This window comes from Leeuwenhoekiella blandensis MED217, from assembly GCF_000152985.1.
GTDB classification, from domain to species: Bacteria; Bacteroidota; Bacteroidia; order Flavobacteriales; family Flavobacteriaceae; genus Leeuwenhoekiella; species Leeuwenhoekiella blandensis.
Genome location: NZ_CH672395.1, coordinates 1,366,531 through 1,424,201 on the forward strand (window position 1 = coordinate 1,366,531; position 57,671 = coordinate 1,424,201).

Genomic DNA, 57,671 nt, shown 5'->3' on the forward strand with positions numbered 1-57,671 from the left:
AAGAATTACCCGAAGATCAGCGCGACGTATTGGTGATGCGGGTGTATAAGGATATGAGTTTTAGAGAAATAGCAGAGCGTACCGATGTGAGCATCAATACTGCTTTAGGCCGTATGCGCTATGCATTGATCAATCTGCGTAAGGTGATCGAAAAAAACAATATAGTTTTAACAAATTGAGATAGACTAAATCCAAAAAGTGTGCGTTATAAAGGGACTATTAACCAAACGACATTTAATGGAAAACATTTACTCAAAAAAAGCGAATACGCTTGACAACGATCTAAAACCATCTAAAGAGACGGTAGACCGTATCTTAAATTATTCTAAGGCTTTAAGTGTTATGAATACTAAATCGGGGAAGTTTGATAACATCCTCAATTAAACTGGAAAGACCCGCTCAACAGCGGGTCTTTTTTTAATTTAGTATTTAGAACTTACTACCAACGAGTAAGTATTTCTTTTACTTCTGGAGTCTCTGCTCTTAATTCAAATTGCGTTCTTAGATTATTTTCTAGGAGAGCAAATCGTTCAGATTTTTCAGGTATTTCTATCTGTTTAAAAGAATCGGAAAAGGCTTGAATACTCAATTTTCCTACTCTTAAATTCTGAAAAATATTGGAAATGAAGGTGTTCATTTCGGCTTCGCCAATTTCATTTTCCAGAATATTAAATTGTTCAGGAGAGATCAATAGCGCATTAAGCTCATTGTGGTTGCTGGCAAGCCTGTTTTCGGTATTGGCGGTTTTACTCTCAATAAACGAATTGAGGGTATTATATTGATTGGTACTGTACTTTTTGAGATAGCGCAATTTTACATATTTGGCTAGCGATTGCAGCAACATACGATCAAGCTGGGTTTCTGGTTTAAAAGCACCAGAAAGATAGTAGTAAGCTTCACCCTCACCAATCGCATCATCGATTTTTGCTACATCTACATTTTGAGAGGTATTGATGATGGTATTATATGAAGCTTCATTGCCATAAACCGGCGAACTTACCTGTGCATATACTACTTTGCTATCAGAAGTTACCCGAGTGATGTCTTGAAGAAAACCTCTAGTTTTTTCAAAAGTAGCTTCAAGCGCCGGGATTTTGTCTTGCGGCACATTGATATAATTGGCATATTTTCCTGGAGTATACTTTAGATTACCTGCCAATAAAATCATGTCGCCTTCAACCTGATCATTTATAAATGTCGTTCCGCTGGGTTGTGGTTTCCCCTTACCTAAATAGATGCTTTCACAATCGGTACAGTTTGCAGTGATAGCATAGGTATAATTAAACGGATTCATATAATCTGAAACATTACTCGACTTGTTTACGATTTCAGGATACCACTTGTCTGCATTGGTCGCTCGTAACACTCCGTTGGAATAAACCAACTGACCTTTGTAGCGTCTCGCACTTTTAGGCTTGTCAAAGTTTTTGAACTTGCCTTCAGTTTCTATAGTGAGCGTAGATTCAGGTGTAATAACCACCTCGCATCCTACAAGTACCGTATAGATCAAACAGTCGTTGCAGTTTTGGGGTACTTTACTTGACGCGATGCGATCCCCATTAAGTTCAATAGATTTTACCTTGATATATTCGTTTAACCGAAACGATAAGGTCTGTGTATCTACGGGCAAGTTGCTCAGCGTATACGTGGCATCTATAGTTTCATCCTCGAGTGAGATATTCACCGTTCCATCGAGGTGGCTCAGCTTTTGAGCAAAACTCAAATTCACAAGTAAAAGACAAAGTATAAGGGCCTTAATATTCATAGCTAACGTATTCTTTAGATCAAAAATAGGTAGCCTGAATTAATCCGTTGAGAAATAACCGATTCTGTGTTTTTAAACGAGCTGAACGGTCGTTGGTCTAAATTGTAAGATTAGGTTTGGTTTTGAGGGAGCTTTTTAAAGACAAACGCAACAGAAGTGCCAGAAATTTAGAACTTAGTACAAGGATATTGTAGGAAGAACATAAGGGAAATGAGTCTTTTAAGCAGCTTTACTAAAAAGCGTTGTTTAATTTTAATAAAACTTTAACATTTCTTGTAGTTAAGCTTTGATGTAGACAAGACAGGCTCTTCCTGAGTTTAAGCGTACGCTTTTGCGCGTGTAGGCTGCACCTTCATAGGCATCGGTGATCAAAAGTTCCGCTGAAGTTATTTCGTAGCAAAATCCACCAATGCTATCGTTTGGATTCCCCGTATATTCGGCAATAAAATAGGTGTTTTGTTCCAGACTGTTTTCAGGCAGGTTGATAGTACTCAAAATATAACTGCTCAGGCTGTCTTGATGTCCGCTTAAGGTTCTGCCATACAATTCCTGCTGGATCTGCCGGTCCTGTAGCGTTCCGTAGGAAAAAATAAATACTGAAGTTTCTGCTGAAGAACCCATAAGCTTTAGCGTTTCAGTGTAAAATGTCCAGAATGTGTTGAAATACTCCCGTCGTTGCGTGTGAGTTTTACTTTGTACCAGTATTCATCTGATGGCAATGGTTGATCTCGCGTGCTTCCATCCCAACTTGCATCAAACGTGTGTAGTGTTTTTAACAATTTCCCAAATCGGTTAAAAATCTCAATGCGCACCTGTGTATAGAGTGAGGCATCCAATCCTAGACTTCCCCAACGATCGTGATATCCGTCATTATTAGGGGTGAAGTATTCAGGAAATCCTAACACCGCAACCTCTATACTGCTTAGACCACAACCGTTTTTATCACGGATAAATAAAGTATGAAAACCGGGGGTCACGTCATCAAAAACCGGAGCATCCTGATAAAAGCCTATCGCATCACCTAAAGCATATTCATAAGCGCCTACGCCTAATAAGGAAGGGTCGAGAACCCGAATTTGGTTTCTTCCGTTTTCTTGTATAACTTCAATATTGTCACCGGTGATGGTCGCAGCTTCTGAAGCGATGACTTTAATACTTTTTACTACAGATGTGCAACCATACGAAGTAAACGCCTGTACGCTATACACCCCAGGTTGGTTGACGGTAATTTGAGGTGTGGTGCCAACAATAGTGCCTGCTGCATCCTGCCACACATAATCATAAACATCTTGGGCGTTGCTGGTTTCTAAGGTAAACGATGATGCATTGCTGCAAAACTTTCCTTCATTCAATACCTCAAATTGAGGAACGGGCTCAACCACAAGGCGCAAATGCGGACCAACACCAAAACAAGACCCGGAATCGGCATTATCTACACGAACAAAAAGGATTTGCTCGTCAGCAATTTCGTTACGGTAGCTATCTTGTGGCAGGATTTCATTTTGTTCTAAGAGTGCATCAGTCTCATTACGAAAATAAGACACTGATAAATTTTGTCCTGCCGGAAATTGATTCAGCATAGCAGAAGATGCCTGTGTGAGATCAAAAGTGGCCATTCCATCCGCTACTTCATCTGCATCACACGTAGTAAGTGTATAACTGAAGCTGTCTGGGAACGAGGTTGTAGATACTTGCAGGTTCACTTCGGTTACGTGAAAACAGCCGGAAGCATTGGAAGCGTAGGCATAAATCGTATTTCCGGAGGCATTGTTATAAACACCAGCTAAAACATTGGATCCAGAATTGGTGTCGGCATCAAAACGGGTACTGTAAAACACAACATCTACGGCGGTATTGGTTGTAAGTTGTGGGATGATGCTATTCAAATTAAAATCGGTAAAGCCGTCTGGAGTGCCGTCTTCATCACAGTTTGAAAAAGTGATCTGGCCCGGTGTATTCACTTCAGGGAGTACTTCGGCAACTACAGTTCTGCGTATTCCCGTACTACACCCGGGAGCTTCTCCTGCCAGATAGAAATTAGTTGTAGTACTAATCGAAGGATTGAAGTTGGCTCCGGTATGCACAAGATTTCCGCCGGTAGGCGCATCATACCAGTTTAAGATTCCCGTGGTTGTAGTGGCAGTTAGGTTTACCGTACCAGCTCCGCATCGGGAATCACCAGTGGCGGTCGTCACCGGAATACGAACAGTGGTTGAGGCTGCAATTTGTAATTCGGGATCGCCCGGCATACCACCATATTCTACAATATACCCTTTCGCCTGAAAGTCTGGACTTGTTTCTCCGGTGGTTCGTAAATCATTCCAGGAGCCTTCAATACCGATTCCCGGAGCGGTGATGTGCGCATAGTCTTCACCGCCATTTGTATTATTCGGTTCGCCAGAATTCCAATAGGCAAAAGTAGTGGTGGTACCTCCCGGTCCGCCACGCCAGAATTCTACACCACCGGCCAATCCTTCGGGACCGGTGACCCATTTCCAGACGCCTTCCTCAGCTTCATCTGTACCGCCTATCCAACCCGCACCCTGCGTTTGTTCTCCACAAAGCACAGCTTCGTCTAGCGAAGTGATTGTCGCCAAATAGCCTTGCAGACCATAATAGGTACGTGCCTGAGCATCGGCGCGCGCATCCTGCCAGGTGATGAGATTATCGGCTACATATTCATAATAATGACCGGAAGAAGGGAGGTAGTTGGCCTCGCCAATCGTAATAGAAAATTCTCGGGCGCCACTTACATTTGCTTGGCTGTTGCTATAGGTGACCGCTTTTACGGCATTGATAATTTCGCTGGTAGTAATTCCAGAAGAAAAGCTCATAGTGAGTTTTCCTGCGGAAGCATCAAATGCTGAAGTAATATTGGGAAAGCTGGCGTTGAGCTCAAGAAGATCGGTCCCTTGCTCGTAGCCTGAAGAGATCTGAACGTATAAAGCATTTATTACGGTGCCACCGTTGTTCACTAGATCAAAATCGGTAACAATAGGAATACGAGATTGCGGACAATAAATCTGATCACCCGAGGCGGTTAATTCTGGATTTTGGGCGAAAAGCGTCCAAGTGAAAAATGCAAAGCAGCATAAAATTTTCAAATGCTTAGGGAGCTGGATCATAGTTTAATTCTCAAATTGTATTGCTTGGTAGGATCCGGCATCACTGCGCTCTGGGCGCGCTACACCTAAAAGGTCAACAGGGACCTGAGTGCTTCCGGTGGTATTACCTAAAGTTTGTGCGGCAGAACCTTCACCGATTCGGTAGTCGTTGCGCGCGATGTTTCTGAAATCAGGGATGGAATTCAATAGAACATCCTGATAAAGACTTTCATTTTCAAAAGCATAGTTAGGCCTTCCTTCAAAATCTCCAAAAGTATCTTCAAAACGGATCAAGGTATTCTGAAATTGAAAATTGAAAGTGGCCGAAGCTACCGAAGTAAGCGCAAGTTCCCTGGAGGCGCTTCCATAGATGATGCAATTGATAAACGTGGCGGCCTCAAGATCTGCGACAAAAAGTTCGTCTTCGGTCTCTAAAAAGTTATCGATCTGAACTGCTGGGGTATTGCGAAAACTTTGATCCCAATAATTTGCAAACGTGCTATGCGTAAAGGAATAATTTCCGCCTTGCCGAAGCCAAAGGTTGGAAATCCCCGAATTACCAACCAAAAGATTTTCACCTGCGACTGCAGCATTTACAGCGTACAAACCCACAGCCGAGCTGTTGTAGATCTGAACATTTTTAAGCTCCAGATTGCGATCGGTATTTCCTGAATGACCATCGGTAAGAATGCCGATTTGACTGTTTTTTATTGTGGTATGCTGCAGAGATCCTGTACTTCCCGGCGTAAACCAAATCGTATTCCATTGCCCGGGAACGTTGCCATATTTCGGCTCCAGGCGATCGCCTTCAAAGATAATTTCACGTTCAAGCACTTGTTGATCTTCACTTAAAAGCCCATGGGCTAGTAGACGTCCTTCATTGGCAACAATGATTCCGCTGTTTTCATGAAAATGTAAGCGGGCTCCGGCTTCAATTTGCATGGTTTTTCCTGAAGGCACACCGGCATAACCATAGATCACATAAGGTTTTTCATTAGTAAATCGCAGTTGCTCCTCTTCAAGTAAAAAACCTTCCACGCTGATTGGATTGCCGGAAGCATCTGTACCGATTTCTAGTGTTTCTTTTATGCCCGAAGCATTCCTTGAAGGAAATAGGAAAATAGCATCTTGAACCAAAGTAACGAGAGCTACTTCTTGGGTATTTCCGGAGGATTCAAACTGCAATTGATCGGTGTAGAGTAGTGCATTTTTATCTTGGTCGAGATCTATTGTGGCTTCAATAAAGATAAAAATGCTATCCTTTGCGCGAATTTCAACGTTTTCAAAAGTTTTTCCGGCGAGACCGTCAACATTAAGCCGATATTTGGAGTTTTCGCCTTGCGCAAGTCCTACACGCGGAATGGAGATCAAATCATTAGACCTATTGAACACTTTTAGACTGTAGGTGCTGCTGCCAATAGTAGAAAAAACAGTGTCTAAATAAACGGTGTCCCTAGAGAATTCAAGGTTTCCTGAGCTTAGTCGCGGCTCAAAATCTTCTCTGCACGAACTCAGCAAAACTATGCTGAGAAGAGCAGGAATCAAGCGCAGACTAAGGAGGAACGTGTTTTTCAAGGATTATTTCTTAACGAGTTGTATTTCAAAAAGTTTATCCCAATGCTTGCCGGTAACATAGAGTTTATTGGTTTCCGGATTGAAAGCAATACCGTTAAGCACTTCGTTATCTTTATCTTGAATCGAGTTGATCTCTTTTTTAAGAGGTCTTAGATCTACAACGCCCTCGATCGCACCGGTTTCAGGATTGATGATAGAAATGCTGTCAAACTGATAACTGTTGGCATAGATCTTTCCGTTAACCCATTCAAGTTCATTATATTTTGAGCGTAATTTTTTAGAGTCTACTACTTGAATGTAATCTTGTTCTGCGAGCGTTTCCGGGTCGAGAAGCCAAATTTTTTCAGTACCGTCAGACTTATAGACCACACTGCCGTCGTTACACAAACCCCAACCTTCTTTGCTTCTTCCATAATTGAAGGTTTTGGTTTTTTCTAAGCTGTTTACATCATAAATAAAGCCCACATTTTCACGCCAAGTTAATTGAATGATCTTATCATTTACGACGGTAAGCCCTTCTGCAAAGTATTTTTTGTCAAGATCGATACGTTCTAAGATTTCTCCGGTTTCTAAGTCGGTTTTAAGTAAACCAGATTCGCCATATTCGCCAACACTTTCATACAAAATCCCGTCGTGAAATTCTAATCCCTGCGTGTAAGAAGATGTATTGTGCGGGTACGTATTGATGATCTCATAGGAGTAAAGCGTGGGCGTGTTGGACGCAACAAAAAGGAGTTGCGTGTCAATAAGAGCCTGTTTTCCTTCAGCAAAAATAGCGGCGCTAAGTTTCTTTTCTCCAAGTTTCTCGATTTTAAAATCTGTGGTTAAAGCCGTAAGATCTGTTTTAGAACCTAAAATCTTTCCGTCCAGTTTATAAATGACCGAATCGATAGTAATATCGCCTTTAGGTTGCAGGGTGACGGTAACTGTTTCACCATTTTTCAGGCTCTTTTCAGGTTTGTCAAGGGTTAATTTGAAGCTTTTGCTTAAATCTTTTCCGTTGCCGCATGACAAGATAGTAAGACTTAAAATTAAGACTACGAGAAGGTTATAGCTGCGCATGAAGTTTTATATTTTGAGGTCAAGTTAAATCAATAAATTCAGTTAAAAAAACGTTTGGTTTAGTGTTCTATTGCTGTATATTTGCACCCGGCAAGTCCTACACAACCAGCTCCTGTCGAATTCCCCCAGGGCGGGAACGCAGCAAGGGTAGATGGTCGTAGCGGTGTGATGTAGGTAGCTTGCCTTTTTTTATGCCCTAATATTACGTATTTTCCCCGCTCTAAATTTTAAGTATGTCTCAAGTAGTCTTGATCACAGGAGCCTCTTCAGGAATAGGAAAATCAATCGCCGAATTTTTAGTAACCAAAGGTTTTACCGTCTACGGAACAAGCCGCAACCCCAAACAGCAGGAAGTAAATGGCGTACATTTTCTTGCGCTCGACGTGACTAAACCAGAAACCATTGCTACAGCTATGGAGCAAGTTCTAGAAAAAGAAGCGCGTGTGGACGTATTGATCAATAATGCCGGAAAGGGAATAACAGGACCTTTAGAAGAAATTCCCGAGGAAGAACTCAGATCGATTTTTGAGACCAATTATTTTGGTCCCTTACGCGTGATCAAAGCTGTTTTACCTACTATGCGGAAGCAGGGCAGCGGCCTCATTATTAATGTGACTTCCATTGCAGGATATATGGGCTTGCCGTACCGAAGTGCATACTCTGCGACCAAAGGAGCTTTAGGCTTGACCACCGAAGCTTTGCGCATGGAGCTCAAAGAATTTAACATCAAACTAACCAATGTCGCACCCGGTGATTTTGCTACCAATATTGCAGCAGGACGCTACCATGCTCCTTTAAAGCAAGATTCGCCCTACGCAGCAAACTACGGCAAATCTTTAGCCTTGATGGATGAACACGTTGATCACGGTGAAGATCCTCAAAAAATGGGAGAAGCGGTTTTTGCCATCATCAATGAAAAAGAACCAGCCGTACATTATAAAGTAGGCGCCTACATGCAAAAGATCTCTGTATTCTTAAAAGGTGTGTTGCCGAGTAAAGTATATGAGCGCTTGTTGCTTAATCATTACAAACTTTAGACTTAAGGTTAAATTAGTGTGAAATAAACACTTATATTGGTTTTAAATCCGTAGTTCTTAAAAATTAACGATTTTATTGCGTAATTTTGAACAACAAATATTAGATAATCTAAATTCTTCACATGAAATTTTTTATTGATACAGCAAATCTAGACCAGATTAAAGAAGCACAGGAACTAGGAGTTCTTGACGGTGTAACTACAAACCCATCATTGATGGCAAAAGAAGGAATCACCGGTAGAGAAAATATATTAAAGCATTATGTAGATATCTGTAACCTTGTTGATGGTGACGTGAGTGCCGAGGTGATCGCTACAGACATCGACGGAATGATCAAAGAAGGTGAGGAGTTGGCTGCACTTCACGAACAAATCGTTGTGAAAATACCAATGATCAAAGATGGTATTAAAGCTTTAAAATATTTCAGCGATAAAGGAATCAAAACAAACTGTACCCTTGTATTTTCAGTAGGGCAGGCATTATTAGCGGCTAAGGCAGGAGCAACGTATGTGTCTCCATTCTTAGGACGTCTTGATGATATTTCGACTGATGGACTTCAGTTAATTTCAGATATTCGTTTGGTTTATGATAACTATGCGTTTGAAACACAAATTTTGGCAGCTTCTGTACGTCACACAATGCACGTAATTGATTGTGCTAAATTAGGATCTGATGTAATGACAGGACCTTTAAGCTCTATCGAAGGCTTATTGAAGCACCCACTTACAGATATCGGACTAGAAAAGTTCTTAGCAGATTACAAAAAAGGAAACAGTTAATGGTTCCTAAAGGTATAAAACTTAAAAAGCCTGCTCACAAGAGCAGGCTTTTTTATTGGTAGTGTTCCGATCCTGAAATAAGTTGAAACAAATTCGCCTTAATCAGGAACTAATTTTTCTGTAAAGTAATTACCTGTTCAAGCCTTGCAGCAGTTCGTTTTCAAAATTAGAGCTGAAGATGTTGGCGTGTGCGTTGATGATGATTCCGTTACGATCTACAATAAAGGTTTTTAAAAGGGAATTAAGTGCGAGATCTTTAGAGAGTTCATCAAATTTATCGGTGAAATAATACTGCTTGGAGACATCAAAATTATAACGCGTAATCGTCTTTTGCCAATGTTCAAAGGTGTCGTTCACATTGATCGCGATATAGGTGTACTCAGGATATTTTTTCTGCAGCGAGCGTGCAAGTTTTTGGGCTCTGATGGCGTGTGATTTTCGGGACGATGACCAAAAGAAAATAAAAGAGGGTCTGTTGATTATAGCATCAAAATTAAGGGTGTCGCTGTCTATATTGATGAGTTTCTCGTTAGGAATACGCTTACCGGTTTCAATATTCTTGTTGGCTTCATAAAGTGATTTGATGATAAACTTATCATCTTTAGAAGCAATACGTTCCATATACATATCATACAGCGTTTGACCTCCTTTTTTATCGTTGCTGTTTGCCAAATAATCGCGTATGGTTCGGGTGAGTAAAAAGCTTTCAACCGAATCATTATCAACTTCGGTCTCTATAAGGCGCAGCTTATGTAAATTGTGGGTGAAAGAAAGTGGATCGTAAGCTTCCTGCTTGTAGTAGTCTTTAAACGCGGCCTGGTTGAAATAATTGATGAGGAATCGTTGATAACTGTAGAGCTCCAATAAACTCGCATCGTTAAAATCAACTTCTTCACGATAATCGTAAAAGGATTTAGGCAGACTTTCTAAAAACGTGACGCGATCTACGCCAAAGTGTGACATCGGGTATACCTCTTTACGCGCATAGAAATCATAATTAACGATGGTATTGGCGATTTTTTCAAAGTAATTGTCGGTAGTATTCTTTTTGAAAAAATCATCAACCAACGCTTGACGTTCTTGTTTTAAACTCGCAATACTTCTGTTAAAGGTTTCGGGGTCTTGTTGATAGATCTCTTCTTGCAGCATCAGCTCATTCTCGTGCTCATTTTTAAGGAAGAGTTCTACCATTAAGTTGTTTTGAGGCGCTCCGTATCCAGAAAAGGTGAGTGTCTCATCAAACTCATAAGTATTCACCCGTAACATAATACTGTCGTTAGGCTCGAGGTAAATGATCTGCCCTTCGTTGTGAAAGATTTGATACAGTCCTTTTTCAGGATCTTGAATTTCGTAGAGAAAGCGGTTATTTTGGTCTAACCTGATCGTGTCAACAAGCATATCATTCTTGCGCAACACTACAAAATTAGACGTAGGATTAACGATCTCACCTCCTAAGTAAGTCCCGTAATCGGTTTTGTGTGCTTTTTCAGAACAACCTATTAAGAATAGGGATAGACAGGTGGCTAGAAACAGCTTAATGCTCATAAAAGGTTGAGATAGAGGTAATGCAATAGGTTGAAAATTAAAAATTGCTTCAAATGTATAAGTGACACTTGATGTGGGCTGTTAATTACGCGTTAAAACATACAATTAAAAAGTTAATGTTTCTTCTTTTAGTTGAATAGCTGTACTTTTGCAAATCACTATAAAATCAGGCTTTAAGCATATGTTATCAGTATCAAATTTATCTGTACAGTTTGGAAAACGCGTTCTGTTTGACGAGGTTAACGTATCGTTTACTCAGGGCAATTGCTACGGAATTATTGGGGCAAACGGTGCAGGAAAATCTACATTTTTAAAAATAATCTCAGGAAAGGAAGAACCTACCAGCGGTCACGTACATCTGGAACCGGGAAAACGCATGTCTGTATTAGAACAGGATCACTATGCATACGACGAGCACACGGTACTTGAGACGGTGCTTATGGGTAACAAGCCGTTGTTTAAGATCAAGAGCGAAATTGATGCCTTGTATGCCGATTATTCTGATGAGAATGCAGAGCGCATAGGTGAACTTCAGGTAGAGTTTGAAGAAATGAACGGTTGGAACGCAGATAGTGACGCAGCAGCATTACTATCTAATTTGGGTATCGCAGAAGATTTGCACTACAGTCTTGTTAAAGATCTTGATGGTAAGCAAAAAGTACGCGTCTTACTTGCTCAGGCCTTATTCGGTAATCCCGATGTGTTGATTATGGATGAGCCTACTAACGACCTGGATTATGAAACCATCAATTGGTTAGAGAATTTCTTAGCCAATTATGAAAACTGCGTCATCGTAGTTTCTCACGACCGTCACTTCTTAGATGCGGTTTGTACCCATATTTCAGATATTGACTTTGGGAAAATTTCTCATTTCAGCGGAAACTATACGTTTTGGTATGAGTCGTCTCAGTTAGCAGCACGTCAGCGCGCACAGCAAAACAAAAAGGCCGAAGAAAAGAAGAAAGAGCTTGAAGAGTTCATCCGTCGTTTCAGTGCGAACGTAGCAAAAAGTAAACAGGCAACTTCGCGTAAGAAAATGATCGACAAGCTTAATGTAAATGAGATCAAGCCGTCGAGCCGTAGATATCCTGCCATTATTTTTGAACGCGAGCGTGAAGCCGGAGATCAGATTTTAAATATTGAAAAATTAGCGTCTTCAATTGACGGTGAAATATTGTTCAAAAACGTAAATCTTAACCTTGCTAAAGGCGATAAGGTGGTGGTGTATTCTAAAGACAGTAGAGCAACCACAGCTTTTTATGAGATCCTAAACGGAAAGCAAAACGCGCTAGAAGGGAAATTTGAATGGGGAGTAACTACCAATCAGTCGTACCTTCCGGTAGACAATCAAGAGTATTTTGATAATGAATTAACCTTGGTAGATTGGTTGCGTCAATATGCAAAAACTGAGCAAGAGCGTGAAGAGGTGTATTTGAGAGGCTTTCTAGGGAAAATGATTTTCTCTGGTGAAGAAGCTTTGAAAACATCAAATGTACTTTCCGGAGGAGAAAAAGTACGATGTATGCTAAGTAGAATGATGATGCAGCGCGCAAATGTGTTGATGTTTGATGAACCTACAAACCACTTGGATCTGGAATCGATCACTGCGATAAACAACAGTCTGAAGAATTTTAAAGGAACCATTTTATTGACCACAAGTGACCACGAGTTTGCACAAACCGTAGGGAATCGTATTGTGGAGTTGACTCCAAAGGGTGCGATAGACCGTTATTTAACTTTTGATGATTATATGAACGATCCTAAAATAAAAGAACAACGCGAGCAAATGTATGCTGTAGAAGCATAGGTTGAGCGAATGTATAAAACGAAAAAATCCGTGGTGTGAGCCACGGATTTTTTTGTTTTATACTGATTGTATTTACTTTCTCATAAAATGTCTAGCCAGCGTAAATGCACAAAAAACAGCGATAAAACTGCTCAGAGCAATGCGATAGGCAGGCAGGTCTTCTCCTTGTGTAAGCGGGTAGAGTCGCCACAGTGAGTAAATGAGTAATCCTGCGTTAAGAGCAAGATTAAAAAAAGACCGTTTGGGTTTTTCTTCTTTTTGAATAAGTGGCCGTTCTCCTGCACGCTCTGTGTTTTGACGGTCTGTAAGTATGCGGGTTTGTGTAGCTTGTTCCTCAAGTTCAGCATCGGTGAACTTGGGTTCTGAAGTTGTTTTTTCGATAATATGTTTGGCTCTTAATAAGTTAGCTTTTTCTACAAATAATAAAACACCACGATCATAATTACTGCCAAAACCGGCGCGTATCGCACTCTCGTGATCATTACGAATTACACTATTAATACCGGCTTCATCCAGTTTATTTTTGAGATGATTGACGTTGATTTCAGAGCCGGTATACACGCGCTCGTATTTAGAATCTTTAATCATTGAGCTTTATCGTATTGACACTTCCATATGGCGGTGTTGAAGTTTTTACCTAGTGCAAAACCATAGTAAATTACGATTGCCGCAATAGATTTGAACATAAAAAAGAAGACCATCACGTCTTGACTAAAACTTTGCTCGGGAGCAAATAGCCCATCTGGAACTAGTAGTGTTGCCAAAATACTCGAAAGCATAATGGTAAATACTAAGGTTTCAAAAGTTTTAAACGGCCACATCATCAATTTGCGCAAGGGATGTAAATCCTTACCCCATTTGTGAATGAGATAATAATAACCATTTCCCATTGGAGCAAAAAGTAAGGGGTCGTCGGTTCTGCTTAGCACAAACATTTTTGAAGGCGCCATAATTTTAAAATTAGAAAGCGCGGTCTCATGTTCTTCCTCTAGGTGTTTAATTTCATCAAGGGCTTCCTGTGGATAGGTTCCTTTGAAAAAATGCGTATCTAAAAACCGAAGTCTGTAATCTACACAGATTTTTTTGATGCTCTTTTCATGAAATATACGAGCTGTGTCAAGTTTGTCAAAATCCAATACATTTGGAAGTTGCTCACTTGAATTTTGCTTCAGCTGATCTAAAATACGCGCATTGCTAGAAGGCGTGTTTTTAAGAAATTGATTAACCCAGTTTATGACTTTAGAATCTCCGGCATTGGTATTGTGAAGTTGTTCACGAAGTAATTTCTCGTGAATATTAGTTCTTTTTAACAGCATCATTCCTCTTTTTGAGTTTTAAAGTTAACTATTTGAAGACTAACGCACAATATGGTAAATGCTAAAAATCTAGCGCAGTTCAGCATTCAGGCTTTTCTCAAAGCGCTGCTGCAGCTTGTTCATGATTTTGTCAATTTCTTTATCGGTCAGGGTTTTGTGTTCGTCCTGAAGTGTAAAACTCACCGCATAACTCTTTTTGCCTTCCGGAAGATTTTCACCTTCATACACATCAAACAGCGCTACGTTTTTAAGGAGTTTTTTCTCCACCATATATGCTTCTTGATAGATCTGATCAAAAGTAACCTCTTGATCCAGAAGTAGCGCAAAGTCGCGACGCACAGCAGGGTTTTTAGGAATTGGAGCAAACTTGATTTTGTTCTGCTGAACCAAATCTAAAATAGTATCCCAGTTAAAATCTGCATATAACACTTCTTGTTCGATATCAAAGTGGTTACGAATGGCTTTAGAGACTAGGCCAAAAGAAACCACTTGTTTTTTCTGAACGCTATATTCTAAACCTTCAGAAAATTGAGCGTCTTTGAGTGGCTTAACCTTCCATTGAGCAATGCCTAAACGAGAAAGTACAGCTTCAACATTTCCTTTTAAATTGAAAAAAGTGGTGTTTTGTTGTTGCTGAAACCAGTTTTCAGCATTTTGTTTTCCGCTTAAAAGCAGGGTTAAATGCTTATGCTCTTCACGACCACCCGGGAAATTGTGATAGCTTTTTCCGAATTCAAACAGTTTTAAATCAGGCTGACGGCGGTTGCTGTTAAACGCAACAACTTCAAGTCCCGAAAATAACAATGACTGGCGCATTACCGAAAGATCGGTACTCAGCGGGTTGAGCATCGTTACATTATAATCTTCTTTGAACGCGTCATTAAGCGATGCATAAACCGGTGTGGTAAGCGAGTTATTTAGGATTTCATTGAAGCCTAAAGACGCCAATAAATTTCCGGTAACCTGCTGAATTTTATGATCTGCAAAGCGGCTGCTTTTAGAAACTGAAGCATTAAGCTTTGACTTAAACTGAATTTTATTGTATCCGTAAACGCGTAAGATCTCTTCGATAACATCTACTTCACGAGTTACATCATTACGATAAGCGGGAATCGTCATCCCAATGCCAGACTCGGTGATGTTATTGATCTTGATATCCAGAGAAGACAAGATCGATTTAATCGTCTCTTTGGGGATAGCTTCACCAATAAGTTTTTCTGCGCGATCAAAATTGAGAACTACCTGATGATCTTCGATCTTTTTAGGATAAAAATCAACAACATCGCTGGTGACTTCGCCTCCTGCACATTCTTGAATTAGAAGTACCGCGCGTATTAAAGCATACTCGGTGATATTAGGATCGATCCCTCGCTCAAATCTAAAAGACGCATCTGTATTCAAGCCGTGGCGCTTGGCTGTTTTTCTAACGCTTACAGGATCAAAGTACGCACTTTCTAAGAAGATCGAAGTAGTACCTTCGGTCACGCCGCTGTTTTCCCCACCAAAAACTCCTGCGATACAAAGTGGTTTTTCAGCATCACAAATCATCAAGTCTTCTTCGTGCAGTTCGCGTTCAATACCATCAAGAGTAGTGAATTTGGTTCCTGCTGCAACGGTTTTAACATTGATTTCTTTACCGGCGATCTTAGCCATATCAAAGGCGTGAAGCGGCTGACCCAATTCGTGCAAAACATAATTGGTGATATCTACCACGTTATTTTTTGGGGTAAGCCCGATGGCCTTAAGTCTGTTTTGAATCCACGCCGGAGATTCTTTTATAGTAAGACCGCTTAGCGTGATTCCACAATAGCGTGGCGCTTTTTCATTATTTAATACCTGAACGCTAATTTTTTGCATTCGGTTGTCAATTCTAAACGAACTGGTTGACGGGGTTATGAACTCAGGATGTACCCCAGATTGAATGAGACCTGCACGTAGATCTCGCGCAGTACCCATATGGCTCATCGCATCAGATCGGTTAGGTGTCAGACCAATTTCAAAAACAATATCGTCCTCGATCTCAAAAATTTCAGCAAGCGGAGTACCCGGTTTTAAATCTTCTTCGAGAATCATAATACCATCATGACTTTCGCCAAGACCGAGTTCATCTTCGGCACAGATCATTCCGTTGCTTACCTCGCCGCGTATTTTACCTTTTTTGATTTTCCAAGGTTCTCCCTTATCATCATAAAGCGTGGTACCTACGGTTGCTACAGGAACTTTTTGACCGGCATCAACATTAGGAGCTCCGCATACAATTTGTACAGGTTCTCCATCGCCCAGATCAACAGTGGTGAGTTTTAGACGGTCTGCGTTAGGGTGTTTTACACAAGTCAATACGTGACCTACCACAATGCCTTTAAGACCACCTTTTACACTTTGAAAAGGTTCTATTCCTTCAACCTCAAGACCTAAGTCTGTCAATAAATTGCCGGTTTTTTCGGCATCCCAATCAATATTTATAAACTGTTTTAACCAGTTGTAGCTAATCTGCATGCTTCTATTTTTGAAAGCGCAAATATACTATTTACGCTGCTTTTTTAATCAAATACTTGAGGTTAATCACGACTTAAAACCATTAGTTTTTAACATTGAAATCAGGATATATAATTCCAAATATTTTTAAATTTCATTACCTGAGCATAGGTCTTACGTACGGGTAAGTTTTCAGGTTGCGCCAGTTGCGGATCTTCTTTCAATAGGGCTGATGCATAATTCCGCGCAATTTTCATGACTTCGTTATCCTTTACAATATCAGCGATTTTTAGATTGAGCACGCCACTTTGTTGCGTTCCCATAATGTCTCCGGGACCGCGAAGCTTTAAGTCAACCTCTGCGATTTCAAAACCGTCGTTGGTTTGCGTCATGGTTTGCAGGCGGGTTTTTGAATCTTCAGAAAGTTTATGGCCGGTCATTAATATACAGTAACTCTGGTCTGCACCGCGCCCCACACGCCCACGTAGCTGATGCAATTGAGATAAGCCAAACCGCTCGGCACTTTCAATGATCATCACCGAGGCATTAGGCACATTCACGCCTACCTCGATCACGGTAGTCGCGACCATAATTTGTGTTTCACCATTCACAAAGCGATTCATCTCATAGTCTTTATCAGCAGGTTTCATTTGTCCGTGTACGATCGAGATTTGATAATCGGGCATCGGGAATTCTCTCGCGATACTTTCATAGCCATCCATCAGGTCTTTGTAATCCAGCGCCTCGCTTTCTTGAATAAGTGGGTAGACCACATAGATCTGTCGGCCTTTTTTGATCTCATCACGTATAAAACCGAAAACCTTTAAACGGTTGTTGTCGTAGCGATGCACGGTTTTAATGGCTTTTCTTCCCGGAGGTAACTCGTCTATCACCGAAACATCCAGATCACCATAAACACTCATCGCCAGCGTACGCGGTATAGGCGTTGCAGTCATAATCAATATATGCGGCGGCAGCTCATTTTTATGCCAAAGTTTGCTGCGCTGCGCCACTCCAAAGCGGTGTTGCTCATCAATAACGGCAAGTCCCAGATTTTTGAACTTTACTTTGTCTTCCAGCAACGCGTGCGTCCCTATTAAAATATGCAGGCTACCATCTTCCAGACTCTGATGAATTTCCCGGCGTTCTTTGGTTTTTGACGAACCGGTGAGCAGCGCGATTTTCAGATCTAGTTTTTCACATAATTCACTGATTCCCTGAAAATGCTGAATGGCCAGAATTTCAGTAGGCGCCATAAGACAGGCTTGAAAGTTATTGTCAAGCGCGATCAGCATAGTCATCAACGCGACGATGGTTTTACCGCTTCCCACATCTCCCTGAAGCAGGCGATTCATCTGTGCGGGTTTTCCCAGATCGTTACGGATTTCCTTTACTACGCGCTTTTGAGCCCCGGTAAGTTCAAAAGGTAGGTGCTCGTTATAAAAGGTGGTAAAATAGTCACCGATGGCTTCAAATGCATAGCCTTTAATCTTTTGCTTATGCAGTTGGTTTTTAACTAAAAGCTGCAATTGAATAAAAAAAAGCTCTTCAAATTTGAGTCTAAACTGTGCTTTAGCCAGTGTTTCTTGCTGCTGCGGAAAGTGAATATTGAGGTAAGCTTCGCGACGCGGAATCAGTTTCAGCGCATTCCGTATTGATTCTGAAAGCGATTCTTCAATACTTTTATGAACTTCCTGAAACAGGGTTTGCATCAGACCATTCATCACACGGTTGGTAATGCCTCTATTGCTTAGTTTTTCAGTAGAAGGATAAACCGGTTGCATTGCGATGCGCAAGCCTTTTTTATGTTCTTCAAGCAGTTCCAGATCGGGGTGCGCGATCGAGTAGGAGCTGCCAAAACGCTGCACTTTTCCAAAGGCGACATAAGGCACATTTATTTTCAGGCTTTCTCTAATCCATTTCAGTCCTTTAAACCAAACCAGTTCCATAGCGCCGGTTTGATCGATAAAGGTGGCAACGAGTCGTTTTGATCTTCCTTCCCCTGCGGTTTTGATGTGCGTGACTTTGCCAATGATCTGTACATCGGCACTGGTAGGTTGCAACTGACTAATCGTGTAATACTGTGTTTTGTCAATATAGCGGTTGGGAAAGAGGTTAAGCAGATCTTGATAGGTGTGAATGCCCAATTCTGAACGCAGCAAATTGGCCCGATTGGGGCCTACACCTTTGAGGTAATCTATAGGAGTTTGAAGTTTGCTGCTCATAAAAAACGAAGATATAAAACCCAATTATTTTATTCTCGTATTCGATACACTTAAAACGAGCAGTTTTAAATTCAAATCCTTAATTTGGCAGCCTATTCATTAGATTGATTTTATGAGATTGATTTTTTCGCTTATCGCAGCATTTTTGATAAGTACCACATACGCCCAACAAACCGAAACGGTTGACTTTGAACGCATATACGCATTGCTTGATTTTAATTTTGCCGAAGGAACCGTAAGCGGTGATATGGAGGTGAAATTTACAATGAAAGACCATGCCGACTTTATTTACCTCGATGCCAAAAACATCACAAAGTATGAAGCGGTTTTAGACGGTAAAATTGTCGCTACCCATACCGATGATAACCGTATTATTTTTACTCAGAATTTTGTCAAGGGAAAGACCTACAACTTAATGCTGGAGTATACCGCAAAACCTAACAAAGCCTTGTACTTTGTAAATAATGGCGGATTTCAGCAAATCTGGACACAAGGGCAGGGGAAGTATACTTCAAACTGGTTGCCAAGCATTGACGACATGAACGATAAGATCGAGTTTGATCTTTCGATCGTTGCTTATCCCGGGCAAGAGGTGGTCGCTAACGGGGTTTTAAAGGAGAAGGAAGAAGTTGAGGATAAATTCATCTGGCATTATGAGATGTCAGAACCGATGTCAAGCTACCTTGTAGCTGTCGTTCTTGGGGATTATCGCAAGCAAAGACGTTTGTCAGAATCGGGAGTGCCTATTGACCTGTATTATTACCCTGAAGATTCACTAAAGGTGATGACCACCTATAAATATTCTGATGATATCTTTGATTTTCTAGAAGAAGAAATAGGGGTTCCTTATCCGTGGTCTGTTTATAAGCAAATTCCGGTAAAGGATTTTCTCTATGCCGGTATGGAAAATACCACCGCAACCATTTTTAGTGATGCATACATGGTAGACCGCACTGGTTTTACAGATCGCAATTATGTGAATGTAAATGCGCACGAACTCGCGCATCAATGGTTTGGCGATTATGTAACCGAAACCTCCGGAACGCATCACTGGTTGCAAGAAGGTTTTGCAACCTATTACGCGTTACTAGCAGAAGCTGAAGTTTTAGGCGAAGAAGTATATGCCTGGAAGCTGTTTCAGTCGGCGATGCAATTAAAAGAAATGAGCGATAAAGGAAATGGGGAAAGTCTTTTAAATCCCAAGGCCAGCTCCCTTACCTTTTATCAAAAAGGTGCCTGGGCGTTGCATATGTTGCGTAAGGAAATTGGAGATGAAGCTTTTAAAACTGCTGTGAAAAGTTATTTGCAAAAGCATAAATTCAGTAATGTAGATACTGAAGATTTCCTGGCAGAAGCCCGTGCTGCAAGTGGATCTGATTTACAGGAATTTGAATGGAAATGGTTAAGAGCGGTCGCGTTCAACTATGAGGATGCTATTGCTACGCTAGAGGATTATCCGGTGATTCAACGGTATAAAAGAACGGTAGAATTACGCAAACAATCTTTTGGTCAAAAATCTCAGAAACTCTTCAATCTTTTGGCTTTGCCCGATAAATATTCGGGGCCTGAAGCGATTTATCAGCTTGCAGATGTTTCTCCAGCGGCGGCAGGTCGTATTTATGAGCGTGCTTTTTACACCAATAATCCTTGGGTGCGACAGGCTATTGCACAAACAGTGAGCAAAGTGCCGGCTGCGATGAAAGTAAATTATGAGCGTTTGCTTAACGACGATTCCTACATCACGAGGGAATTGGCTTTGATGAATTTATGGACTTCCTTTCCTAAAGACCGTCATCAATATTTAGATAAGATGAAAGGCGTGCAGGGCTTTTCAAATCATAATGTTGAGATCCTTTGGCTGGCCTTGGCGATTTCAACTTTAGATTATGAAGAAGCTTATGTGCGAGATCATTTTTTTAGACTTACGCGCTTTACAGGGAACCGCTATTCTTTTGAAACCCGCGAGCAGGCCTTTACAAAATTGTATCAATTGCAGCTCTTTGAACCCAAAAGTTTAAAAAATCTCATAGAAGCTTGTTTTCATCACAACTGGCGTTTTGCACAGACCTGCCGTCAAATATTAGACGAGGTTGCAAAAATTGAACATTACAGAAAAGAGTTGAAGAAGCTCGATATTTCTGAAGAAAAGGAAAAGCAACTTTTAGCTGAAAAATTAGGCTGATGCGTGCACTTGTTATTTCAGGAGGAGGAAGTAAAGGAGCTTATGCAGGCGGTGTGGCCCAGCATTTGATCGAAGAACAAGGCCATAAATATGACTTGTTTTTAGGGACATCTACCGGAAGTCTCTTAATCTCCCAACTGGCAAATAACAATATTAAACGTGCCTACGAGGTATACACGCAGGTCAATCAAAACACGATTTTTAATGTGAATCCTTTCAATATTAAAAAACGTGGAGATCGGGAGTACGTTTCTATAAATTACTGGAATACGGTTTGGCAATTTATAAGACGTAAACGCACCTTTGGGGAAAGCAAAAACTTGCTTAAAAACATAAAAAAAAATCTTTCTAGAGCCGAGTTTGAGGAGATCAAGCAACAAACTACAGATGTGGTGGTAACCGTATCCAACCTGACTAAAAACACTGTAGAATACAAGTCGATACGCAATTGGGAATATGATGATTTCTGCGAATGGATTTGGATCAGTTGTAATTACATCCCGTTTATGAGTCTGGTGAAGAAAAACGGTTTTGAGTATGCAGATGGAGGTTTTGGATGCATCGTTCCCATACGCGAAGCCATACGTCGCGGAGCCACCGAAGTAGATGCCATTATTCTCGAGTCTGAGAATATGGAGTATAACAAAGTGCTGGGAAATAACCCGTTCTCATTGATGGTAAATCTCTTCGGGTTTTTGATGGATCAGGTAGAATATCACGATGTGATCGTAGGCAAACTGGCAGCCATTAATAGAGATGTGCCGCTCAATTTGTATTATACCCCGTCAAAACTTACCGAAAACAGCCTGATCTTTAATAAAAAATTGATGAGTAATTGGTGGCAACAAGGCTGGGATTATGCTGCCGCGAAAGCCAAACACGCACAGGAAAATAAACTACGTGAACTTCCGGAAACCGAATAGCTTAGTTTACCGTGATTTCTTTGGTGATAACTTCAGTTGCTGAAGTTTTAAATTTCAGAATATAGCTGCCTTCTTTTTTCGGGCGAAAAATATAATCAGCCTTACGGGTTGGGATATCCATCGTACACATACTACAGGTATCGTAAATCGCTTCAACTTCAATGCTGATTTCATTTCCATTTACCGATTCGATAAACTGATTAAACTGTCCACAACCGTTGTTCACAGGAAATGAAACTACGAGTTTGAGTTCGTCATCCAATGCTACAGTCGACGCTCCTGAAACCTGAGAAACCCAGGCAGTCTTGGTTTCGGTACAGTTTTTTTCTTCGGCAGAAGCCGAGGTGGCATCACAACCGGAAATGAAAAGTAGACCTGCAAAAAGCAGCGTGCAAAGGAGTTTCATAAGCTTCGTTTCTTTATAGATACCGAAGCTAAAAAAGGGTTGCGTGCTGCGCGAAAGGATTAGCAATTAATTAACGCACTTGATCACATCATCCAGCCCTTCTTCATCTTCACTTAAAACCACCAGCGTGTCACCTGCGTGGATCACCGTAGAACCTTTAGGAGTTAAAAACTTATCGTTTCGCTTGATCATTGCGATAATCGCATTTTTAGGAAAGCCCAGGTCAATGATTTTAGTGTCAGCAGCCTTACAGTTTTGACTGATTTTAATCTCGCGCATCGCAGTTTTTGGGATTTCTGAAATCAAATGATTCATATTGCGCTGCGTACTGCTTTCTTCGGGCAAACCAACTTTAAGCCATTTTGCCACCACCGAAAGGGTGGTGCCTTGGATCAACACCGAAGTCAATGAAATAAAGAACACGATATTAAAGATCATATTGGCTTTCTCTATGCCGGCAAGTAATGGGTACGTTGCAAAAACAATTGGCACAGCACCACGTAAGCCTACCCAAGAGATGTAAAATCTACGACGCATTTTCATTTTAAAAAATCCGAGACTTATAAAAACGCCAACAGGTCGCGCGATAAAAATGAGGAATAAAGAAATCATTAAACCAATCCCGATATAAGGAATGACTTGCGTGGGAAATACGAGTAAGCCCAGCGTAAGGAACAAAACGATTTGCATCAACCACGCCAGCCCGTCAAACATTTTTAAGATCGTTTGCTTATGGATTAGGTCTTGATTCCCCAGGTAGACAGCGCAAATATAGATCGCGAGAAAACCGTTTCCGCCGATGAATTCTGTGGCAGAAAAGGTGATGAACATCAACGAGATGACCAATACAGGGTATAAACCTTCAAAACCCAACTGAATTTTATTGATGGTGATTTTACTGAGTTTCCCAAAGAGGAAACCGGCAATTCCACCTACGATCATTTGTGTTAAAAGCATCGGGATCACCGAAGCCAAACCTTGATCTTGATTGATGACTAAGGTTAAAAAAGCGATGGTAAGCACGTAGGCCATCGGGTCATTACTACCACTTTCCAGTTCAAGTGTGGGGCGTAAATTGGTTTTGAGCGCTAAACTTTTAGAACGTAGTATTGAAAATACCGCTGCAGCATCGGTAGAGGAAACTATCGAGCCGAGAAGCATGCTCTCATAAATCGTAAAATCGGTTATATAAAATACAAAGCAACCCAAAGAGACGGCGGTGAGCAGAACGCCAACTGTAGACAGCGCCAGTCCTTCGCGCAGAATGGGTTTTACAGAAGACCAATGCGTATCTAATCCACCGGAAAAAAGTATGAAGTTGAGCGATACAATTCCGATAAATTGTGCGATTTCCGGATTGTCAAATTGAATACCGCCAATACCATCAGAACCCGCGATCATCCCAATTCCTAAGAATAAGATAAGCGTGGGTACACCAAATTTATAGGAAGTTTTACCTACAATAATACTTATCAAAAGTAAGACAGAGCCAACGAAGACAATATTCTCGATGGTTAGATTCATATAGGGGGAGTTTTAGAAAAGGCTTTATTGATTTTTTTTTATAGAATAGCTATTCTATGCGCTTTCCTTGTGTGATAAACGAAAGTCCTTGAGTTCCTCGGGTTGAAATCATGATACTTTCAAAAATAGGATCGGTAACGTTGGGATCATCGAGCCAGTTAAAAATAAAGTTCCCGCCGGTGCCTCCTGTTTTATCACCTTCTTCAATTATGATCTCTACGGTCTCTAAAGGTTTTAAAGCAATAGGGAAATCAAAATAGGTATGAATAAGCTTGCCGGTAGTGTCATAATACGAACCGCTAGTGAGTACGAGTTCTTGGGTTTCACTGGTGTTACGGAGGCTTACGGTTACCGTTAAATCATGAGTGAGATGTTCTGAAGTACTGTAGATTTCAGAATAGATTCCTAAATAGGTTTTTGCTTTTTGCAGGCTATCTTGTTCAGGAAGTGTTGCGCGACGTTTTTCCCAATTGATCGGGTTTATAGAGCTGCTTTCTTTTTGCTCGCTTTCGCAGGCACTAAAAAGAAAAACCGAAGCTAGTATAAAAAGTAGATTGCGCATAACATCGTTTTTTAGCCAAATAGTTCTTGAACTTCAGCCTTAAGATACTCTAAAGCTAGAGAAGTAGGGTTTTGCGACTCGTCAAAATTTGTTAAAATATATTCTCGAATATCCTGAGCGGTCTCTAGCTGTGTATCGGCAAGGGTTTTTCGTAAGTGTTGAATCAAGGTGTTTTTTGATGATTTTACGGTGGCCCAACATTCGTTAGATACATAGACCTGCTGCGTAAGATTGTGCTCAAATTCCTGCTCGATTGTAGCCGCTAATAAATCAACATACGTTTTTTTGTCTTCGGTAGTCGGTTTTACGCGTATAAGCAACTGCAACGGAGAGATACGCTCTAAAAGCAAGGTAAGGCGCTCGTAGGCTTGCAAACGTATAGGCAACGACGCTGCTTGAGCTTCTTTATGCATCAAAAAACGCCTTCTATTTTTCTCGTTTTTTAAAAAGCCGTCAAAAAAGTAATAGGCGAGAAGTCCAACTACCACCGCTGGAGCTACCGGAATTAAAATTTCTAAAATATCATTCATAATTAATAACGTACGTCTTCAAATTGTTTTACCTGACTGTGCTCGCGTTTCACGGTTTCTTTGTCATATTCTCCGCCTAAGTAGTCACAATTCAAGAGCGAAGACATTCCTTCAAAGGGAACTTCTACTTTGTGGTAACTAAAACAGGCCGCGAGGGTTTGACTCAGGTTTTTATCGCCTAAAGTTAAGTCAACATCTTCAGTTGTCAACTGGCAAGGATGTTCATAGCCACAAGCATGGGTGATCTCAAGCAATTCTTTTCTGAAATTCTTAAAGTAAAAGTTAGTTCGTACCGCTTTATCTTCAACATTAATACCGGCTTGAAGCCATTTGTTTTGAGTGGCTACACCACTTGGGCAGGTATTGTTATGACAGGCTTTGGCTTGAATACAGCCAATAGAAAGCATGGCTTCACGAGCAACATTCACTACATCTGCTCCCATAGCAAAGGCCATGGCGCCTTTTGCAGGAAGGCCTAGTTTTCCACTTCCTATAAAAACAATGCGGTCTGTAAGATGATGCTTTTTGAAAATTTTATAAAGATCACTAAAGGCATACACCCAAGGTAGCGAAACGTGATCGGCAAAACTGGGTGGTGCGGCTCCGGTTCCTCCCTCGCCACCATCAACCTGAATAAAATCGGGTCCTTTGTTGGTCTTTACCATCAATTGTGCAAGCTTCTCCCAATCTTGCAGTTTTCCTATAGCAGCTTTAATGCCTACTGGAAGTCCGGTCGCTTCGGCGATTTGCTCAACAAATTCAATCAGCCCTTCCACACCGTCAAAAGCGGTATGTGTTGCGGGTGAAATCACATCTTTACCCATAGGCACATGACGTATTTCAGAAATTTCTTTCGTGATCTTTGACGCCGGAAGTACGCCACCTTTTCCTGGTTTTGCACCCTGAGAGAGTTTGATCTCGATCGCTTTTATCTCGGGATTGGCCTCAACCAAAGCGATCATTTTTTCCATAGAGAAATTTCCGTGGTCGTCGCGAACGCCAAAGTAACCCGTTCCAACCTGATAAATTACGTCAGCTCCTTTTTTGTGATAAGGCGAAAGACCTCCTTCACCACAATTATGATATGCATGTGCAAGTTTACAGCCGCGGTTAAGCGACTCGATTGCTCTGGCAGAAAGCGAACCAAAACTCATCGCAGAGACGTTTATTGCTGAAGCTGGTCGGTACGGTTTGCGTCTTTTGTTGTAAGCTCCCATAACTTTTGCGCAAGGTAAAAAATAGGGGTTTTTGGCGTTGGGATGTTCCGGCGGAACTTTAAAGCCCATCATCGCATTGTTGATGAAAATGTAATTGGCTTCATAGATATTTTGATAGGTACCAAAACCTTCATAGTTGTTTTGATTCTTGGCAGATGCATAGATCCAGCCGCGCTCGATACGGTTAAATGGAAGTTCTTCGCGGTTATTCGCAACGATATATTGTCTCAATTCTGGTCCTATACTTTCAAGCATATAGCGAATATGCCCAACAATGGGAAAGTTGTGGGTGATGATGTGTTTCTTGTTGAAGAATACATCCCGAATACCAATCACTAGTAAAATGATCAAGACCCAAGCCCACCAGGGAATCTGACTTAAAAAGGTAAAAAACGCGCTCATATCTGGTATAAAAATTCAGGCTTCAAACTTACTATTTCCAAAGGGTTTAACGTGATGTAGATGTAAAATTTAGAACTTCTTTAGGTTATTGAGATCGTCAAAGGCTTGAATATCCTGTGGCTTGCCTCCGAGGTAGTCTAATTCGATAAAAAAATGCTTCAACATTTTTATGTTGAAGCATTTTAAAAAGGTGTTAGGCATCAGCGTTTAACAATCCTAGCCTAGCCTGGAGTAAGATCACTCCGATATCAGAAAACTGCTAGTCCTATCTAAACTTACTGCGCGTTAAGATAATCAACTACCAATTGAGACATGGTTTTTACTCCAAGTAACATTCCGTCGTCATCGATCTGGAAATCTGGTGTATGATGCGGATAAGCTTCGGTATTTCCCGGGGTCATTCCACCAAGGAAAAAGAAAAATCCGGGTACTTCTTCTTGAAAATAACTGAAGTCTTCACCACCGGTGGTTGCTTTTACCAACTTCACGTGATCTTCTCCCGCAACTTCCTGCAGCGTAGGCAGCATTTGCGCGGTAAGTTCGAGGTCGTTATAAGTGATCGCTGTATTGCTCTGAAACTCGATCGTTGCGCTTCCGCCGTAGGCTTTTGCGAGGCCTTCGCTCATTTCGGTCATACGCTTGATGATCAATTCGCGCATATCAGGATCAAGCGTTCTCACCGTACCTATAAGTTCTGCACTTTCAGGAATGATATTAAATCGAACTCCGGATGTGATTTTTCCAACGGTGATCACTGCCGGTTCTACAAGCAGATTAGATTCTCTACTGATGATCGACTGAAATCCGTCAACGATCTTTGATGCGATATAAATAGGGTCAACACCGCCCCAAGGTTGGGAACCGTGGGTTTGTTTTCCTTTGATGTTCACCACAAAACGCTCAACCGCTGCCATCGTTCCACCAGGTTTATACGCGATGGTTCCTACTGGCGTCGCGCTGTTGATGTGCAATCCAAAAATCGCATCAACATCCGGACTTTTTAAAACTCCTTCTTTGATCATAAGTGCCGCTCCACCTTCTTCTCCCGGAGGTGCTCCTTCTTCAGCAGGTTGGAAAATGAATTTGACCGTACCGTGAATTTTGTCTTTGTTTTGGGCTAAAACTTCTGCAGTTCCCATAAGAATGGCAACATGTGTGTCGTGACCACAGGCGTGCATCACTCCGGTTTCTGAGCCTAAAAAAGTCGTAGTAACTTCACTTTTAAAAGGGAGGTCATTTCTTTCGGTAACGGGAAGTGCATCCATATCTGCGCGCAGGGCAACCACTTTTCCCGGGTGATCACCTTTTAAAACACCAACCACTCCGGTTTTAGCAACTTCGGTTTGTACTTCGATACCTAGGGATTTGAGGTGTTTGGTGATTTTAGCAGCGGTTTCAAATTCACGATTACTCAATTCAGGATGCTCGTGAATGTCGTGACGCCAGTCGATGACTTTAGATTCAACAGCCTCTGCAGCTGCAATGAGTTCGGGGTCTGCAGTCTGCGCAAAGGCGGTAGCGCCTAGAGACAGCAAAAGAAGTGTGTGTAGTTTATTCATAGTTAGTATTTAAAATTTAAAAGGAAATTAGCGCGTAATCGAGATTTTGGTAGTGAATAAGTGCCGTCATTGCTGAAAGCTCAACTTGAGTTTTTCCCCACCGCTTTTCAACCGAAATATCCCGTGCTCCGGCGGTTTGCCCACAAAGGATCACCGGAATATCAAGTGCATGGAGTTTGTTCAGTAAGTCGAGATTGGGATTATCTACGCCAAACTTTTCTTTGTAGAATTTATGTTTCAGCAAACCATAAGCTGCGCTGCCGTGAACGACCAGCACCGGTTTGAGTTGTGCTTTATCAACTTTAGTATAACCATGCATATTCAAAAAGCGTGCGACGGTGTTGAAATATGGGTTCAATGCAGCAGGATCTTCTGGAGCTTGAGAAATGTCAAAAACAACCTTGTATTCGGCTTCAGTGTTTACTTCAAGATCAGGTTGAGGTACGGTAAAGGTCTCTCCATATTCGTGAATCAAAGGCCCAGATATTTTCTTTTGAGCTTGCAATTGCAGTGCTGAAAGCAAAATAATAGAGGTGAAAACGAGACGCTTTAGGTTCATAAAAAAATCTTAACGAAGATTAAATATATTGAAAAGAGCCTGAAGCTAAAACGAAATGGAGGCGAATTGTAATTATTACGATTAAAAGCTTAATCGATGCAAAATTGATAATGAAAAGGGTGAAACTTTTGATTTTAAGAACATTTTCTTCAGTACGCCGGTCTGACAACGAAGATAACCTTCGGAAATTTCGTTTGTAAAACATGTTTAATCGAGATTAGTTCGGAAGGATTCAATCTCGATTATCGAGTTCATTTGAAATAAAAAAGGTGTGTCTTCTACTTAAAGAAAAACACACCCTTTCATCCCCTAACTTAAAAAAATTATTCAGAATACTTTTTGATCAATCGCACCATTAGATCTTTTAAATATTCAACTTCATATTCACCAACAGTAGGTTCAAGATGGTCATTACCTACACCGCTGTCATTGGTAATAAAAACATAAGTTCCATTGGTTGCAATACTGAAATTACGCATCAAGAATTCGGTTTCTTTATTGATCCCACTTGCAACTATAGGTATGATTTTAATTCCTTTTTTAGCAGCAGTTTTTATAGTGTTATGTAGCTCGTCTATAATTTGATTCTCTTGGTGCGGTGGTGCGTCAAGCAATAGAAATGCAATTCTGCTACGCGCTTCGGTTGACCATTGCAATTCTGAAATTCCTGTTTTTAATGCGGTATGTACCGCTTCTGGAAAATCGCCACCCCCTTCTGCTTTCTGTTCGTTTATAAAGCCTAAGGTGCTTTCTAAGCTCGAAGTAAAGTCAGATTTTTTAACGACATAGTCATCGCCAACATCCCGATAAAAAACGGTTCCTGTAGTGATTTGTAAATTCCCATTAGTGTTTTTTACATCTTGAATCACCTGCTTGAGATCATCCTTTAGAAATTCCATTTCATCACCCATAGATCCGGTTGCATCTACGATAAAAGCCAAATCTACTTTGGTAAACACCGGTGTGCTGGTATTCAGTTTTATAGTGTTTACTCCTTCAGAAAAGGGTTTGATCGTAGAAAATAATTGCTCATTACCGATATAAAATTTATACGTAGCAACATCAGTTGACTTTTGACTGCTATTTTTAAGATCAACCCAAAGTTCTGCAGTTCCGTGATTGTCGGTTTTTGCTTCCCAAATGATTGTTGCGCCTTGCCGCACACTTACTGAAATATCTACGGCAGGAAGGTTGTTTGCATCAGTAAGCTGAAATGAAAACCGATTTGCAGTGTTGAATTTCCAGTTTGTTGTGAAGGTATCTGCTTCTTCTTGATTGAGCAGGTTTTGCCAGAAACTCCAATTGGTAAGATCGTTCCATTCACCGGCAGTAACGATTCCTGAGTTGTCTTGTGAGCCGTCACCACTACTTCCGCCAGACGAACCGCCTCCTGTATCTGAAGATGCAAAACCATCATCAGCAGAAGCTTCTTCTGTACCGGAGAGCGCACCATCTTCGGTACAAGAGCTCAAGGAAATACTTAAGAGGAGAAGTAGAAAAAAGTAAGTTTTTTTCATAATGTTCATTTTTGATTGATTGTTGTTAATTAGATACAGCATTTTTAAAACGTTGCGTGTAACTGTGTTAAAAATTCAATTTGATAACAGAAATTATTAGGACAGAATAAATGGAAGCCTGGCAGCCGAAAAATTCTTGATAACTAAACGGTTTCGTATTCTGATAAAAAATTAAGTTTCCTTAATTTTCACCTTTTAGTACTACAGTTGCGTTTTGGCGCTGTTTCAATCGTTGATGTGGTACATATTTACTTAAAAAAATAATTGTTTTGGAGGCACTTTTAGAAGGATTAAATGAAGCACAACGCGCACCGGTTTTACAAAAAGAGGGTGCGATGATGGTGATTGCCGGAGCGGGTTCAGGAAAAACGAGAGTACTTACAATGCGTATTGCACACTTGATGCAACAAGGGGTTGACGCATTTAATATTTTATCGCTTACGTTTACAAACAAAGCGGCGCGGGAGATGAAATCCCGTATCGGAACTATAGTTGGGAATAGCGAAGCTAAAAACTTGTGGATGGGTACTTTTCACTCGGTTTTTGCCAAGATTCTGCGTATTGAAGGACATCATCTAGGATTTCCGCCCAACTTTACGATTTACGACTCTCAGGATTCGCAGCGTCTTATTTCGGCGATTATCAAAGAAATGGGGCTGGATAAAGACGTCTATAAATACAAACAGGTTCATAGCCGTATTTCTTCTTTCAAAAACAGCTTGATCACCGTAAAGGCATATTTTCAAAATCCTGAATTGATGGAAGCCGATGCCATGGCTAAAAAACCACGCCTGGGAGAAATCTATAAAGAATATGTAGACCGCTGTTTTAAAGCCGGAGCGATGGATTTTGATGATTTATTGCTTCGGACCAATGAATTATTGGCGCGTTTTCCTGAAGTTTTAGCCAAGTATCAAAAGCGTTTTCAATACATTTTGGTAGATGAGTATCAAGATACGAATCACTCTCAATATCTCATTGTAAAAGCGCTTGCAGATCGTTATCAAAATATTTGTGTGGTAGGAGATGATTCACAGAGTATTTACGCCTTCCGCGGAGCGAATATCAATAATATTCTCAATTTTCAACGGGATTATGATGATGTACAGGTATATCGTCTGGAACAAAATTACCGCTCTACAAAGAATATCGTAGAAGCGGCAAACTCGGTTATTGAACACAACCAGACCAAACTCGATAAGGTGGTTTGGACCGCAAATGATCCTGGACCTAAAATTGTCGTGCATCGCTCTTTGACCGATGGGGAAGAAGGTCGCTATGTGGCAAGTAACATCTTTGAGACCAAGATGAATCAGCAACTCAAGCATAGTGATTTTGCGATCTTGTACAGAACCAATGCACAATCGCGTGCGATGGAAGATGCCTTGCGTAAGCGCGAAATTCCCTATCGTATTTTTGGAGGATTGTCATTCTATCAGCGTAAAGAAATTAAAGATGTGCTGGCGTATCTGCGCATTTTGATTAATCCTAATGATGAGGAAGCATTAAAGCGGGTTATCAACTATCCGGCCCGGGGAATTGGAGCGACCACACTTGATCGTCTGACAATCGCTTCTAAACAATACAACCGTTCTATTTTTGAGGTGATGGAGAATATTCAGCATCTGGATATCAACATCAACAACAGCACAAAAAACAAGCTCTATAATTTTGTGAATATGATTCACAGCTTTAAAATTATGAGCGAAAATCAAGATGCTTTTGCAGTTGCAGAAACCGTTGCGCGTAAAACCGGATTATTACAAGAACTCAAAAAAGACGGTACACCGGAAGGGATCGCGCGAATTGAGAATATTGAAGAATTACTCAACGGGATGCGTGATTTTGTCGAAGGGCAAAAGGAAATCGCAGACGCTACCGGAAGCTTAACCGAATTCTTAGAAGATGTTGCTTTGGCAACAGATATGGATAAGGAAGTTGATGATATTGACCGTGTTTCGCTAATGACGATTCACTTGGCGAAAGGACTAGAATTCCCATACGTATATATCGTGGGGATGGAAGAAGATCTGTTCCCTAGCGGAATGAGTATGAACACGCGTAGCGAACTCGAAGAAGAGCGTCGCCTGTTTTATGTGGCCCTAACCCGTGCAGAAAAACAAGCCTATCTTACGTATACCGAATCGAGATACCGATGGGGAAAACTTATAGATGCAGAACCTAGCCGTTTTATTGAAGAGATCGATGAGCAATTTTTAGATATCCAAACGCCGATGGATACCTATCGCTACAAACCGATGATTGATAGCGATATTTTTGGCGAACCTGATAAGAGTAAATTACGCTTAAAAAAACCGGTGAGCGGGACACCGCCTATAATGGGTAAACCTTCTGAAGAGCAGCTGCGTAAATTAAGAAAGTTACGCCCTCAAGCTGCTTCGGCGCCACAAACTGATGAACTCAACGGAAAACTTCAGAAAGGAATGCACGTAGAACACAGCCGCTTTGGTCGTGGGCAGGTGCTGAATCTAGAAGGAGCAGGGCAGGATCAAAAAGCAGAAATTCAATTTCAAACCGGCGGAATTAAAAAACTCTTGTTGCGTTTTGCAAAGCTGAAGATTTTGGATTAAAAAGTTTTAATAGAGGCCAATAGCGCAACAGGATCGATCTCGGTATTTACCGATTCATCCTCTTGCGTTTCCGGTAGGTTTTGCTTTTCATATTCCATTAAAGACCAGATGCCTTTATCATATTCTAATGCGGTTAGATTTTCGATCCAATCCCCGCTATTGAGGTACAGGCAATCACCTTGTGGTGTTTCAACCTTGCGCATTTGCGGTTGGTGTATGTGTCCGCAGATCACATAGTCAAAATGGTTCTCGATAGCGAGCTCGGCAGCGGTTTCTTCAAAATCGGTGATAAAGCTTACGGCTTTTTTGACGCTGTTTTTGATTTTTTTAGATAGCGAATATTTCGGTCTTCCTAAGCTTACCAGACACCAATTGATAAAGCTGTTGAGAATGATAAGAAAATCATAGCCCCAACCGCCCAGTTTGGCGATCCACTTGGTGTGCTGTATCGAAGCGTCAAACACATCACCGTGAAAAATCCAAGCCTTTTTTCCGTCTAAATTCAAAACCAACTTGTCAAGAATAGAAATATTTCCAAATTCCACCGGACTGAATTTACGCAGTTTCTCGTCGTGATTTCCTGTGATGTAATAAACTTTGGTTCCCTTGGCAGCCAACGAAATGATCTTTTTGATCACTTGCAAATGGGATTTTGGGAAATACCGTTTTCTAAACTGCCAGATGTCGATAATATCTCCGTTTAAAACCAGTGTTTTAGGTTTTATACTTTGTAGATAACTTACCAGTTCTTTTGCGTGCGCGCCGTAAGTACCTAGATGCACATCAGAAAGAATAACGAGTTCAACTTTTCGTTTCAAAGAATATGATTTTTAACAAATTACAAGCATAGTTGTTACGCTAGCTTTATGTGATTATTAAATAATTTTAGTCTTTTAAGATTTTTAGTTTCAATTAGCGCATTCTAGGTAAGGCTTTTAGGCAAAAACACATTATTTTCGCCACTCAACAATTTGTTATGGCAGGTAATACTTTTGGAAAATTATTTACGCTTACCACTTTTGGAGAATCTCACGGGGAAGCTATAGGTGGTATCATAGACGGCTGTCCGGCCGGGATCGAGATTGATCTGGATCTGGTGTATCGCGATATGGAACGCCGCAAACCGGGGCAATCTAAAATTGTAACCCAGCGTAAAGAGCCAGATTCGGTGAATTTCTTTTCAGGGATTTTTGAAGGGAAAACTACAGGAACTCCTATTGGATTCAATATTGTGAATACCAATCAAAAGTCACACGATTACAGCCATATTAAAGATACCTATCGTCCTTCGCATGCAGATTATACCTACGACCAGAAATATGGTGTACGTGATTATCGCGGCGGCGGAAGATCTTCAGCGCGGGAGACTGCGAGTAGAGTAGCGGCAGGAGCTATCGCTAAGCAGTTTTTAAAAGACATTAAGATCAATGCGTTTGTTGATTCGGTAGGAGAAATTCACATGACCACGCCGTATCAGCAATTGGATTTTGACAAGATCGAATCAAATATTGTGCGTTGCCCCGATGAGTCTTTCGCAGAAAAAATGATCGATAAGATCAAAGAAATTAGAAAAGCAGGAGATACCATTGGCGGGACCGTGATGTGCGTGATTCAAAATGTGCCTGTTGGTCTTGGTGAACCGGTTTTTGACAAACTGCATGCTGAGCTGGGCAAAGCGATGCTTTCGATCAACGCGGTTAAAGGTTTTGAATACGGAAGCGGTTTTCACGGAGCTTCTATGCGCGGAAGCGAACACAACGATCTTTTTAATGCCGACGGAAGCACAAAGACTAACCTGAGCGGTGGTATTCAAGGCGGAATCAGTAACGGGATGGATATTTATTTTCGAGTAGCGTTTAAACCGGTTGCGACCATTATGCAAAACCAACCAACTATTGATAAAGAAGGAAATGCTACCGAAATGCAAGGTAAAGGACGTCACGATCCTTGTGTCGTGCCGCGTGCAGTGCCTATTGTTGAAGCAATGGCAGCATTGGTTTTGGCAGATTATATGTTATTAAACAAAGGCTCGAAGATTTAGGATTTGTATAACTACTTACAAAAAGCTTCAGTATACCACTGAAGCTTTTTTTTTGCGCCGCCAAAGATTAAATGCTTTTTGATTAAAACAGGATTTCAGTAAAAACTTATGCGTTTTCCTGAGGTAGTCTACTTATAATCTTCTTATTTATTTTTCTACAAAATCGAGGATTTACTAACAATTCCGCATCAAAAGCGCGCGGAGGCTTACACTAGATAGGGATTTTGTTTATCTTTCAGCTCAAAGTAATAAAGCACCTATTTATGAAGAAAATCGCACTACATTGGAAGATAATTATTGGTCTCGTTCTGGGTATCGTTTGGGCCTTAATTTCTAGCCAATTAGGATGGAGTCAATTTACGATAGACTGGATCGCTCCTTTTGGAAAGATCTTTATCAATCTTTTAAAACTTATTGCAGTTCCGCTGGTGCTTTTTTCTATAATAAGTGGTGTTGCCAATCTTGGTGATCCCGCAAGTTTAGGTAGAATGGGAGGAAAGACCCTTCTGGCTTATTTGCTTACGACCGTGCTTGCAGTAGGGATGGGACTTACCATGGTCAATCTTATAAAACCCGGGAAACTTATTGATGAGCAAAGTCGAATTGACAACCGTATCAGTTATGAGATTTGGGCTGCAGAAGAAGGCTACGTGATCAAAGACGGAATCAATTATCTGCAAGATCCTGAATTTATGGATCGCGCACGGGAGATTTCAGATTTGACAAAGAGTGATTTGCAAGACGCTTCGATGAACGATAAAATGAAAGCGGCAGATGCTACTAAAGATGCCGGGCCTTTACAGCCTTTAGTCGATATAGTACCTGACAATTTTTTTAGTTCGCTTGCAGATAATGGCTTGATGCTACAGGTCATTTTCTTCGGTTTGTTTTTTGGGATCAGTATGCTCTTTATAGACCAAAAGAAAGTGGCACCAGTAACCAAAGCAGTTGATGGTATAATGGAGGTGTTCTTGAAAATGGTAGACTTTACCATGCAAGCGGCTCCATTTTTTGTATTTGCATTACTTGCAGGTGTGGTAAGCCAAATGGCCGGCAATGACATCGGGAAAGTCGTGGAGATCTTTAAAGGCTTGAGTTGGTATTCGCTTACTGTTTTTGGTGGTTTAGCGCTTATGATCTTTGTGATCTATCCGTTGGTGTTTAAGATCTTTGTAAGAAAGGTATCTTACTTTGGCTTTTTCAGAGCGATGGGGCCTGCGCAAACTTTAGCATTCTCAACATCAAGTAGTGCGGCGACACTTCCTGTAACGATGGAATGTGTTGAGGATAATCTGGGCGTTGATAAAAAAGTAACCAGTTTTGTACTGCCTATAGGGGCAACCGTAAATATGGACGGTACTTGTCTGTATCAGGCTGTGGCTGTCGTTTTTCTTGCACAGTTGCATATGATCGACCTCACTTTAGGTCAGCAGCTTACCATTGTATTAACCGCTACTTTGGCCTCTATAGGTTCTGCTGCGGTTCCTAGTGCGGGTCTTGTAATGCTTATTATTGTATTAGAGTCTGTAGGCTTAAATCCGGCTTGGATTGGTATCATTTTCCCTGTAGATCGTATTCTTGATATGTGTAGAACCGTTGTAAACGTTACGGGAGATGCCACGGTTTCTTCAGTAATCGCAAAAGGAGAGGGCTTATTTAATTATAATCCTAATAAAGCGCCTGATGAGGCATTCGATATTGAAGAAAACTCATAAGTAGTTGGTTTTCAGCTATTAATTTGTTTTACTGTAGATTTTTTCTAATTTAGTTTAGCTCAAATCTACCATAAGCTGTTCCCTATCAGCGGCTTGACTTACCATTTAATTTTAAATGTGTAAGTATGAAAAAATGTGTACTCTTCTTTTTTGTCGGAAATTTTTATTTCTATGCCCAAGTGGGAATAGGAACTACCAATCCCAGCGCAGCTGCTATGCTTGAAGTGAGCAGTGAATCATCCAGCGGATCTTATAAAGGTTTTATGCCGCCACGTGTTACGGTGGCGCAACGCGACCAAATAAACCCAACAAGCGAGGATATTGGTTTGATGGTCTTTGTGAATGATCCTGATGTTTCAGTATATGGTTGGCAAGTTTATAATGGAACCTTTTGGGAAAATGTATACTTACTGCAAAATTCCGTTCAGCCAACCGAAGTGTCTTTTACCCTTACTGAAAAATCTCAATTAGAAAGCAATACCGGACTTGATCTGGAATTCAACATCGCCAATCCGTCAGCGACCAGTGGTCTTTCAGTTACCATAGCTGCCTCTTCCTATAGCGATCTCAATGAAAGCAATGCTCAAGTGATCACGATTCCTGCAGGAACTGCTGTTTATAATGCGGTTGATATTTTTAGTATTACTGATGATGTTGAGGTAGAAGGGAATGAGCAAATGCTGTTTTCTATCACAAATGTGAGCGGCGGTCTTGGAGCACCAACAATTGGCGTGAACTCCTTTTTTGAGTTGACTATTGTAGATAATGATGTTAATGTATGGATTAATGAGATTCATTATGATAATATAGGAGGAGATGTTAATGAGCGTGTTGAGATTGCAGGATCTGCCGGAATTGATCTAACAGGATATACAATTTATCATTACAATGGAGCTAGTGGAACAATTCTCTCCAGTGAATCAATTACCGGAATCATAGTAGAAATAGCTGAAGGCTTAGGGGTTAAAAATATTGAATTTAACACTTTACAAAACGATGATGAGGCAATAGCTCTTGTAGATCCTTCCGGTAATGTAATTCAGTTTTTAAGTTATGAGGGTGAAGTTACAGCAACCAATGGTCCTGCAGCGGGAATGACTTCAACAGAGTTGCCTGTGTCTCAACAGCCGGCGGTTACCATAGGTTTTTCTATGCAACTTACCGGGGCGGGAAGTGCATATAATGATTTTACCTGGACTTTAGCTCCAGATACTATTAATACGATAAACTCAGGTCAGTCCTTCAATTGATGATTTAGAGATTAATATTTCGCCCTTTCGGATAACGCACTTCAAAAGAAAAGTTTTTAGTGACCGAAGCTTTTGGAGCAAGTTCTAATTTCCATTTTAGAATACCGGTTTCTTCGGTATACTCGGCATCAGCGGTTTCTTGATCAGAAACTTTAATCTCTTTGTTTTGCGATACCGGAATTCGATCTTCTAAAATCAGGTTAACAGTTGAATTTTTGTTATTTCGAACCGAAATCTCAAAAGCCTTTGCAACAACGCGCGTTCCGCCAAGGAAAGATTTACTTTTAAAATTATCCTTCTTCTCGCGTTTTACAATGATATTGGGATCGATACCCAGAGAGATCTCCAGACTGTCTGTAGTAGCCAGCGGACTGATAGCCGTCTTACCAGCATAGCTTCCTTCAAAATAAATATTGGCCTCGCCCTGCAACAAATCATAGCGTTCCCAATCGGTTACTGTAGCGGTAAGAAATACATTTTCATTGAGTTCTGGTGCCGCATAATGTTGATAGCTTGCCGGTAAGTCAAAGGCGTCGATCTCAATAGTCGTAATATCTGAGTTAGATAAGATCGAGTAGCTTTTTTTGATTTCAAAGCGTGTGTTAGTCAAGCTTTCTTCTTTGGACTGAACATTCTCATTGTAAGATGCAGGAGCCACTGAATTTGAGCCTCTAATTTTAACTCCAGCAGCTTTACCTGCCAAAGCTCTAGACACGTCTGTTGAGCCGTAACCCACGACAACAACTTCATCTAAAGCTTCTTCATTAGCTTCTAATTGCACATTCATCATCGATGCATATACCGGGATCGACTGGGTTTCAAAACCTATATAAGCATATCTTAATTCATTACCTCCAGAATTGTTTATGGCAATTCGATACTTTCCATCAAAATCAGTAGTTGTGCCATTAGATGAACCGGTTTGACCAATATTAACTCCAGGAAGTGGCGCTCCAGAATCATCAGTTACAATACCAGAAACACTTCTCACTGTGGGATTGTATTTGTAATTGCTTCGGCTTACCGCGCTTGAACGCTTGTAGTTTCTGCTTACGAAATTGAGGTATTTTGGCTGTAAGTTCGGCTTGAAATTGTTGGTATTCGGGTCTCCTGTAGAGAGTACCAATTTTACATCGTCCCAATCAATGCCGCTTTGCTGATAGACACTCGCCTTGTAGTTTAATTGAATGGGTTCAGAAGTACTTTCAGCTCGAATATCGTAAAATGGAAACCAGCCCGCATTCTCAATGTTATAAGATAGTTCCATATTCAAATAAGCTGCGCTTGCAGCTTGAAGTTTTACAGTGATCTCGCCGCGCATTTCTTTACGAGAATCTTCAAGGTTGTTCATTTGTTGGCGGTGGTCATTGATGCTTCGATCTAAATCCTGTAAGGCTCTTTTCTGTTTGTAAATCGTATTTTGAATTTCGGTACTGCGCTCGCGGTAATAGGTGCTTATTTGTTTGATCTTTTCAAGGGATAAATCGGTGTTATCGCTATTGATGCGTTGATTTTCTGAAAGTAACTTTAGTTCGCGCTCATATCCTTCAATCGTACTTTGAATCGCATTCTTTTCGTAGAGCAGTTGGTCTAAATTTGTTTTTAAAGCTTCATATTCTGCAGAAACACTTTTTTTATCCAGATAATCCAGGTTAAAAGCAATAGACAAAATACTGGCGTCTTTAAGACCTCTAAGCTGAATACTGTTTTCAATAACATCTGGCGATAGGTTGTCAAAAACGATTTCATTTACACCGCTTTTTAATTGTACCGAAGCACTGCGTTCAATCGTTGCTCCTTGTAAAAACACGGTTACTTTATCAATTTTAGAACTTTGAGCAGGCAGCGGTTTATCTGAAGCGCTAAGAATATTTGAGCATAAAATTAAAAGAAAGGCAAGCGTATAGCAGAGTTTCATAAAGAGCCGTATTAACGGATTAGTAAGATTGAATTTTAAAGCAAAGTCTCCTTTAAGAGCAATTAAATATAGGAGAAAACTTTAGTTTATCGCAATCAGTTTATTATTGATAGCAATTTTTTAATCTAAAAATCTGGATTTAAGTTCTGGAGTAGGAAGCATACAACTTTCCTTTTTTCCAAACCACTTGTAGCGATGGGCAGCGATAAAGTCATAGACGGCATTTCTAATAAAATTAGGAATGATCATAAATCCATAAAGCAGCGGATAAGCATTATTCAAATCTTTAGCGATGCGCAAAGCCGCTGAAGATTTCACCGAAACTTTATTCTTATCGATTAGAACTATCGAGTCGGTTTCTTTTGGGTTTATGTTGTGTTTAGCTAGAAGTCGCTTTCCGGTTTCCCCTTGAAGTGCTGCAAACTTGAATTTTGCTTTAGGATCGTGCTTGATGATAAAATTTATTGCACCGTTGCATAAGTTGCAAACTCCGTCAAACAGAATGATTTTCTCTTGCATAGCTACAGCTCTTTTTCGGCACCGGTAGAGGGTTTAATAACTCTCGGTATATTATTTAGTCTTCGGTCTTTTTACAAATTCAAGCGTTTCAACATCTACTTGCGTGGTGAACATACCATAATCTACGGTGGCTTTTCCTTTTTCTATTTTGTCGATACTTCCTACAGCTCTTCCGTCAGGCAGGCGTACTTGATCACCAACTTGTAAAGTAATCTTTGGTTTTTCTTTTTCAACCTGAATTTCTTTCTGCTTTTCTTCTTTTTTCTTTTGACGAATTACTTCAACCTTCTTTTCTGCTTCTTGTTTTACGCGACGCTCTTTTGCTTTTTGAGCCCGCTTTTGCTTTGCATTCTGTTTACGTCTCTTAGAATTTTCGATTTGAACGACTTTATACAGCTCATCTAGAAGCAGCTTTTTGTTCTTATTGGTAAAGAATTTATCGCTAAGGTCGTCAAGTTTTTGACCCAGATAGATCAAACGTTGATTGCTGTCGTAAAGCTCTTGATAGCTTTCTAATTTCTCCTGAATGCGCGCATTAGTTTTATTCAACTCCTGCTGTTGCTTGGCTGCTTCTTGCTCTTTAGTTTTTAAAGAAGTAGTGGTTTTGGCCAGCTTACTGCGCTCTTTTTGCAGGTTGGCGATACTCTTATCAAAACGTATTTTACCGCGTTCTACTTTCTTTTTAGAACGGTTAATCAGCGAATATGGAATCCCATTTTTCTGTGCGACTTCAAAAGTAAAGGAGCTCCCTGCTTCACCTACATATAATTTATAGAGTGGCTCAAGCGTGCGCGAATCAAAAAGCATATTGGCATTGGTGATCGCTTCAGTCTCATTGGCCATCATCTTCAAATTGGCATAATGCGTGGTGATGATTCCGTAGCTGTTGCGCTCGTAAAATACTTCAAGAAAAGTTTCAGCTAAAGCACCTCCCAATTCCGGATCACTACCGGTACCAAATTCATCGATGAGAAATAAGGTTTTGTCGTCACATTTCCGCAAGAAATAATTCATATTCTTGAGGCGGTAACTATACGTACTCAAGTGATTTTCTATACTTTGATTGTCGCCAATATCGGTAAGAATTTTATCAAAAAGACAAAAGCGCGAGTATTCGTGCACAGGAACCAGAAGTCCACTTTGCAGCATTACTTGAAGTAATCCCACGGTCTTAAGCGTGATACTTTTTCCACCGGCATTTGGACCACTTATGACAATGATGCGATTGTTCTCGTCAAGTTTTATATCCTGCGGATAGGTTTTCTCACCGCGTTTTCTATTGTTGAGTAAAAGTAGCGGGTGATAAGCTTCTTTGATCTCGAGTTCACGATTCTTAGTGATCTTAGGCAAAACAGCATCCAGTTTCTTGGCGTATTTCGCCTTCGCAGCGATGACATCAATGGTGCTTAGTAGTTTTTGATAGTCTTTTAATAACGGACCAAAAGGGCGCACAAAATTGGTGAGTGCTTTGAGAATGCGTTTGACCTCTTCTTGCTCGTCATACAAGAGATTGTTGAGTTCGCGTTGATGCGTCTGTGTAGCTTCAGGCTGAATGTAAACGATACTTCCGGTTTTTGAATTCCCAAGAATCGAACCTTTTACTTTACGCCTGTGCATCGCCGACACTGCCAAAACCCGAACATTGTCTACTATAGATTCCCGTATTTCATCTAAATACCCAAAAGAAGCATAACGCGATAGCGCCGAAGCAAAGCTGCTGTTGATCTTTGCTTTTACTTCATTAATGGCTCTTCTGGTTTGAAGCAGTACAGGAGAAGCATCGTCTTTAATTTCACCAAAACGATCTACAATGGTGTTGATCTCGTCGGTAAGTTCGGTTGTATATTCAGTATCCCGTACCGTTTGATGCAATACCGGGAAGGTCTCTTGAAATTTTCTAAAATAGCGTAAATGCGTATTAACCGTTTCCGAAAGGCTTCCTATTTTTCTAAAACTACCTACTTCAAGCACCGTATCTTCGATCCCCAACATTTTGAGTTCGTGATCAAGCGCATCAAAACCGTGATTAGGAATAGGCGTTTCGTGCGTATCAGAATTGATGTATTCTTGTGTTTGATCAAGCACAAAAAGCGTCTTTCTATAATTGCGCTGCGGTGCCAGCTTTAAGGCTTTGACCTTTCCCATATCGGTGATGCACAGTTCACTCAATTGTGCACATACGGTATGGAACTCTAAATCTGAAAGTGTTTTAGGATGAATTTTTATCATAGCATGCCAGTACGGCTGTATCCCTTTATTTAATTGCTTAATTTATTTGGAACTCAATCTTAAAAGTTGCCAAGACCAAAGATGTCACTAGCTTTTTTTGAAGAATCAAATTATATAATAAGAATTCTATTTTGGTCCTAGTAATGCTTTACCGATTTTTACCTAAGCAAATTTAAGATATTCATGAACGTTGACATACATCCCAGCTGGAAAGCTGTTTTAGCCGAAGAATTTGAAAAAGCCTATTTTAAAGATTTGGTGCGTTTCGTAAAAACGGAATACACGCAGCACACCTGTTACCCTAAAGGCGCCGATATTTTTAAGGCATTTGATCTTTGCAGTTTTGATGAGGTTAAGGTCGTTATTTTAGGACAAGATCCCTATCACGGACCGGGACAAGCCCACGGTCTTTGTTTTTCGGTACCGCAAGGGGTTGCAGCACCACCTTCATTGATTAATATTTTTAAAGAAATAGAAAGCGATCTCAATATAGCCGCACCAAATAATGGAAATTTAGAACGCTGGGCTTCTCAAGGTGTGCTTTTGCTTAATGCAACGCTAACGGTTAGAGCAGGTCAAGCGGGATCACATCAAGGAAAAGGCTGGGAACAATTTACTGATCGTGTGATTGAATTGATTTCGCAACATAAAGAAAATGTGGTGTTTTTACTTTGGGGCGGCTTTGCAAAAAAGAAAGCATCTAAAGTAGACGGTACAAAGCATCATATATTAACCAGCGGTCATCCTTCTCCGCTAAGTGCCAATCGCGGCTATTGGTTTGGCAACAGGCATTTTAGTAAAACCAACGCTTTGATCGAAAAATCAAATCAGAGACCAATAATATGGTAAGCGTTTAAAATAAATAAAGCAGCTCTCGCGAGCTGCTTTATTTATCTGTTGGATTTGAGGTCAAATCTAAGAAGCTTTATTCAATGCTAAAGGCTCGCTTAAATTCTTGTGTTTAGGGGTTACACGTTTTTGTGGTTTTTTAGCCACAGGTCCTCCTGCTACACTAAATTTGAATAACAAAACATTAATGATAAGCAAGGCACCCAAAATAATAGAAAATGTAACCATAGTTCAAAAATTTTGATTGCTTAATTAATTCAGGGGTAAAATTGTACATTTTTTTCTAGTTAACACTAAAAAAAATGGTAAAACTTTCTTTAAATCTGAGTTAAGTATAGCTGATTATCAGACTTTTTGTCGATCATATTCAACTTTTCGAGATAATTTAGAGCCAATTCTAATTCCTTTTTATCGAGACTTTTTTGAGACCAAGAAGTGATCGAAAGCCATTTTTTGATGTCCTCCAAATTTTGCTCGTACCGTTCAGAAAGTGCGTGTTCAATATGCTCAAGCGATTTGAAGATTTTGGTTTTGGCATTGAGTACACTAAGGAATAGCTCCAATGATTTTTGATCTTTTTCAATAGCCTTATCTGATGCTGCGATGACAAAACTTGACCATGGAGTAGGGAAATCTCCTACGCGTCTAAAAATTCCTTTATCGACTAAAGGTTTTGTGGTGAAGTGTTCCCACATGAAATAATCGGCTTCTCTTTCTGTTAAAGCTTCAATAGCAGTAGTGATGTTGTTGACGACTACGCATTCAATTTTTGAAGTATCCCAGCCTAATTCGTTGGCCTGAACATAAGCCATAACGTGACTTCCTGAACCATATCTGCTTATTGCCGGTCGCTTGTCTTCTAGATCTGCTATGCTTTGAAAATTACTTTTTGCAGCTACGTGAATTCCCCAACGTAGCGGACTTGATACATAATTCTGAATGATTTTAGACGGGTTACCGTTGGCGATATCTTTGATAATTCCTTCGGTGAGAATGATCGCAACATCAATTTCATCATTACGCAAAGCCGAATTCATCGCACCGGTACCTCCCGGAAATTCAACCCATTCTACGTGAATTCCTTTTTCGGCAAAAAGTCCTTCTTCAATACATAAATGAATAGGAAGATTAAAATGTTCTGGTACACCGCCAACTCGTAGTGTGGTCATGTTAATTGTTTTTTAGTTTGAGGTAATCGTAAATTTCGTACTGAGAGCGAATGCGCTTATCGCCGGTTTTTTGCTTGACGTAGGCATTGGTCTCTTCTGCATCTTGTATCCGCGCTTTAACATTATCAGCTAACTGTAAAACAAGAATGTCTTTGAGTTCTGCAAAGAGATCAGAATCATAGATTGGAGTAAGTACTTCAATTCTTCGATCAAGATTACGGGTCATCCAGTCTGCAGAGCCTATATACATTTGTTCATCACCACCATTATGAAAAAGATAAATACGTCCATGTTCCAGGTAGCGGTCTACAATTGAAGTCATGTAAATGTTCTCGCTCAATCCTTCAACTCCCGGAATTAAGCACGTAAAGCCGCGCACGATCAACCGGATCTTTACACCAGCCTGACTTGCTTTGTACAACAACTGAATCATATCTGGATCTTCTAGACTATTCATTTTTGCGGTGATCTGCGCTTTCTTCCCCGCCTGAGCAGCTTCAATTTCGTTATGAATGAGTTTTTCAAAAATCCTACGCGTGGTAAATGGCGAAATGAGTAGATGCTTGTTACGAGGAATAATGAGTTCACCTTCAAGCACTCTAAAAACACGTCCCAATTCTTTAGTGATTTTTTTATGTGCTGTGAATATTCCGTGATCACAGTAAATTTTTGAAGTTTCACCATTAAAGTTTCCGGTTCCGATATAAGCATAACGCACAGCTTTATCTTGTTCTTGGCGAATGATCATCAAAATCTTAGAATGCACCTTTATGCGCGGGTAACTGTAGATCACGCGTGCACCACGTTCTTCAAATTTTCGTCCCCAGGTAATGTTGTTTTCTTCATCAAAGCGCGCTTTGGCCTCAATAAATATGGTGACTTTTTTTCCGTTGTCTATTGCTTTTAAAAGGGCGGTGGTGAGCACCGACTCGTCGGCTACGCGATATAACGAAATTTTGATATGAGTAACAGCAGCATCTTCAGCAGCCTGTTCTACAAAACGCTCTACATAGTTAAAGCTCATGAACGGAAAATGAACGAGTTGGTCTTTCTCTGCGATGGCTTTGAAAAAATCTTTGGCTTTATCCAGCGTGCGATGCTTTATAAAGGGTTTTGAGGTGTAATGCAGTTTAGGATTATTGGTAAGGTCTGGGAATTTGAAAAAGTCGTTGAAATTATGATACCTTCCTCCTGGCATCATATCAATTTTACCCAAATTCAATAATTTACGCAGGCGCTTTGCCACCGGTTTAGGCATTGCGGCATCATAGAGCAGTCGCGTGGGTTGTCCTTCCTGACGCTGTTCTAAAGATTTATAAATACGTTCGGCTAAAATTCCACCGAGCTCATCATCGATATAAAGTTCTGCATCGCGTGAAAGCTTTATCTCATAGACGCCATCAACAGTGCTGGAATTAAAAATATTGTCAATCTCGTAACGTATGATGTCATCTAAAAAGGTAATATGATAGGTGTCGCTTACTTTTCCTAGGTCTACAAAGCGATTATTTGAATCTGTAGGGATTTTAACAAATCCTAGTTTTTTTGAATCGGAAAACGTAACGCAAAGATAAAGACTTTGATTTTCAAGAAAAATCTCTTTGTCTTTGGAAGGATCTATCAGTTTTGTTTCTAATTCATTTTTAATATGTGCGACAAACCAAATATTGGCCAGCTGTGCTTGAATATTGGTAAACTTTTCTGAAGGAACAAGCACAATATTATTCTCGGCAAGTTCCGGAAGGATTTCTTCATTATAAATTTTACCAAAGGCTTCTTGTTGTTCTTTTACTATGGCAAGTATTTGCTTAACCGTTTTGTTAGGCTTGAGTGCAAGTTTTTTTCTAATGCTCTTTTCAACGCGTTTCATTTGCCGCAACTGACTTACGCGCACTCTAAAATATTCATCAAGATTAGAAGAATAAATGGCTAAAAATTTCATACGCTCAAAGAGCGGATTGTTTTCTTTGTCCTGAGCTTCTTGTAAAACACGAGCATTAAAACTAAGCCAGTTTAAATCTCTGTGAATTAAATTATCAGCCAAATCGGTTTCCATATTTTGAAAGATTTTGTTCAAAAATACGAAAGGCTTTAACGGTCTGAATTAAGCTTTTGTTAAAAGAAAATCACAAGCAGGCGATGCGCGCCAGAGCTGTTGTGATCATATGGTTTACGGTAGCTGCAGGATCTTTACTAAATATCCCTGTCGCCCTGTTGGCAAGAATGGCATTTATAGAAAGTGCTCGGTGACCCAAAAGTTTGCATAAGCCATAAATTCCTGAAGTTTCCATCTCAAGATTGGTGATACGCGTACCTTTAAAATTAAAACTTTCTAGCTTATCATTGAGTTTAGGATCTTCGGTTTTTAAGCGTAATTGACGCCCTTGTGGGCCATAAAAACCAATGTTTGTTGCCGTCACTCCAGAGAAGAATTCTTCCGAATCAAAATGATTAAAAAGCGTTTTACTTGCCGAAACACAATATGGAGTACTTTTTTCTGTATTCCACGAAGTATGATTTACGAAGGCCTGCTCAAACGCTTTATCGCGAATGGCATCACTTTGATAAAAATGTAGCAATGCATCAAATCCCAAAGCTCGTTCAGTGAGTAAAATGCGATCAACCGGTATATCTTTTTGAATCGAACCGCTTGTGCCTAATCTGATGATGTTCAGTTCTTTAAGGTCTTTTTTAAGCGTGCGTGTTTTGAAATCGATATTGGCCAGCGCATCGAGTTCGTTCAACACAATATCGATATTGTCGGTGCCAATTCCTGTAGAAATCACTGTAATACGTTTGCCTTGATATACACCGGTAGTCGTTTTAAACTCTCGTTTCTGTACCGAAAATTCGATGGAATCAAAATGCTTGGTCACTTGTTCAACACGATCGGGATCGCCAACGGTGATGACAGTGTCTGCTAGTTGATGGGGGAGTAGGTGAAGGTGATAAATACTACCATCTTCATTCAAAATTAATTCTGAAGGGGCCAGCGTCATTCTAGCTGTATTTTAAAAGTTCGTGACTCGCGGGATTGTAAAGAAATGCGTATTTGTGCGTTCCGCCGTAGGCTAAATCGTCTTTAAGCGTATCATAAAAATTGGTCTCGCCTTCAAGTACTTTTTTCCCTTTGGTATTGAGAACCAGCTGCCCGTCTTGCATTCTGAAAAAAGGTTTTAAAGCCTTGATCATACGTTCAATTTGCAGGTCTCCATAACCGTAATATCCTTGATGCTTGAGTACAAAACCACAAAGTTGTCGTTTTGAATGAATATCGTGCAGATCTATGAGTTTGAGAATATTGGTTTCTAGGGTGTTCAATCCGGTATTTTTATTAGGGAAGCGTTCTATATGCGCTCTAATGCAACTAGAAAGATATTTGAAGTTTGAACTCTTTTTGATTTCCGCTTTAAGTTCAACCGGTTTTTCATCACAGTACAATTGCCAGATGTGATGAGCAATTTTTAGGTCTTCAGGTGCGAGTTTTATTTTCTTGTCATAATGTGTGAAAAGCTGCTCATCGGTCAATTCAGAAAGGCCTTTGAGTTGCGCTTGTCCTTTTACCCAACCGCTACACACAATATAGATAGGCATTTCATTTTTATGCTGAATCAAATAGCTTATGGCTGCAAGCATATTGATGTGGCAGAATAGATCAAACTCGAACCACAGGATTATTTCATCATAATCATTAATAGCATTCAATTTGTTCAACTGACTCACAAATTGTTGCTCATAATCTTTTTCTGAAACTTTATAGGTTTCTTTCAAGAATTTTTTGCGCGCTTCAATAAATTGTTGAGAACCAACTTCTTCAATAGTTGGACCTTCACAAAGCATTTCACGCCAAATGACGAGATCTCCGGCCAAATCTAACGTGTTTAACCGGTCTGTGAGACTGTCACCGTTGGTGATATGCAATGTGTTTTTTGCCATGATATTGAAAATCTAAATTAACCTCCTACACGTTTAACTTTAAAACCTTTGTCTTTTAAAAACGACATTATCTTATCGCGGTAATCTCCTTGAATGATTATTTTTTCTTTCTTAAAGCTTCCGCCCACACCCAGCATTTTTTTTAATTCTTTAGACAGAATTTTAAAATCTGAATCTGCACCGGTATAACCTTCGATGATGGTGATGGGTTTTCCTTTACGCTTTTCATACTTACATAAAAGCGGATCTTCTTGCATCCAGATTCCTAAGTCATTTGCATCTTCTTCCTGCTGCTCTGGCTCAGGCTCGTGATCTGGAAATAAATTTTTGAGCTGGTCTTGTAAGTCCATTTCAATTATTTTTTTATCAAGCCTATTTCAACAAGACGTTGGTGTAAAAATTCTCCTGCAGTGATATCAGGATAGGCTTTAGGATGAGATTCATCAATACATTTTTCTAAGCAGTTAAGCGGCATCTCACTACGCGGATGCATAAAAAACGGAATAGAATAACGCGGGGTGTCCCATTGCTCCTTTGGAGGATTGGCCACGCGGTGAACCGTAGATCTTAATTTATTATTTGTATGGCGCTCAAGCATATCACCTACGTTGATCACCAGTTCGTCTTCATTGGGGATGGCATCAATCCACTCGCCGTCTTTTCTCAAAACTTGTAATCCGCCGGCAGAGGCACCCATTAAAAGCGTGATCAGGTTGATGTCGCCATGTGCTCCGGCGCGTACTGCACCTTTAGGTTCTTCGGTAATTGGAGGGTAATGAATAGGTCTCAAAATGCTGTTTCCGTTTCTAGCCCATTTGTCAAAATAAAACTCGTCAAGACCGATGTAAAGCGCTAAAGCACGCAACACATAAATTCCGGTTTTTTCAAGCATTTTATAGGCTTCCATTCCAGTTTTGTTGAAGTTTTCAAGTTCTTGTACTTCAACATTCTCGGGATATTCTTCAATTAAGTTGGCATCTTCATCGGGTTCTTGACCAAAGTGCCAAAACTCTTTTAAGTCGCCTTCTTTTTTACCTTTAGCGTGTTCTTTTCCAAAAGAAATGTAACCGCGCTGCCCACCTAATCCTTCAATTTCGTACTGCTGTTTGGTTGTTTCCGGAAGATCAAAAAAAGCTTTGACTTCGTTGTATAAATCCGCTACAAGCGCATCGTCTAAGAAGTGATTTTTCAAGGAAACAAATCCTATTTCTTCGTAGGCTTTACCAATTTCGTCAACAAATTTTTGTTTTCTGTCCGGGTCCTCACTTAAAAAGTCTGCGAGATTAACACTAGGTATATTATTCATAATTTAGAGGTACATTCAAATTTTGCAATACGTAAAGATATTAAATATTTGTGGCTCCAATTTTTAAACTATCCTTAAAATATAAGTCTTTAATTATCATTTGAATAGAAGTTGAAATTGTGCCTGATTTTAGGGGATAGATTTCTGTTTTTTCTAAAAGCAGTTGATTCAAATAAAAATTCAGTTACTTTTCAATGTAATTACACCCCGTAATTTTTACGTTATGAATACCGATGAAAACCTTCAGCTTGCTTTTCAAAATAATTCGCTTTCTCACGAAACTCTATTGAGCTTGTATCAGGAGCTGCTAAAGCCAAGACGGATAGAAGAAAAAATGTTGATTCTTTTGCGTCAGGGAAAAATCTCAAAATGGTTTAGCGGCATTGGTCAGGAAGCCATTGCGGTTGGAGTAACCATGGCTTTAGAAACTGATGAATACATCTTACCGATGCACAGAAATTTGGGTGTTTTTACCACAAGAAAAGTGCCTTTGCATCGCCTGTTTAGTCAGTGGCAAGGCAAAGCGAATGGGTTTACTAAAGGACGCGATCGCAGTTTTCATTTTGGTACGCAGGACTATAAAATTGTTGGAATGATTTCGCACTTGGGTCCACAGCTTGGAGTTGCAGATGGGATAGCGCTGGCGCATAAATTACGTCACGAAAAAAAGATCACGGCAGTTTTTACCGGAGAAGGAGGTACGAGCGAAGGCGATTTTCACGAGGCGCTTAATGTAGCTTCGGTTTGGGATCTGCCGGTTTTATTCTGTATTGAAAATAACGGCTACGGACTTTCAACACCAACTTCAGAACAGTATCGCTGCGCGCATTTGGCAGATAGAGCAAAAGGATACGGAATGGAAAGTCATATCATAGACGGCAATAATATTGTAGAAGTGTATCAAGCACTTTCCAAGATCGCTGAATCCATGCGCGAAAATCCGAGACCTGTTTTGGTAGAGTTTAAAACCTTTAGAATGCGTGGCCATGAGGAAGCTAGTGGCGTTAAATATGTTCCTGAAGAGTTGATGCAATTTTGGGCGGAGAAAGATCCTGTGAGCAATTTTGAGAAATATCTTATTCATCAGGGGATTTTGACCGAAGCACAAAAACTGGAAATTAACGAAACAATACAGAATGAAATTGAATATGCGTTAAGCTTAGTTAATGAGGAAGCTGCAATCGAGGCCAACCTTGATAATGAACTGAACGATGTTTTTGCTCCTTCTGATCACTTAGAGGTTAAACCCGATGGCGCTTTGCAACGCGTTAGATTTATAGACGCGATACAAAATAGTCTAAAGCAAAGTTTTGAGCGCAATGCGCGCATTATCCTTATGGGACAAGACATTGCAGAATATGGCGGAGTGTTTAAAATCACTGAGGGTTTTGTAGAGCACTTTGGTAAAGAACGCATCAGGAATACGCCCATTTGTGAGTCGGCAATTGTCGAGACCGCCATGGGCCTGGCCATAAATGGGTATAAAGCTGTAGTCGAAATGCAATTTGCAGACTTTGTAAGCAGCGGTTTTAATCCAATCGTTAATTATCTAGCCAAATCTTTTTACCGCTGGGGTCAGCCGGCAGATGTGGTCATTCGTATGCCTTGCGGAGCCGGAGTAGGAGCGGGACCCTTTCACAGTCAAACTAATGAAGCTTGGTTTACACATACTGCCGGTCTTAAAGTCATATATCCTGCTTTTCCTTACGATGCAAAAGGCTTGCTCGCAGCGGCGATTGAAGATCAAAACCCGGTATTGTTTTTTGAACATAAAGCCCTGTATAGAACCATCACAGAGGAAATTCCTGCAGCCTATTATACCTTACCTCTAGGAAAAGCTTCGGTGGTGCGTGAAGGTTCAAATATTACTCTTATCACCTATGGCGCACCGGTGCATTGGGCGCTAGAGGTTTTGAATGCGAATACGACTTGGTCTGTAGAACTTATCGATTTACGAAGTTTGATTCCGCTAGATTATGAAACGATCAAAACTTCGGTACAAAAAACAGGCAAGGTTTTATTACTTACTGAAGATGTGAATTTTGGTAGTATTACCGCAGACATTTCAGCCTACATCGCCGAAGAATGTTTTACGTATCTCGACGCTCCAATAAAAAGACTTTCAAGCTTAGATACACCAATTCCTTTTGCTCAGGATCTTGAAAATCAGTACTTGGCAAAACAGAAAATAGCACAGGCACTTCAGGATTTGTTGGCTTATTAATGTTAAAATTTTATCGAAATCTAAACTGGTCGCTTTTTACCTTAACGCATTTTAACAGCACTGAGTTAAACACTATTAATTCTAAAAATTTCATTTCTACTTCTCAATATTTTTGAAGCATTACTAACCAATAAATTTTACAATTATGTTGAAGTGGACAGTTATATTTATCATTATCGCGATCGTAGCAGCAATCTTTGGATTCGGAGGAATCGCATCAGGAGCAGAAAGTATTGCTAAAATACTTTTCTTCATCTTTATCGTATTATTCTTGATCAGCTTACTTTCGAGATTATTTAGATAAATAGAACTTTAATCAATTTTTAATTTATGAAACGGATTATCACAGTACTGCTTTTGAGCGTGTTTATGGTTTCTTGCGGAGGAAGCAACCAAGTTGTAAAACAGTCAAGAAAAACGCTTAAAGGATATTGGAATTTAGATAATATCAATTATAACAATGCACCCGGAGTTTATGATGTGACGCTTTTTGGCGATGCTTCTTCAGAGTGTATGGTAGGAAGCACGTGGAGGTTTATACCTAATAATAATTTTGGTAATTATGAGATTACCGATGGAAGCTGTGCTTTAGGAAAACGCTATTTTGTTTGGAGTATTCCTGCTCAGGAAAGCGCTACCAGTTATGATATTTTGCTAAAACCGACTGATGAGAAGATGAATTCTACTATGAATAATGCCGGTTTCCGATTGAATATCAATTACCTTTCTGAAAATGAACTCACGTTCACTCAAACGGTACAAGTTGACGGGAAGCCTTTTACTATAGTGATGAATTTTTCTAAAATTTCAGAATAATTTTAACCAAATAGATGTGCTTTTGAGTTTGGTTCTTTAACTAAATTCAAGAGCATATTTCAATTTTAATAAAACAAACTATGAAAACTATACTTAGAAATGTTTCAATGTTTGCCATTGCGATCTCGATGCTTACGGGTTGTGAGGCGACAAAAAATGCAAATAACCAGCAAAAAGGTACTGTAATCGGTGCTGCCGGAGGTGCGATTTTAGGTGCCGTGATAGGTAATAATGTAGGTAAGAAAGGAGATGGTGGTGAGCTTGGTGCCGTAATAGGTGGTGTTGTAGGTGGTGCTGCAGGTAATGTGATTGGTAAAAAGATGGACAAGCAAGCACAGCGTATTGAGGAAGAAATTCCTGGAGCTGAAGTTGAGCGTGTAGATGACGGTATTGTAGTAAACTTTGATGAAAACAGTGGTGTGTATTTCGCTACAAATAAATACAATATTAATAGCGCTTCTCAAGAAACATTAAATGGTCTTTCTAGAGTGATGCAAGAATATCCACAAACCAATGTGTTGGTCGTAGGTCATACAGACAGCACAGGTTCTGCAGATTATAATATGACGCTTTCTAAAAATCGTGCGCAAGCCGTGACCAATTATTTGGTAAGCCAAGGTATTGCTTCAGGAAGATTTACAACGCAGTGGTATGGTGAAGAACAACCTAAGTATACCAATGAAACTGCAGAAGGTCGTTCTAAAAACCGTCGTGTAACTTTAGCGATCGTTCCTAACCAAGAGATGGTAAATGAAGCTAAGCAAGAGGCTGGCGAAAATTAATAGAACACGTTTAAGACTCCTATTTTAGGATGATTAATTGAGAGAACTCCTTGCATAATTTGTAAGGAGTTTTTTTATGCATATTATGGGTGCCGCTAAAAAGTATAACAGCTTGAGGTTTGACTAAGGATGGTTTATTTAGTAATTTGATCAAGTTTGAAAAGGTCGTTAAACATAGCTGTCATCGGAGCAGGACTTGCAGGTCTTACTGCCGCAATTCACCTGAGAAAAGAAGGTTTTCAGGTGATGCTTTTTGAGAAGGAAGAGTACCCTAAACACAAAGTATGCGGAGAATATCTCTCTAACGAAATTCTACCCTACTGGAAGCATTTAGGAATTGATCCTTTAAAATGGGGCGCGGTTGCTATCGATCAATTAGAATTGTCTGCTGTAAACGGAAAATCGCTCAACATTAAACTGCCGTTGGGAGGTTTTGGGATCAGTCGGTTTAAACTTGATCACCATCTTTTAGAATACGCGCTTAGTTTAGGTTGTACCTTGATCTCTCAGACGGTTAGGGATATTCATTTTGCTGAAAATACCTTTAGCATTTCAACAAAAGAACATCAGGATTTTGAAGCAGATTTGGTGATAGGCGCATTTGGAAAACGTTCTAATATAGACTTTAAGTTAGACCGAAAGTTCACAGCAAGTAAGAACGACTGGTTAGCCGTAAAAGCACATTTTGCAGCAGAAATTCCTTCAGATCAAGTAAGTCTGCATAATTTTAAAGGAGGTTACTGCGGAATTTCAATGGTGGAAGAGCGCAAAGTAAATGTTTGCTATCTAACCCGTACCGAAGCGTTTAAGCCCTTCAAAAATAACGAAACGTTTCAGCAACAGGTGCTTTGTGAGAATCCCAATTTGAATGACTTCTTTGCACACGCTCAACCACTTTTTGACCAACCTATCAGTATCAGTCAGATCGCATTTCAATCAAAACCGAGCGTAGAAAATCATATGTTGATGTGTGGCGACAGCGCCGGACTCATTCATCCCTTATGTGGTAATGGGATGGCGATGGCGGTGATTTCGGCTAAATTAGCTTCAGAATGTATTTCTGGAAGTGCGCGTCAGGATTGGTCGCGTACTGAACTTGAGCAACGTTACGATAAACTCTGGAAGCAAACGTTTACAAATCGCTTGCGTGCCGGAAACCTGTTGCAGCGCGCATTGCAAAATGATGCGCTTACATCAACAGGAATACAGGTTCTAAAATACGTTCCAATAGTGACACAAAAACTTATTCAAACAACCCACGGAAAACCTTTGAAGATTTGAAATATAGAAAGCTTACTCCGGAGTTGATGGATGACCCCAACGTAGATGAGGTTACTTTGCAAGCTGCATTGGCCGAGGTTACCCGCGTCAATAAATACTTGGGCGGACAGCAAGTGACGCTAGAGGGTTTGCGCTATTTTTTTGATCGGTTTTTACAAAAAAGCTACACCATTCTCGATGTAGGATGCGGTGACGGAGCAATGTTGCGCAGTATCGCCATTTTTGCCAGACAACGCTCTATTTCTGTAACATTGATAGGAATCGATATCAATCCAAAAAGTATTGCTTTAGCACAAGAGCGTTCAAAAGATTTTCCGGAGTTGTCGTTTCAAGTTCAGGATGTTTTTAAGCTAAAAGACACTCATCAGGAGATCGATATAATCACTTCGACTTTAACAATGCATCATTTCACCGATGCTGAAATTATTAAGTTTCTAACACAGTTTTTAAAACTGGCAAACTTAGGAGTGGTGATCAATGATTTGCAGCGCAGCAAGATCGCATATCGATTGTTTCAGGCGTATAGTAGCCTATTTATGAGAAGTGCAATGGCGCGGTACGATGGTTTAATTTCTATTGAACGCGCTTTTACAAAAAACGATTTGTTATCTTTTACATCAAAACTCGGGGTACAGTCGTTTAATATAAAATGGCGCTGGGCGTTCAGATATTTATGGATATTAGAAAATCAAAAGTAGCAATCGCAGGTGTAGCCAAAGCTGTCCCAAAATACAGTCGCGAAACCCAAGAAATTCTTCCGTTGGTGACCCAATGGATGGCAGGGCAGGAAGAGCGTTTTCAACGTAAAGTGAAAAAGATTTTCAGCAATGCCGGGGTAGATAAGCGGTATAGTATTATGGCTCCTGATGAAGTGTTTACTGCAACTTCTTTTGAGCATAAAAACAACATTTACAAACGTGAGGCAATCAAACTTGGAGAAGATGCCTTGCGCACAGCGCTTGAAAAAATAGGTTGGGAGGCGCAATCGCTAGATTATATCATCACCGTGAGTTGCACAGGAATTATGATTCCGTCGCTTGATGCCTATCTCATTAACCGCTTAAATCTAAAACAAGACATTACCCGATTACCGGTCACCGAAATGGGCTGTGCTGCAGGAATTTCTGGGATCTTGTATGCCAATGATTTTCTTAAAGCCAATCCCGGTAAACGCGCTGCTGTTATCGCGGTCGAGAGCCCAACGGCGACCTTTCAGCTAGATGATTTTTCGATGGCCAATATTGTGAGTGCAGCGATTTTTGGTGATGGTGCAGCCTGCGTGTTGCTTTCATCAGAAGAACAGGTGTTAGGACCAAAAATCATCGATACCGAAATGTATCATTTTTACGATGCCGAACAGATGATGGGATTTGACTTGACCAACAATGGACTCAAAATGATTCTTGATAAATCGGTTCCGGAAACCATAGCGGCGCACTTTCCACAGATCATTAATCCGTTTCTCTCAAAGAATAACATCAATATCGCAGACGTCAATAATCTGGTGTTTCATCCCGGCGGAAAGAAGATCGTTCAGACGGTTGAAAGTTTGTTTGGCGCTTCAGGAAAAAATATAGACGATACCAAAGAAGTTCTTCGCCTTTATGGCAATATGAGCAGTGTAACGGTGTTGTATGTTTTAGAACGTTTTTTAAATCGAAAAATTCCTGCTGAAGATTATGGATTGATGCTTAGTTTTGGTCCCGGTTTTTCAGCACAACGTATATTAGTACAATGGTAGCATCTTTTGAATTTAATACCGAAGACACGGCTAACAGCTGGGCGTTGATCTTGGGTGGAAGCAGTGGTTTAGGTTTTGCTTCGGCAAAAAAACTTGCAGCTAAAGGTTTGCATATTTGCATTGTGCATCGCACGCGCAGAAGCAAACTCGAGGAATTTAATCATACCATTGAAGCCTTGCGTAAAACAGGAATTGATATCGAAACTTTTAATCTCGATGCGCTCAACCCGGCAACTATTGATAAGGTGAAAGATTTCTTTACAGAGCGGAATGCTTCAGTAAAAGTGTTGTTGCATAGCATCGCTAAAGGAAACCTCAAACCTATTTATGCAGAGGACGCTTCCGTAGCGAAACTTTCCGGTAAGGATTTTATACTTACTACCGAAGCGATGGCGGTGAGTTTATACGACTGGGCGAGTGCATTTGCAAACTCGGGATTATTTGAAGAAAACGGGAAAATCCTAACCTTTACAAGCGAGGGAAGCACAAAACCTTTACCCAATTACGCAGCAGTTTCCGCAGCAAAAGCGGCTTTAGAAGCTATAATACGGAGTTTAGCCTTTGAATTGGCACCACTAAAAATAACCGCTAATTGTATTCAAGCAGGAGTAACCAATACTGAAAGTTTACAATTAATACCGGGAAGTGATCAGCTCATTGCGCAAGCATTGGAGCGCAATCCGCAAAGGCGATTGACTACTCCGGAGGATGTTGCTAATGTGGTGTACTTACTAACCAAACCCGAAGCCAATTGGATCAATGGAGCAGTGATTCCTGTGGATGGCGGGGAGCATTTAAGATAATTAAGAAAACAAAATATAAGAATGAAAATAGATTTGCGTAGCGATACGATCACAAAGCCCACTCCGGGAATGTTAGATGCGATGATGCATGCCGAAGTAGGAGATGATGTTTACAAAGAAGATCCCAGCGTTAATAAATTAGAAGTGCATATTGCCGAATTATTTGGGATGGACTCGGCGCTGTATTTCCCAACCGGTTCAATGACCAATCAGGCGGCGATAAAAATTCATACCCAACCCGGCGAGCAACTTATCGCAGATAAATATGCGCACGTGTACAATTATGAAGGAGGCGGAGTATCGTTTAATAGCGGAGTTTCTTGTAAACTGATAGACGGACATCGTGGGATGATCACAGCAGATCAGGTTGAAGAACATATCAATCCGCCAGATTTTTATCACAGCCCGTTAACATCTCTTGTTTGTCTTG

50 protein-coding genes and 1 other RNA gene (2 of these 51 only partly in view) are annotated in these 57,671 nt (G+C 40.4%); 22 read left to right on the forward strand and 29 right to left on the reverse strand.

Translation table 11 applies throughout. The annotated features are described in order from the left end of the window. Both MED217_RS05955 and MED217_RS19105 read left to right on the forward strand, forming a co-directional pair. A protein-coding gene (locus tag MED217_RS05955) for an RNA polymerase sigma factor (protein WP_009779584.1) crosses the window boundary here: on the forward strand, window positions 1-179 show its 3' end. Its footprint begins 406 nt before the window's first position; the window shows 179 of its 585 coding nt (coding positions 407-585); its start codon lies off the left edge, out of view; the stop codon is at window positions 177-179. 58 nt (window positions 180-237) lie between these two features. Continuing rightward, window positions 238-384: a hypothetical protein gene (locus MED217_RS19105; protein WP_009779585.1), complete on the forward strand. Its 147-nt coding sequence runs from the start codon at window positions 238-240 to the stop codon at window positions 382-384. A 55-nt stretch (window positions 385-439) separates the two neighbouring features. Here MED217_RS19105 and MED217_RS05960 read toward each other — a convergent pair whose 3' ends face one another. From MED217_RS05960 to MED217_RS05980, 5 genes are all read right to left on the reverse strand, one after another. Next, complete coding sequence (locus MED217_RS05960) at window positions 440-1,765, reverse strand: hypothetical protein (protein ID WP_009779586.1); 1,326 nt, start codon at window positions 1,763-1,765, stop codon at window positions 440-442. Between the two features lie 279 nt (window positions 1,766-2,044). Continuing rightward, entirely contained in the window at window positions 2,045-2,386 is a 342-nt protein-coding gene (locus MED217_RS05965; RefSeq protein WP_009779587.1) for a gamma-glutamylcyclotransferase family protein, read from the reverse strand. Window positions 2,387-2,391: 5 nt separating this feature from the next. Next, window positions 2,392-4,890 (reverse strand): T9SS type B sorting domain-containing protein, encoded by a 2,499-nt coding sequence (locus MED217_RS18480; RefSeq protein ID WP_009779588.1) that lies wholly within the window; start codon window positions 4,888-4,890, stop codon window positions 2,392-2,394. Between the two features lie 3 nt (window positions 4,891-4,893). Next, window positions 4,894-6,444, reverse strand: coding sequence for a hypothetical protein (locus MED217_RS05975; protein WP_230199241.1), 1,551 nt, complete (start codon window positions 6,442-6,444; stop codon window positions 4,894-4,896). A gap of 3 nt (window positions 6,445-6,447) precedes the next feature. Continuing rightward, window positions 6,448-7,506, reverse strand: a complete 1,059-nt coding sequence (locus MED217_RS05980) for a glutaminyl-peptide cyclotransferase (protein ID WP_009779590.1) — start codon at window positions 7,504-7,506, stop codon at window positions 6,448-6,450. Window positions 7,507-7,594: 88 nt separating this feature from the next. Between MED217_RS05980 and ffs the strand changes: the two genes are divergently transcribed. From ffs to fsa, 3 genes are all read left to right on the forward strand, one after another. Continuing rightward, window positions 7,595-7,694: signal recognition particle sRNA small type (gene ffs, locus MED217_RS18720), an RNA gene on the forward strand. 45 nt (window positions 7,695-7,739) lie between these two features. Continuing rightward, window positions 7,740-8,543 (forward strand): SDR family oxidoreductase, encoded by an 804-nt coding sequence (locus tag MED217_RS05985; RefSeq protein ID WP_009779591.1) that lies wholly within the window; start codon window positions 7,740-7,742, stop codon window positions 8,541-8,543. A 122-nt stretch (window positions 8,544-8,665) separates the two neighbouring features. After that, window positions 8,666-9,322, forward strand: coding sequence for a fructose-6-phosphate aldolase (fsa, locus tag MED217_RS05990; RefSeq protein ID WP_009779592.1), 657 nt, complete (start codon window positions 8,666-8,668; stop codon window positions 9,320-9,322). 129 nt (window positions 9,323-9,451) lie between these two features. Here fsa and MED217_RS05995 read toward each other — a convergent pair whose 3' ends face one another. Continuing rightward, entirely contained in the window at window positions 9,452-10,867 is a 1,416-nt protein-coding gene (locus MED217_RS05995) for a TlpA family protein disulfide reductase (RefSeq protein ID WP_009779593.1), read from the reverse strand. Between the two features lie 181 nt (window positions 10,868-11,048). Here MED217_RS05995 and MED217_RS06000 point away from each other — a divergent pair, with 181 nt between their 5' ends. After that, window positions 11,049-12,674 (forward strand): ABC-F family ATP-binding cassette domain-containing protein, encoded by a 1,626-nt coding sequence (locus MED217_RS06000; RefSeq protein ID WP_009779594.1) that lies wholly within the window; start codon window positions 11,049-11,051, stop codon window positions 12,672-12,674. Window positions 12,675-12,746: 72 nt separating this feature from the next. Here MED217_RS06000 and MED217_RS18725 read toward each other — a convergent pair whose 3' ends face one another. The 4 genes from MED217_RS18725 to recG all read right to left on the reverse strand — a co-directional run bounded on the left by MED217_RS18725 (window position 12,747) and on the right by recG (window position 18,690). Further along, window positions 12,747-13,262, reverse strand: coding sequence for a DUF2007 domain-containing protein (locus MED217_RS18725; protein ID WP_009779595.1), 516 nt, complete (start codon window positions 13,260-13,262; stop codon window positions 12,747-12,749). Then, the gene (locus MED217_RS06010; RefSeq protein ID WP_009779596.1) at window positions 13,259-13,993 is read right to left on the reverse strand and encodes a hypothetical protein; all 735 of its coding nucleotides are present in this window, start codon (window positions 13,991-13,993) and stop codon (window positions 13,259-13,261) included. Before MED217_RS06010 ends, MED217_RS18725 begins: the two co-directional genes overlap by 4 nt. A 66-nt stretch (window positions 13,994-14,059) precedes the next feature. Next, window positions 14,060-16,486 carry a phenylalanine--tRNA ligase subunit beta gene (gene pheT / locus MED217_RS06015; protein WP_009779597.1) on the reverse strand — a complete coding sequence of 809 codons (2,427 nt, stop codon included), beginning with the start codon at window positions 16,484-16,486 and terminating at the stop codon, window positions 14,060-14,062. 101 nt (window positions 16,487-16,587) lie between these two features. After that, a complete protein-coding gene (recG, locus tag MED217_RS06020) occupies window positions 16,588-18,690 on the reverse strand; it encodes an ATP-dependent DNA helicase RecG (RefSeq protein WP_009779598.1) in 2,103 nt (700 codons plus the stop codon). 112 nt (window positions 18,691-18,802) lie between these two features. Here recG and MED217_RS06025 point away from each other — a divergent pair, with 112 nt between their 5' ends. Both MED217_RS06025 and MED217_RS06030 read left to right on the forward strand, forming a co-directional pair. Continuing rightward, complete coding sequence (locus tag MED217_RS06025; RefSeq protein ID WP_009779599.1) at window positions 18,803-20,872, forward strand: M1 family metallopeptidase; 2,070 nt, start codon at window positions 18,803-18,805, stop codon at window positions 20,870-20,872. Then, window positions 20,872-21,795, forward strand: a complete 924-nt coding sequence (locus MED217_RS06030; RefSeq protein ID WP_009779600.1) for a patatin-like phospholipase family protein — start codon at window positions 20,872-20,874, stop codon at window positions 21,793-21,795. The genes MED217_RS06025 and MED217_RS06030 overlap by 1 nt, the downstream gene beginning before the upstream one ends. Before the next feature lies 1 nt (window position 21,796). Here the strand turns inward: MED217_RS06030 and MED217_RS18485 are convergent, their stop codons facing one another. The 8 genes from MED217_RS18485 to MED217_RS06070 all read right to left on the reverse strand — a co-directional run bounded on the left by MED217_RS18485 (window position 21,797) and on the right by MED217_RS06070 (window position 30,071). After that, the gene (locus MED217_RS18485; RefSeq protein WP_154648915.1) at window positions 21,797-22,201 is read right to left on the reverse strand and encodes a hypothetical protein; all 405 of its coding nucleotides are present in this window, start codon (window positions 22,199-22,201) and stop codon (window positions 21,797-21,799) included. A gap of 66 nt (window positions 22,202-22,267) precedes the next feature. Further along, a complete protein-coding gene (locus MED217_RS06040; RefSeq protein WP_009779602.1) occupies window positions 22,268-23,725 on the reverse strand; it encodes a potassium/proton antiporter in 1,458 nt (485 codons plus the stop codon). A 49-nt stretch (window positions 23,726-23,774) separates the two neighbouring features. Next, a complete protein-coding gene (locus MED217_RS06045) occupies window positions 23,775-24,287 on the reverse strand; it encodes a DUF3124 domain-containing protein (RefSeq protein ID WP_009779603.1) in 513 nt (170 codons plus the stop codon). Window positions 24,288-24,298: 11 nt separating this feature from the next. After that, the gene (locus tag MED217_RS06050; RefSeq protein ID WP_009779604.1) at window positions 24,299-24,817 is read right to left on the reverse strand and encodes a DUF7935 family protein; all 519 of its coding nucleotides are present in this window, start codon (window positions 24,815-24,817) and stop codon (window positions 24,299-24,301) included. A 2-nt stretch (window positions 24,818-24,819) separates the two neighbouring features. After that, on the reverse strand, window positions 24,820-26,436 hold the full coding sequence (locus tag MED217_RS06055; RefSeq protein WP_009779605.1) for an FMN-binding glutamate synthase family protein: 1,617 nt from the start codon (window positions 26,434-26,436) through the stop codon (window positions 24,820-24,822). Window positions 26,437-26,711: 275 nt separating this feature from the next. Continuing rightward, on the reverse strand, window positions 26,712-27,995 hold the full coding sequence (locus MED217_RS06060) for an amidohydrolase (RefSeq protein WP_009779606.1): 1,284 nt from the start codon (window positions 27,993-27,995) through the stop codon (window positions 26,712-26,714). 16 nt (window positions 27,996-28,011) lie between these two features. After that, window positions 28,012-28,554, reverse strand: coding sequence for a DsrE family protein (locus tag MED217_RS06065; protein ID WP_009779607.1), 543 nt, complete (start codon window positions 28,552-28,554; stop codon window positions 28,012-28,014). A gap of 323 nt (window positions 28,555-28,877) precedes the next feature. Further along, window positions 28,878-30,071 carry a vWA domain-containing protein gene (locus MED217_RS06070; RefSeq protein ID WP_009779608.1) on the reverse strand — a complete coding sequence of 398 codons (1,194 nt, stop codon included), beginning with the start codon at window positions 30,069-30,071 and terminating at the stop codon, window positions 28,878-28,880. Between the two features lie 269 nt (window positions 30,072-30,340). On the opposite strand from MED217_RS06070, the gene MED217_RS06075 reads away from it, so the two are divergent. Then, a complete protein-coding gene (locus MED217_RS06075; RefSeq protein ID WP_009779609.1) occupies window positions 30,341-32,662 on the forward strand; it encodes an ATP-dependent helicase in 2,322 nt (773 codons plus the stop codon). Here MED217_RS06075 and MED217_RS06080 read toward each other — a convergent pair. After that, window positions 32,659-33,480, reverse strand: coding sequence for a UDP-2,3-diacylglucosamine diphosphatase (locus tag MED217_RS06080; RefSeq protein ID WP_009779610.1), 822 nt, complete (start codon window positions 33,478-33,480; stop codon window positions 32,659-32,661). The two genes, MED217_RS06075 and MED217_RS06080, sit on opposite strands and share 4 nt — an antisense overlap. A 158-nt stretch (window positions 33,481-33,638) precedes the next feature. Between MED217_RS06080 and aroC the strand changes: the two genes are divergently transcribed. The 3 genes from aroC to MED217_RS06095 all read left to right on the forward strand — a co-directional run bounded on the left by aroC (window position 33,639) and on the right by MED217_RS06095 (window position 37,668). Next, entirely contained in the window at window positions 33,639-34,703 is a 1,065-nt protein-coding gene (gene aroC / locus MED217_RS06085; protein ID WP_009779611.1) for a chorismate synthase, read from the forward strand. Window positions 34,704-34,966: 263 nt separating this feature from the next. Then, a complete protein-coding gene (locus tag MED217_RS06090) occupies window positions 34,967-36,418 on the forward strand; it encodes a dicarboxylate/amino acid:cation symporter (protein WP_009779612.1) in 1,452 nt (483 codons plus the stop codon). 125 nt (window positions 36,419-36,543) lie between these two features. After that, on the forward strand, window positions 36,544-37,668 hold the full coding sequence (locus MED217_RS06095; RefSeq protein ID WP_009779613.1) for a lamin tail domain-containing protein: 1,125 nt from the start codon (window positions 36,544-36,546) through the stop codon (window positions 37,666-37,668). Between the two features lie 4 nt (window positions 37,669-37,672). On the opposite strand, the gene MED217_RS06100 is transcribed toward MED217_RS06095, so the two are convergent. From MED217_RS06100 to MED217_RS06110, 3 genes are all read right to left on the reverse strand, one after another. Further along, the gene (locus MED217_RS06100; RefSeq protein ID WP_009779614.1) at window positions 37,673-39,586 is read right to left on the reverse strand and encodes a mucoidy inhibitor MuiA family protein; all 1,914 of its coding nucleotides are present in this window, start codon (window positions 39,584-39,586) and stop codon (window positions 37,673-37,675) included. Between the two features lie 120 nt (window positions 39,587-39,706). Beyond that, window positions 39,707-40,105, reverse strand: a complete 399-nt coding sequence (locus MED217_RS06105) for a thiol-disulfide oxidoreductase DCC family protein (RefSeq protein WP_009779615.1) — start codon at window positions 40,103-40,105, stop codon at window positions 39,707-39,709. Between the two features lie 51 nt (window positions 40,106-40,156). After that, the gene (locus tag MED217_RS06110; protein WP_009779616.1) at window positions 40,157-42,334 is read right to left on the reverse strand and encodes an endonuclease MutS2; all 2,178 of its coding nucleotides are present in this window, start codon (window positions 42,332-42,334) and stop codon (window positions 40,157-40,159) included. Window positions 42,335-42,517: 183 nt separating this feature from the next. On the opposite strand from MED217_RS06110, the gene MED217_RS06115 reads away from it, so the two are divergent. Next, on the forward strand, window positions 42,518-43,183 hold the full coding sequence (locus tag MED217_RS06115; protein WP_009779617.1) for a uracil-DNA glycosylase: 666 nt from the start codon (window positions 42,518-42,520) through the stop codon (window positions 43,181-43,183). Window positions 43,184-43,249: 66 nt separating this feature from the next. Here MED217_RS06115 and MED217_RS18990 read toward each other — a convergent pair whose 3' ends face one another. From MED217_RS18990 to MED217_RS06145, 7 genes are all read right to left on the reverse strand, one after another. Then, window positions 43,250-43,411 (reverse strand): hypothetical protein, encoded by a 162-nt coding sequence (locus MED217_RS18990; protein WP_009779618.1) that lies wholly within the window; start codon window positions 43,409-43,411, stop codon window positions 43,250-43,252. Between the two features lie 89 nt (window positions 43,412-43,500). Next, entirely contained in the window at window positions 43,501-44,352 is an 852-nt protein-coding gene (locus tag MED217_RS06120) for a substrate-binding domain-containing protein (protein ID WP_009779619.1), read from the reverse strand. Window position 44,353: 1 nt separating this feature from the next. Continuing rightward, a complete protein-coding gene (ppk1, locus tag MED217_RS06125) occupies window positions 44,354-46,408 on the reverse strand; it encodes a polyphosphate kinase 1 (RefSeq protein WP_009779620.1) in 2,055 nt (684 codons plus the stop codon). Between the two features lie 70 nt (window positions 46,409-46,478). Beyond that, on the reverse strand, window positions 46,479-47,351 hold the full coding sequence (locus MED217_RS06130) for a nucleoside phosphorylase (RefSeq protein ID WP_009779621.1): 873 nt from the start codon (window positions 47,349-47,351) through the stop codon (window positions 46,479-46,481). A 1-nt stretch (window position 47,352) separates the two neighbouring features. Beyond that, on the reverse strand, window positions 47,353-48,288 hold the full coding sequence (locus MED217_RS06135) for a DUF1835 domain-containing protein (protein ID WP_009779622.1): 936 nt from the start codon (window positions 48,286-48,288) through the stop codon (window positions 47,353-47,355). A gap of 17 nt (window positions 48,289-48,305) precedes the next feature. Further along, complete coding sequence (locus MED217_RS06140; RefSeq protein ID WP_009779623.1) at window positions 48,306-48,638, reverse strand: translation initiation factor; 333 nt, start codon at window positions 48,636-48,638, stop codon at window positions 48,306-48,308. A gap of 5 nt (window positions 48,639-48,643) precedes the next feature. Next, the gene (locus MED217_RS06145; RefSeq protein WP_009779624.1) at window positions 48,644-49,594 is read right to left on the reverse strand and encodes an isopenicillin N synthase family dioxygenase; all 951 of its coding nucleotides are present in this window, start codon (window positions 49,592-49,594) and stop codon (window positions 48,644-48,646) included. Window positions 49,595-49,817: 223 nt separating this feature from the next. On the opposite strand from MED217_RS06145, the gene MED217_RS06150 reads away from it, so the two are divergent. From MED217_RS06150 to MED217_RS06185, 9 genes are all read left to right on the forward strand, one after another. Further along, window positions 49,818-51,818, forward strand: coding sequence for an alpha-ketoacid dehydrogenase subunit alpha/beta (locus MED217_RS06150; RefSeq protein WP_009779625.1), 2,001 nt, complete (start codon window positions 49,818-49,820; stop codon window positions 51,816-51,818). 145 nt (window positions 51,819-51,963) lie between these two features. Further along, the gene (locus MED217_RS18730; protein WP_072984756.1) at window positions 51,964-52,122 is read left to right on the forward strand and encodes a DUF1328 domain-containing protein; all 159 of its coding nucleotides are present in this window, start codon (window positions 51,964-51,966) and stop codon (window positions 52,120-52,122) included. A 26-nt stretch (window positions 52,123-52,148) separates the two neighbouring features. Continuing rightward, window positions 52,149-52,634, forward strand: coding sequence for a lipocalin family protein (locus tag MED217_RS06155; protein ID WP_009779628.1), 486 nt, complete (start codon window positions 52,149-52,151; stop codon window positions 52,632-52,634). Between the two features lie 80 nt (window positions 52,635-52,714). After that, window positions 52,715-53,416, forward strand: a complete 702-nt coding sequence (locus MED217_RS06160) for a YiaD family glycine zipper/OmpA-like lipoprotein (RefSeq protein WP_040532624.1) — start codon at window positions 52,715-52,717, stop codon at window positions 53,414-53,416. 156 nt (window positions 53,417-53,572) lie between these two features. Further along, complete coding sequence (locus MED217_RS06165) at window positions 53,573-54,697, forward strand: NAD(P)/FAD-dependent oxidoreductase (RefSeq protein ID WP_009779630.1); 1,125 nt, start codon at window positions 53,573-53,575, stop codon at window positions 54,695-54,697. Further along, window positions 54,694-55,395 (forward strand): methyltransferase domain-containing protein, encoded by a 702-nt coding sequence (locus tag MED217_RS06170; RefSeq protein ID WP_009779631.1) that lies wholly within the window; start codon window positions 54,694-54,696, stop codon window positions 55,393-55,395. The genes MED217_RS06165 and MED217_RS06170 overlap by 4 nt, the downstream gene beginning before the upstream one ends. Continuing rightward, on the forward strand, window positions 55,371-56,438 hold the full coding sequence (locus MED217_RS06175) for a type III polyketide synthase (RefSeq protein WP_009779632.1): 1,068 nt from the start codon (window positions 55,371-55,373) through the stop codon (window positions 56,436-56,438). Before MED217_RS06170 ends, MED217_RS06175 begins: the two co-directional genes overlap by 25 nt. Beyond that, window positions 56,432-57,241: an SDR family oxidoreductase gene (locus tag MED217_RS06180; RefSeq protein WP_009779633.1), complete on the forward strand. Its 810-nt coding sequence runs from the start codon at window positions 56,432-56,434 to the stop codon at window positions 57,239-57,241. Before MED217_RS06175 ends, MED217_RS06180 begins: the two co-directional genes overlap by 7 nt. Before the next feature lie 21 nt (window positions 57,242-57,262). Next, window positions 57,263-57,671, forward strand: the start of a protein-coding gene (locus MED217_RS06185) for a threonine aldolase family protein (protein ID WP_009779634.1). It continues 611 nt past the right edge of the window; only the first 409 of its 1,020 coding nucleotides appear in the window; its start codon is at window positions 57,263-57,265; its stop codon lies beyond the right edge, outside the window.

Coding starts and splice junctions, on each gene's coding strand:
- MED217_RS06110 (WP_009779616.1), bottom strand. CDS start 42,334: ATGATAAAAATTCATCCTAAAACACTTTCAGATTTAGAGTTCCATACC.
- pheT (WP_009779597.1), bottom strand. CDS start 16,486: ATGCAGATTAGCTACAACTGGTTAAAACAGTTTATAAATATTGATTGG.
- recG (WP_009779598.1), bottom strand. CDS start 18,690: ATGAGCAGCAAACTTCAAACTCCTATAGATTACCTCAAAGGTGTAGGC.
- MED217_RS06025 (WP_009779599.1), top strand. CDS start 18,803: ATGAGATTGATTTTTTCGCTTATCGCAGCATTTTTGATAAGTACCACA.
- MED217_RS05985 (WP_009779591.1), top strand. CDS start 7,740: ATGTCTCAAGTAGTCTTGATCACAGGAGCCTCTTCAGGAATAGGAAAA.
- MED217_RS05995 (WP_009779593.1), bottom strand. CDS start 10,867: ATGAGCATTAAGCTGTTTCTAGCCACCTGTCTATCCCTATTCTTAATA.
- MED217_RS18480 (WP_009779588.1), bottom strand. CDS start 4,890: ATGATCCAGCTCCCTAAGCATTTGAAAATTTTATGCTGCTTTGCATTT.
- MED217_RS06055 (WP_009779605.1), bottom strand. CDS start 26,436: ATGAGCGCGTTTTTTACCTTTTTAAGTCAGATTCCCTGGTGGGCTTGG.
- MED217_RS06065 (WP_009779607.1), bottom strand. CDS start 28,554: ATGAACCTAAAGCGTCTCGTTTTCACCTCTATTATTTTGCTTTCAGCA.
- MED217_RS06105 (WP_009779615.1), bottom strand. CDS start 40,105: ATGCAAGAGAAAATCATTCTGTTTGACGGAGTTTGCAACTTATGCAAC.
- aroC (WP_009779611.1), top strand. CDS start 33,639: ATGGCAGGTAATACTTTTGGAAAATTATTTACGCTTACCACTTTTGGA.
- MED217_RS06070 (WP_009779608.1), bottom strand. CDS start 30,071: ATGAAAAAAACTTACTTTTTTCTACTTCTCCTCTTAAGTATTTCCTTG.
- MED217_RS06040 (WP_009779602.1), bottom strand. CDS start 23,725: ATGAATCTAACCATCGAGAATATTGTCTTCGTTGGCTCTGTCTTACTT.
- MED217_RS06160 (WP_040532624.1), top strand. CDS start 52,715: ATGAAAACTATACTTAGAAATGTTTCAATGTTTGCCATTGCGATCTCG.
- MED217_RS06045 (WP_009779603.1), bottom strand. CDS start 24,287: ATGCGCAATCTACTTTTTATACTAGCTTCGGTTTTTCTTTTTAGTGCC.
- MED217_RS06050 (WP_009779604.1), bottom strand. CDS start 24,817: ATGAATGATATTTTAGAAATTTTAATTCCGGTAGCTCCAGCGGTGGTA.
- MED217_RS06030 (WP_009779600.1), top strand. CDS start 20,872: ATGCGTGCACTTGTTATTTCAGGAGGAGGAAGTAAAGGAGCTTATGCA.
- MED217_RS06000 (WP_009779594.1), top strand. CDS start 11,049: ATGTTATCAGTATCAAATTTATCTGTACAGTTTGGAAAACGCGTTCTG.
- MED217_RS06115 (WP_009779617.1), top strand. CDS start 42,518: ATGAACGTTGACATACATCCCAGCTGGAAAGCTGTTTTAGCCGAAGAA.
- MED217_RS05980 (WP_009779590.1), bottom strand. CDS start 7,506: ATGCGCAGCTATAACCTTCTCGTAGTCTTAATTTTAAGTCTTACTATC.
- MED217_RS18730 (WP_072984756.1), top strand. CDS start 51,964: ATGTTGAAGTGGACAGTTATATTTATCATTATCGCGATCGTAGCAGCA.
- MED217_RS06130 (WP_009779621.1), bottom strand. CDS start 47,351: ATGACGCTGGCCCCTTCAGAATTAATTTTGAATGAAGATGGTAGTATT.
- MED217_RS06155 (WP_009779628.1), top strand. CDS start 52,149: ATGAAACGGATTATCACAGTACTGCTTTTGAGCGTGTTTATGGTTTCT.
- MED217_RS06150 (WP_009779625.1), top strand. CDS start 49,818: ATGAATACCGATGAAAACCTTCAGCTTGCTTTTCAAAATAATTCGCTT.
- MED217_RS18725 (WP_009779595.1), bottom strand. CDS start 13,262: ATGATTAAAGATTCTAAATACGAGCGCGTGTATACCGGCTCTGAAATC.
- MED217_RS06145 (WP_009779624.1), bottom strand. CDS start 49,594: ATGAATAATATACCTAGTGTTAATCTCGCAGACTTTTTAAGTGAGGAC.
- MED217_RS06180 (WP_009779633.1), top strand. CDS start 56,432: ATGGTAGCATCTTTTGAATTTAATACCGAAGACACGGCTAACAGCTGG.
- ppk1 (WP_009779620.1), bottom strand. CDS start 46,408: ATGGAAACCGATTTGGCTGATAATTTAATTCACAGAGATTTAAACTGG.
- MED217_RS05965 (WP_009779587.1), bottom strand. CDS start 2,386: ATGGGTTCTTCAGCAGAAACTTCAGTATTTATTTTTTCCTACGGAACG.
- MED217_RS06120 (WP_009779619.1), bottom strand. CDS start 44,352: ATGACCACACTACGAGTTGGCGGTGTACCAGAACATTTTAATCTTCCT.
- MED217_RS06135 (WP_009779622.1), bottom strand. CDS start 48,288: ATGGCAAAAAACACATTGCATATCACCAACGGTGACAGTCTCACAGAC.
- MED217_RS06175 (WP_009779632.1), top strand. CDS start 55,371: ATGGATATTAGAAAATCAAAAGTAGCAATCGCAGGTGTAGCCAAAGCT.
- fsa (WP_009779592.1), top strand. CDS start 8,666: ATGAAATTTTTTATTGATACAGCAAATCTAGACCAGATTAAAGAAGCA.
- MED217_RS06140 (WP_009779623.1), bottom strand. CDS start 48,638: ATGGACTTACAAGACCAGCTCAAAAATTTATTTCCAGATCACGAGCCT.
- MED217_RS06095 (WP_009779613.1), top strand. CDS start 36,544: ATGAAAAAATGTGTACTCTTCTTTTTTGTCGGAAATTTTTATTTCTAT.
- MED217_RS18990 (WP_009779618.1), bottom strand. CDS start 43,411: ATGGTTACATTTTCTATTATTTTGGGTGCCTTGCTTATCATTAATGTT.
- MED217_RS06090 (WP_009779612.1), top strand. CDS start 34,967: ATGAAGAAAATCGCACTACATTGGAAGATAATTATTGGTCTCGTTCTG.
- MED217_RS19105 (WP_009779585.1), top strand. CDS start 238: ATGGAAAACATTTACTCAAAAAAAGCGAATACGCTTGACAACGATCTA.
- MED217_RS06010 (WP_009779596.1), bottom strand. CDS start 13,993: ATGATGCTGTTAAAAAGAACTAATATTCACGAGAAATTACTTCGTGAA.
- MED217_RS06100 (WP_009779614.1), bottom strand. CDS start 39,586: ATGAAACTCTGCTATACGCTTGCCTTTCTTTTAATTTTATGCTCAAAT.
- MED217_RS05960 (WP_009779586.1), bottom strand. CDS start 1,765: ATGAATATTAAGGCCCTTATACTTTGTCTTTTACTTGTGAATTTGAGT.
- MED217_RS18485 (WP_154648915.1), bottom strand. CDS start 22,201: ATGAAACTCCTTTGCACGCTGCTTTTTGCAGGTCTACTTTTCATTTCC.
- MED217_RS06060 (WP_009779606.1), bottom strand. CDS start 27,995: ATGAATAAACTACACACACTTCTTTTGCTGTCTCTAGGCGCTACCGCC.